Origin of the sequence: Micromonospora sp. NPDC005710 (assembly GCF_040630995.1) — a bacterium.
Classification (GTDB): Bacteria; Actinomycetota; Actinomycetes; order Mycobacteriales; family Micromonosporaceae; genus Micromonospora.
In genome coordinates, this window is record NZ_JBEXYP010000013.1 from 57,307 (window position 1) to 114,977 (window position 57,671).

The following is a 57,671-nucleotide window of genomic DNA, read 5'->3' on the forward strand; positions in this document are numbered from 1 at the left end:
GCACGGACCGACCGGGGCACGGCCCGACCGGGGCACGGCCCGACCGGGGCACGGCCCGACCGGGGCACGGCCCGACCGGGGCACGGCCCGACCGGGGCACGGCCCGACCGGGGCACGGACCGACCGGATCGGTTGATCCACTCGGTATCCCGGAAAACGCGGTATCCGGGCCGCCCGGACCCCCCGACTTCAATGATTCCGAGTGGATCAAGAAGCCGGCGCGACCCCCGGCACCTCCAGGGCGGGCTGCGCCGCCGGGACAGGCTGCGCCGCCGGGACAGGCTGCGCCACCGGGACAGGCTGCGCCACCGGGACAGGCTGCGCCGCCGCAGCGGGCTGGTCCGCCGGAACAGGCTGAGCGGCCGGAACCGGCTGGTCCGCCGGAACCGGCTGGGCGGCCGGGACCGGCTGCACCGCCGAAGCGGCGGGCCAGGTCTGGGCCGGCCAGACCGGGGCGGTCGGCCACTGCGGGGTGGCGCTGGCGATCCGGGTCTCCTGGGCAGCGGAGATCCGGTGGATCAGCATGATCAGCGTCACCGCCGCGATCACGCTGCCGAGCGCGGGAAGCGTGCTGCGGCCCAGGGAGTCCTGGTACACGTCGACGTACGCCTGGTAGCCGGCGTCGTCCAACGGGATCTCCGCCAGCTTCTCGAACGCCCGGCCGTCGGCGCGGCTGGCGAGCCGCTCACCGACGCTGAACACCAGCCACGAACACCACCAGACGCCCACGAGCGCTGGCGTGGCCCGCCGCCAGAGGCTGTCCCGGGCGATGCCCGCCATGACCCGGGCGGGCACCACGAAGTTCGCGAAGGGCACCAGCCAGCCGGCGATGGCCCAACCGGGCTTGTAGGCCGGTTCGGCGCCGGGGAAGGCGTCGGTGTTCTTGCGGGCCCGCCAGGTCCAGATGATCACCAGTACGGCGGCGGCGAGGTGCACCACCGTCATGATCACCGCCACCACTGCGACGATGATCCCCGCGCCGACAAGCAGGTCCGGGTCGTCGTTGGCCATGGCCCGCCGGGTCAGCACCATGCCGACAATTGAGGACAGCGCGACCACCAGGTAGAGCACGGCTGTCGCGCCGACGGCGACGTTCGCCGCGAGGCCGATCCCGCGTACCCGGTAGGTGGGCAGCCCCGGCGTGACGGCGGGCTGGCCGAGCGGCGTGAAACACCGCGGGCAGTAGTCGATTTCGGGGGACGTGGCGTCCCCGCAGGTCTGGCAGCGCACTGGTGTCCCCCGTGGTAGCGCGTAGGTGCGCGCACACGCTAGACGATCATGCGACGGCCGGCGACCCCGTTCCGATTCGGGGGTAGCCGGGGGCGTGGCGCGTCCACGGGGCGGCCATCTCGAACTGGCCGGCGACACCGAGCAGCAGCAGCTCCGAGCCGGGCGGGCCGACCAGTTGCACGGCGACCGGCAGGCCGTCCGGGCGGCGGCCGACCGGCACGACGACAGCCGGCAGGCCGGCGATGTTCCAGGGCGCGGCGTACGGCGCGTACCTGATGTTGGCTGTCATGTTCGCCCGCCAGGACCGCTCCGACCAGCGGGCCGCCTCCGGTGGCGCGCTGGCCAGCGCCGGGGTGAGCAGCAGGTCGACCGAGTGGTCGCTGAAGAAGTCGACCGACCGTTGCCGCCAGGCGGCCCGGTCCGACTCCCGCACGTAGCCGCGACGGTGCGCCCACTCGCCGAGCGCGACGTGCCGCCGGGTACGCCGTTGCAGATTACGCCGGTCCAGGCCGGTGGCCCGGACGTCGGTGGCGGCGGCGGCGAACCAGGTGGCGATGCCCTGCAGGCCGAGCGCTGTGGGGTAGACCGGGTCGGCGGGCACCGTGTCGTGCCCGGCGGCGGCGAGGAGCCGGCCGGCGGCGGCGACCGCGTCCCGGTTGGGTGCGTCGGGTGCGACACCGCGCACCGGGGAGCGCAGCGAGACACCCACCCGCAGGCGCTGCGGGGGGACCAGCTTCTCCGGACGCCGGCCGGCGAGCACCGAGAAGCCGACCGCGGCGTCGGCGACCGTGCTGGTCAGCATGCCGTGCTCGGTGAGGCCGAACCAGTCGTCCGCCCCGAGCTGGCACGGGACGACACCCCGACCGGGCTTGAGCCCGACGAGCCCGCAGCAGGCCGCCGGGATCCGGATCGAGCCGAGCCCGTCGTTGGCGTGCGCGATCGGCACCAGCCCGGCGGCGACCGCGGCGGCGGCACCACCCGAGGACCCACCCGGGGTACGCGTGCTGTCCCACGGGTTACGGGTCACCGCGCTGTCGTCGTCGGTGAGGGCCCACAGGCCCAGCTCGGGCATCCGGGTCACGCCGAGGATCACCGCGCCGGCCCCACGCAGCCGACGTACCACCTCGTGGTCGGCCTCCGCGACGTCGGTGCGGGCGGCTGCCGACCCGTTCCAGGTGGGCAGGCCGGCGACCGGGGTGTTCTCCTTGACCGCCACCGGAACCCCGGCCAGCGGCAGGTTGGCCAGGTCCTCCTGCTCGTCGACCTTCTCCGCCTCGGTGATCGCCTCACCGCCGCGAACGGCGCGGAACGCGGCCAGCTCACTGTCGGTCCGGGAGATGTACTCGAGGTGGTCGGCGACGACCTGGGTCGCCGACACGTCACCTCGGCGTACGCCCCGGGCGATCTGCTTGGCGGTCGCTCCGACCCAGGTCGCCACGATGTCCTGCACGGCCATCCTCCCCAGCGGTCAGCCCAGCGCCTGCTCCAGATCGGCGAGTAGGTCGTCGACCGTCTCGATGCCGACAGACAGTCGCACGAGATCGCCGGGAACTTCAAGCGGCGAGCCGGCAGCACTTGCGTGTGTCATCCGACCCGGGTGCTCGATCAGGGATTCCACCCCGCCCAACGACTCGGCGAGTACGAAGAGCTTGGTCCGGTTGCAGATGTCCACCGCGTGGTCCTCACCACCGGCGGCGCGGAACGAGATCATGCCGCCGAACCGGCGCATCTGCTTGGCGGCCACCTCGTGACCGGGGTGCGAGGGCAGCCCCGGGTAGATCACCTGGGCGACCTTGGAGTGCCCGTCGAGGTACGCCGCGAGCCGCTCGGCGTTGTCGCAGTGCCGGTCCATGCGTACCCCGAGGGTCTTGATGCCCCGCAGGGTGAGCCAGGCGTCGAACGGGCCGTTGATCGCGCCCATCGCGTTCTGGTGGTAGCGCAACTCCTCGCCGAGGCTGGCGTCGGCGACCACGAGCGCGCCACCGACCACGTCGGAGTGCCCGCCGACGTACTTGGTGGTGGAGTGCACCACCGCGTCCGCGCCGAAGGCGATCGGCTGCTGGAGGTACGGCGAGGCGAACGTGTTGTCCACCACCAGCAGGGCGCCGGCGTCGTGAGCGACGGCGGCCAGGGCGGCGATGTCGGCGATGCCGAGCAGCGGGTTGGTCGGCGTCTCCACCCAGATGATCTTCGTACGGCCGGGCTGCACGGCGGCCCGGACCGCGGCCGGGTCGGAGACCTTGGCCGGGCTGAACTCCAGGCCCCACCGCTGGGCGACCCGGGCGAAGAGCCGGTACGTGCCGCCGTACGCGTCGTCCGGGATCACCACGTGGTCGCCAGGCTGGCACACCGCCCGCAGCAGGGTGTCCTCCGCGGCCAGGCCACTGGCGAAGGCGAGCCCCACCGGCCCGCCCTCCAGCGCAGCCAGGCACTCCTGGAGGGCGTCACGGGTCGGGTTGCCGGAACGGCTGTACTCGTAGCCGAGCCGGGGTGCGCCGACGGCGTCCTGGGCGTACGTGCTGGTCTGGTAGATCGGCGGGATCACCGCTCCGGTGCGGGCCTCAGGGTCCTGACCGGCGTGGATGGCGAGCGTCTCGAAGCCGTGACTCATTCTGGTGAGGCTAGCGCCCCGTCCCGAGGGCTGGAACGGAACCCGTGCTCCCGGGCGGAGCCGGGCCGGGTGGCCCGGCTCCGCGCAAGGGCGATCCCCTCAGCCGGCCGGGACCGGCAGCACGTGCAGCTTCGCCGGACGGGCTCCGGTCCAGTCCCAGCTGACCGCGTAGACCCGGGCTCCGTTCGGCGACCACGCCAGCCCTCCGGCGCTGAGCTCGTCACCCAACTCGTAGCGGGCCAGCTCGGTGCCGTCCACGGTGAAGATGAAGACGTCCGGGGCGTAGTAGGCGTGGGCGCCAGCGGCGATCATGGTGCCGGTACGGGACGGCTCGACGGCACGCGGATACGCACCGGTGGGGTACGTCGCGCTGGGCGTGGCGATCTCGGCGAACGGGAACGCCTGCACCGCTGGCGGCGAACCGGCGGCCGTGTAGACGGTGGTGCCGGTCGGGTCGAGGGCGACGTCTTGGAGGTTGCTGCCGACCGCCGAGAACTGGTTGGTCCTGGGTGCGCTCAGTGCGCCCCCGGCACCGATGTCGTACGCGTACACCGACGCGGGGCTCAACCCCGGCTGCCCGACCAGCAGCACCGAGCGGTTCTGGCTGGCGGCAGCGAGCAGCGGAGAGCCGTAGAAGTACTGGCCGACGGCCACCCCCGTGGCCACCCGGGCCGGCTGGCGTCCCAGGTCGATCCGACCGATGTTGCCGTCCCCCTGGCCACAGCCGTAGCCGAACCACAGGTACCGGCCGGTCAACGCCAGCGACGACGGGCACTCGCCAGCGCCGGTGTCGTACCGGGCCGACTCGATCAGGGAGCCGGTGTCGAACGCGGCGATGGCGTTCGCGGTGGGCAGCGCCACGTAGAGCGTCTGCCGGTCGGCGCTGAGCAGCAGGTCGGTGGGGCCGGGCAGGTCCGACAGGGCACCGACCACGGTGCCGGTCGCACTTGTCACCACGACATCCGTGGCAGGGCTGCCACCGCTGACAAAGACCCGGTCACCCGTGGACACCACGTCGGCCACGGTGCCCAGCGGCAGCGGGACGACGATCGGCGCGGCGGCTGCCTGGGCGTGGCCCGGGGCCGCGCCGGTGAGCAGCCCGGCGGTGAGCGTCGCCAGCGCCAGGGTGGTGCCTTTTCTGATCCGCAAAATTCGTCCTTTCGGCGCGTCGACGGGTCGGCCGGCGGCCGGGGTCGTCCACGCTGATCCATCCACGTAGATGACTACCACAGTCGGTTCGGACGTGGGGGGCGCCGGAACCCACGAGGCCGGCGGCATAGCCTGGCCCGATGAGCGGTTGCGTGTTCTGCGGGATCGTGACGGGCGAGGTGCCGGCGTTCCGGGTGGCCGACAACCCGGACGGGGTGGCGTTCCTGGACACCCGGCCGGTGTTCAAGGGGCACGTGCTCGTGGTGCCCCGGGTGCACCTCGTGACCCTTGCCGAGTTGCCTGCCGACCTGCTGCCCGACTACTTCGCGATGGTCCAACGGCTGGCGGTGGCCGTGGAGACCGCTCTGGGCGCCGGTGGGACGTTCGTGGCGATGAACAACAAGGTGTCCCAATCGGTGCCCCACCTGCACACCCATGTGGTCCCCCGCACCAAGGGCGACGGGCTGCGGGGCTTCTTCTGGCCGCGTACCCGGTACGACGACGACACCGAGGCCCAGACGTACGCCGACCGGATCGCGGCGGCGCTGCCCGGCGGGGCCTGACTCACTGTCACGCGGGTAAGGAAGCTGGACCCTCCGGTGTTACACGCTGGGAGAGGTACGAGAGGAGATCCCCACCGTGTTTTTGCGCCGTATGAACGCCGAAATGGTTTCGCCCGACCAGGCCCTGCCGGGCCGCCCGATCGCCATGCCGGTCGCCGACCGCCACGAGGTGCTGGGCACCCCGTTGAAGGGCCCGTTCCCGGAGGGCCTTCAGGTAGCGGTCTTCGGCATGGGCTGTTTCTGGGGTGCGGAGCGGCTGTTCTGGACGCTTCCCGGCGTCTACACCACCTCCGCCGGCTACGCGGGTGGCATCACCAAGAACCCGACGTACGAGGAGACGTGCTCCGGCCGGACCGGGCACGCCGAGGTCGTCCAGGTGGTGTACGACCCCAGCAAGATCAATTACGAGGACCTGCTGAAGGTCTTCTGGGAGAACCACGACCCGACCCAGGGCATGCGCCAGGGCAACGACGTCGGCACCCAGTACCGCTCGGCGATCTACACGACCACCGACGAGCAGCGGACCATCGCCGAGTCGTCGCGGGACGCATTCCAGCCGATCGTGACCCGCGCCGGCAAGGGTGAGATCACCACGGAGATCGCCCCGCTCGGCAGCTACTACTTCGCCGAGGACTACCACCAGCAGTACCTGGCACCGACGAAGAACCCGAACGGCTACTGCAACCACGGCCCGAACGGCATGAGCTGCCCGGTCGGCGTGGCCCGAGTCGGCGGCTGACCACCATCGCGTCAACTGGCAAGGCCACTGGGCGAACCAGTGGCCTTGTTCGGTTTGAGCTCATTTCGGTGGCATGGTGACCCACCCGACGGCTGTCCCTGCTCGCCCCGGCATGCCTGTCAGCGTGGGCCGGCATGATCGCTGGCGGTGATCGACTCGGGTTCCTTGATGTCGGGGTGTCCCAGCGTCGGTGATACCCCGACTTCCGTGAACGCGAGTGGATCAAGCTGGTGCGGCTGGTGCGGCTGGTGCGGCTGGTGCGGCTGGGGCGGCCGGTGCGGCTGGCGCCCGCCGGGCGGCCGGTGCGACCGGTTGGGCTCGGGGGAGGCCGTCCGGCCGGTAGTGCGGCGCGGGTCGCTGCGGACGGCGTGATCGACCCGACGCGGGCGCAGCAACGGCCGGCACCCTGGATCGGACGGGGACCACCTTTGGTCTCGGCCGGCTGCGGCATCGGGCCTCTGCCTGATCGCCGCCATGAGCGCTCCGCTGAGCTGGTCGGGAATTCCCGTTCGACCCTGTGATCGAAATCCGTTGCAGAGCCCGCCGAGGACTCGATAACGTGGCCGTACACGTGAAGGGAGGTGGTCCAGACTTGTATAGCAATCGGACTCGTGAGGTGGCTGTCAGCTAGCCGCTGTCCTCGACAGTGATCGGCTCGCCGCGAGGCGGGCAAAAGCACCATCGTCGAGACCGTGTGGCAGCGGTGCGGCGAATCCACGACAGCCACCCGACCCCCGGGGTGCCGGCCAAGTCCAGCCGGCCCGCGCACATGCGCGGAGCGCCCCGGGGGTCGCTCCATATCTGCGGGAGTGGCGATGTCCATGCGTGAACTGGTGGTGCTGGGGACGGCCAGCCAGGCGCCGACCCGTCAGCGCAACCACAACGGGTACGTGCTGCGCTGGGATGACGAGGTCATCCTCTTCGACCCGGGCGAGGGCAGTCAGCGGCAACTCCTGCACACCACTGTGACCGCCACCGACCTGACCCGGATCTGCGTCACCCACTTCCACGGCGACCACTGCCTCGGCCTGCCCGGCACCATCCAGCGGCTCTCCCTGGACCGGGTGGCGCACCCGGTCGCCGTGCACTTCCCCGCCGGCGGCGCCGAATATTTCACCCGACTGCGGTACGCCACCTCGTTCTACGAAACCGCCGAGCTGCATGTCGAGCCCATCGCGACCGACGGGCAACGGATCGCGCTGCGCTGCGGCACGCTCGAGGCACGCCGGCTCCGGCACCCGATCGAGACGTACGGCTACCGGCTCGTCGAGCCGGACGGGCACCGGATGCTGCCGGAGAAGCTGTCCGCGTACGGCATCGCCGGTCCGGCCGTCGGCGAACTGATCCGCGTCGGGCACCTGGACCTCGACGGGCGCCGCGTCACCCGCGACGAGGTGAGCGTGCCCCGGCCGGGGCAGCGGTTCGCGTTCGTGATGGACACCGGCATCTGCGACGGGGTGTACGCCCTCGCCGAGCACGCCGACCTGCTGGTCATCGAGTCGACCTTCCTGGAGTCGGAGGCCGCGCTCGCCGCCGAGGTCGGCCACCTGACCGCAGCGCAGGCCGCTCGGGTGGCGACAGAATCCGGGGTACGCCGACTCGTGCTCACCCACTTCTCCCAGCGCTACCCCGACCCGCGCCGGTTCCACGACGAGGCGCGGGCGCACTTCGACGGTGAGCTGATCATCGCCGAGGATCTGACCACGGTGCAGCTCCCGCCGCGCCGGGTAGATTCGGCCGGATGACCGTCACGCTCCGCCCCGCGACCGAAGGCGACCTGATGGCGGTGGGCGCCCTGCACCAGCGCTCCCGGGTCGCCGCGTACTCCGCCTTCCTGCCGGCCGAGGCGCTGGCCGACCCGACACCGGAGGCGATGGGGCGGTACTGGGTCGAGCGGTGGATCTGGGAGCGCGACACCCACCGGATGACGGTGGGCGAACGGGCCGGGGCGTTGGTCGGGTTCAGCTACCTGGGCCCGGACGACGAGGACGACCCGTCCACCGGTCTGCTCAATGCGATCCACCTCGACCCGGCCGAGCAGGGCCGCGGCACCGGCCGCACCCTGATGGTGGACGCCCTGGACGCCATGCGCGCGCAGGGCTGGCAACGTGCCGTGCTCTGGGTACTGCGGGACAACGCCCACGCCCGCACCTTCTACGAGCGCGGTGGCTGGATCCCGACCGGAGCGAAGCGCGACGAGCACATCGGCACCACCCCCACACCCCAACTCCGCTACACCCGCCCCCTCTAATCCCCAACCCCGCGCACCCCGCCCACCCGCGCACCCCACTTCGGCCCCGCCCGCGGGGTGAGCGCGAGAGGGTGGTGCATGTAGGTATGCAGAGCAAAGGGCGCGACTCCCACCCGATGCCCCGCCTGCGGGCGGGGCACCGGGGCGGGAGTCAGTGGGCGCCGAGGTGAGCCAGGAGGTCCTGGCGGGTCAGGACGCCCTTGGGCTTGCCGTCGACCAGGACCAGCGCGGCGTCGGACTTCTCCAGCAGGCCGACCGCCTCGCTCACCGGCTGGCCACCGCCAATCATCGGCAGCGGGTCGCCCATGTGCCGCTCGATCGTGTCGTGCAGGTGGGCCTGACCGGTGAACAGCGCGTCGAGCAGGTCACGTTCGGCGATCGAGCCGGCGACCTCGCCGGTCACCACGGGCGGCTCGGCCTTGAGCACCGGCAGCTGCGAGACGCCGTACTCGCGCATGTAGTCGATCGCGTCGCGGACGGTCTCGGTCGGGTGGACGTGCACCAGTTCGGGGAGCCCGCCCGGCTTGCTGGCCAGCGCGTCGGCCACCGTCGGCTCGGCGCCGGAGTTGTCGAGGAAGCCGTACCGGGCCATCCACGAGTCGTTGAAGATCTTGGAGAGGTAGCCACGGCCGCCGTCGGGCAGCAGCACCACCACCACGTCGTCCGGGCCGGCCCGGCGGGCGACCTCCAGGGCGGCGACGACGGCCATACCGCAGGAACCGCCGACCAGCAGCCCCTCCTCGCGGGCGAGCCGCCGGGTCATCTCGAAGGACGCCTTGTCGGAGACCTCCACGATCTCGTCGGCGATACCCCTGTCGTACGTCTCCGGCCAGAAGTCCTCGCCGACGCCCTCCACGAGGTACGGCCGGCCGGTGCCGCCGGAGTAGACCGAGCCCTCCGGGTCGGCCCCGATGACGCGTACCCGACCGTCGGAGGCCTCCTTGAGGTAGCGGCCGATGCCGGAGATGGTGCCGCCGGTGCCCACGCCGGTCACGAAGTGGGTGAGTTCGCCGTCGGTCTGCTTCCACAGCTCGGGGCCGGTGGTCTCGTAGTGCGACCGCGGGTTGGCCGGGTTGCTGTACTGGTTGGGCTTCCAGGCGCCGGGGATCTCGCGGGTCAGCCGGTCGGAGACGTTGTAGTACGAGCGCGGGTCCTCCGGTGCGACGGCGGTCGGGCAGACCACCACCTCAGCGCCGTACGCCCGGAGCACGTCCTGCTTGTCCTGGCTGACCTTGTCGGGGCAGACGAAGACGCACTTGTAGCCCTTGAGCTGGGCCACCAGGGCCAGCCCGACACCGGTGTTGCCGCTTGTCGGTTCGACGATGGTGCCGCCGGGCTTGAGCAGACCGGCGGCCTCGGCGTCCTCCACCATCCGCAGCGCGATCCGGTCCTTCACCGAGCCGCCCGGGTTGACGTACTCCACCTTGGCCAGCACTGTGGCCTGGATGCCCTTGGTGACGTTACGCAGACGCACCAGCGGGGTGTTTCCGATCATGTCGACGACGTTGTCGTAGTACTGCACGGTGTGCCCTTCGTTGCGGCGCCGGCGGTGGGCGGCCGGGAAGACTTTTCCTCGCCACCCAGCGTACGTGCCGTCAGGGCACCAGCCCTCCGGGGATGACCGAGCTGCGGCGGGCCTCCCACTCCAGGAACCGATCGGTCTCGGCGAGGACGCTGCCGGCCAGCCAGGTGACCATCACCGCGTCGTCGGCCAGCCCGAAGATCGCCAGCGGGATCTCCGGGAGCAGGTCGATCGGCGAGACGATGTACGCCGTGGCCGCGGTCATCAGGGCCAGCCGGAGGCCGCCGTCGTACTCCCCCTTGGTGGTGGCTCGGATCATCCGGGGCAGCGCGGCCAGCCGCGTGCCGATCGACGGCCCGTTGCGCGCGCCTGCCGCCAGGGCCCTCGCCAGGGCCGTGAACGCCGCGCTGCGCTTCAGTGTCTTACCCATCGTTGCGCTCCTCTCCGCCGGATCAGCGTGGCGGGTCGGCGCAAGCCGGCCGGCCTCTCTCTTCCAGATACCCCGTCGCGTCGGTTTCCAGGCACCCGGGTGCCGTCACGACGACAGCGACGTGTCGGGGCAGCGCGATAATGTCGAGATATGGGGGTGGCAGGTTTCGTCGTACCCGATGAGCGCTGGCGACAGGCCAGGCGCGTCGCCCTGCTGGCGGCCATCGGGACGGGCGCCACAGCCGCGGCCGCGGTGGCGACCGGTGGGGTGCTGCTCGGTCAGGCCCGCCAGGCTCGACGGACCATCCCGATGGCCGAGGCGCCGCCGCCGCGCTGCGACGGGATGTACGGCGCGAAGTTCCCCGGTCCGGCGCTCACCATGGTCGTGCTCGGTGACTCGTCAGCGGCCGGTTACGGGGTGCACCGCCGACGGGAGACGCCCGGGGCGCTGCTCGCCACCGGCCTGTCCCGTCGACTGCACCGCCCCGTGCAGTTGCACCGCTTCGCCGTGGTCGGTGCCATCTCGGCGGCGCTGCGCCACCAGGTGGAGGCGGCGCTGGAGTGCCGACCCGACATCGCGGTGATCCTCATCGGCGGCAACGACATCACCAACCGCACCCCGCGTGGGCTGGCGGTGCGTTACCTGGTCGAGGCGGTGCACACGTTGCGCGACGCGGGTTGCGAGGTGGTCGTGGGCACGTGCCCCGACCTGGGCGCGATCCGCCCCATCCAGCCGCCCCTGCGCTGGCTGGCGCACCGCTGGAGCCGTCAGCTCGCCGCCGCTCAGACGGTGGCAGTGGTCGAGGCGGGCGGCTGGACGGTCTCCCTCGGCGACCTGCTCGGCCCCCGGTTCGTGGCCGAGCCGACCCGGATGTTCGCCTGGGACCGGTTCCATCCCTCCGCCGAGGGGTACGCGATGGCCGCCGCGGCGCTTCTGCCGACGATGCTCTCCGCTCTCGGCGCGACCCCGGAACGACGGGCTACACCGATCCGCGCCGACGGCGTACGGTCGCTGCCAAAGGCCGCGCAGGAGGCGGCCCGACACGCCGGCACCGAAGTCAGCGGCGTCCAGGTCCGGGGCCGCGATCGAGGACCGGCTGGCCGGTGGGCGCAGCTGCGCCGACGGGCGTTCTTCGGTGTCGGCGCGGTGCCGCAGCACGGGTCCGCCTCGGACACCTCGACAGTGGAGGGACTGGCATGAACGAGCGCAGCGCGCGGAGCGTGACCTCCGGCCTCGCCGGCCGCCTGGGTCGGACGGCGGCGTTGTCGTTGCTCGCCGGCACCGTCGGGGGCGCGGCAGTCCTGGCCGGTGAGGCGTTCGTCGCCCGGCACCGACGCTACGCCCAGCCGGAGCTGGGCCTGGCCCTGCACGCCACGATCGGCCGGGCGGGCGGTGCTCCGCTGCGACTGGTGCTGCTGGGCGACTCGTCGGCGCTGGGCGTGGGTGTCGACCGGTTGGAGGACACCATCGGCGGGCAGTTGGCGAACCTGCTCGCCGAGGGCCCGGGGGGCCGTCGGGTGCACCTGTCCAGCGTGGGTGTCTCCGGTTCCCGTTCGACGGACCTCACCACCCAGGTGGCCCGTGCCCTGCTCGGTGAACGGCCCGATGTGGCGTTGATTCTCATCGGCGCGAACGACGCCACCGGAATGCGTCGACCGTCCGACGCGGCGGCCTATCTCGGCGCGGCGGTGCATCGGCTGCGGGAGGCGCGCGTCGAGGTGGTGGTGGGCACCTGCCCCGACCTCGGTGCGGTGCGGGCCATCGCGCCGCCGCTGCGCCAGGTGGTCGGCTGGTCCGGGCGTCGGGTGGCCCGCGCGCAGACGTCGGCAGTGCTGGAGGCGGGCGGCGCTGTTGTCGACCTGGCCTGCGAGACCGGACCGGTCTTCCGGGCCGACGCCGGGACACTCTGCCAGGACGGCTTCCACCCCTCCGCGGACGGCTACCGGGTGTGGGCGCACGCGCTGCTACCCGCCGTCGTCGCCGCGGCGGCGGCCACCGCCCGCCGCTAGACCGTCCCGGTCAGGGGTGACATTTCCCGCCGCGTCGCCTTCTTCCGCGCCATGTTACTGGCGGGTTAACGTTGGTCCATGCCGATTGAGTCGTCCCGCGACGCCGTCATCGTCGCCACCGCCCGCTCCCCCATCGGCCGGGCGCACAAGGGGTCCCTGCGCGACGTCCGCTCCGACGACCTCGCCGCCACCATCGTCCAGGCCGCGCTGGACAAGATTCCCGCGCTCGATCCGACCACGATCGACGACCTCTACCTCGGGTGCGGCCTGCCCGGTGGCGAGCAGGGCTTCAACATGGCCCGGGTGGTGTCCACCCTCCTCGGTCTGGACACTGTTCCCGGTGCCACGCTGACCCGCTACTGCGCCTCGTCGTTGCAGACCACCCGGATGGCGATGCACGCGATCCGCGCCGGCGAGGGCGACGTGTTCGTCTCCGCCGGGGTGGAGATGGTCTCCCGCTACGCCCGGGGCAGCTCCGACGGGCTGCCGCCCGAGGCGCAGGCACTGGTCGGCGGCGGCTGGGAGAATCCGCGCTTCGGGTCGGCCGGTGAGCGTTCGAAGCGCCGCGCGCAGGGCGGCGCCGAGGTGTGGACCGACCCGCGCGAGGCGGGTGAGCTGCCCGACGTCTATCTGACCATGGGGCAGACCGCGGAAAACCTGGCCCAGGTGCACGACGTCACCCGCGCCGACATGGACGAGTTCGGGGTACGCAGCCAGAACCTCGCCGAGAAGGCGATCGCCGACGGTTTCTGGGCCCGGGAGATCACCCCCGTCACCACGCCGGACGGCACTGTGGTGAGCACCGACGACGGGCCCCGCGCCGGCGTCACCCTCGACGCGGTAGCCGGCCTGAAGCCGGTGTTCCGCCCGGACGGTCGGATCACCGCCGGTAACTGCTGCCCGCTCAACGACGGCGCGGCCGCCGTGGTGGTGATGAGCGCCGAGCGGGCCGAGGAGCTCGGGCTCACCCCGCTGGCCCGGATCGTCTCGACGGGTGTGACAGCCCTGTCGCCGGAGATCATGGGTCTCGGGCCGGTGGAGGCGTCCCGGCAGGCGCTGCGCCGGGCCGGCATGACTATCGACGACGTCGACCTCGTCGAGATCAACGAGGCGTTCGCCGCGCAGGTCATCCCCTCCTACCGCGAGCTGGGCATCCCGGAGGAGAAGCTGAACGTGATGGGTGGGGCCATCGCGGTCGGCCACCCGTTCGGCATGACGGGCGCCCGGATCACCGGCACCCTGCTCAACGCACTCGAGTGGCACGACAAGACCATTGGCCTGGAGACCATGTGCGTAGGCGGTGGCCAGGGCATGGCGATGGTGCTCGAACGGCTCAACTGAGCCGAGCTGGCCTCAGAGCGCGCTGCGGGTCGCCGCCACCTCGGCGGCGGCCCGGCCCAGCGCCTCGTCTCCCGGGTCGGCGGCCAGCAGGTCCGCCGTGACCACCCGCAACTGGTCGGGCAGGGCCAGGTCGTTGTCGAGCCGGGGTACGACCCGGCGCGGCCCACCCTCGGCGTCGGCGGCCAGGTTGGCCACCTCCTGCACGAGGCGGTGCACCAGGTCGGCGCGGGACACGTTGCCGGTGGTCGCGGCCGCCGCCCACCGGGGCTGCTGCCAGTGGGCGATCTGACGGACCAGCAACTGCACGGCCTTGTCCAACTCCGCTGCGCTCATCGACGACGAGTCTACGGCCGACACCCACCGCACCGGGTCAGGCCGGTCAGCGGCGCAGGTAGCTGAGCAGCCTCAGCAGCTGCCAGTAGAGGAAGACCAGCCCGGTGAGCAGGCCGAAGGCGCTCAGCCACGCGTACCGACGGGCTCGACCGTCGCGCACCGAGCGTTCGACGAGGTCGAAGTCGAGGATGAAACTGAACGCCCCGGCGATGATGGCCACCACCGAGAAGGCGTACGGCACCCAGCCGACCTGCCCACTGACGCTGTAGACCGCCAGGCCCGGTCGTCCGGTGATCAGGTACGACACCAGGTTGACCACACTGAGCACGGCGATGCCGAGCAGGGTGCCGATCACCAGGCGGGCCAGCCGGGGCGTCGCCCGGATCACCCGGGCCCGGTAGAGCGCCGCCATGCCGAGGAAGACGCCGAAGGTGCCGGCCACCGCCTGCACCACGATCCCCGGGTAGACCTGCTCGAAGGTGCGGCTCGCCACCCCCAGCAACAGGCCCTGAAGGATCGCGTAGCCGACGATCGGCACCGGGTTGGTGATCGCTCGCAACGAGATGACCAGGACCAGCGCGATCGAGGCGAGCGCGCTGCCGGCCAGCGCGGCACCCAACCACACGGCGTCGGGGATCACCGCCCAGGACACCGCGGCGGCCGCGCCGGTGACGAGAAGCAACCCGACGGTACGGACCACCACGTCGTCGACTGTCATCGGCTCGACGTCGCGGGCACCGAGCACCCGGGCCTCCACCCGGCCGGTCTCGTCCAGCCGGTTGAGCACCGGGTTGTTGCTGCGCACCGCCGCCTCCTTCGCCCGCGTACCCCCCGAAGTCACTCTGCCCCGGGCGGGCCGGTGGTGGCGGACAAACGGCGCGGACGACGGCGCCCGCCCCCACCGGAGTGGAGACGGGCGCCGTCGGCAGTGCGGACGAGGTCAGTCGTCGCCCTGGAAGTAGCTCAGCAGGCGCAGGATCTCGATGTAGAGCCAGACCAGGCTGACCAGGATGCCGAACGCGGCCACCCAGGAGTAGCGCTGCGGCAGGCCCATCCGGACGCCGTCCTCGATCTCCTTGAAGCTGAGCACGAAGCTCAGCGAGGCGACCACGATGCAGACCAGGCTGAAGCCGATGGCCAGAGGGCTGCCGTCACGCAGGCCGGTGTTGACGCCGAACAGCGCCAGCACCAGATTGATCATCATGACCGCGAACAGGCCGACCATCACCGCGATCATGCCCTTGACGAAGGCCGGGGTGGCCCGGATGACCTTCGCCCTGTAGAGCATCGCCATCAGGAAGAAGATGCCGAAGCTGGCCGCGGCGGCCTGGAGCACGATGCCGTCGTAGGCGGTCTCGAACGCCTTGCTGACCATGCCGACGAAGACACCCTCGACGACCGCGTACGCGATCACGAGCGCCGGGTTGGCCATCCGGGAGAACGAGATGATCAGCCCGAGGACCAGGCCGACCACCGCCGCGCCGATCCAGGCGGTGCCGACCAGCGCGTCGGGTACGAGCACCCAGGCGGCCGCGGCGGTGATGCCGAGGATGCCGAGCAGTGCGACCGTCTTGACGACCACGTCGTCGACGGTCATCGGCGCCACGGTCGGCGGTGCGGCCGGGTAACCGGCCTGGGACGGGTACTGCTGGGGAATGCCGGGCTGTCCGTACGGCCCAGCCGGGGCGTACCCGGCGGAGCGCTCCCGCTCGGCCGCCTGGCCGAGCCGGGCGAGCACCGGGTTCGAGGTCTTCACTGTCTGGCCTCCCTCAGGGGGTCGTTGCACGTGAACGTGCCCTCCAAGAGTAAACGGCGTAGCCAAGTCCTGGAGATCACGAATGAGAATGTGTGAGCCGACCGGTGCCCGGGGCGGGGGTCGAACCCGCATGCCTTTCGGCAGCCGCTTTTAAGGCGGCCGTGTCTGCCTTTCCACCACCCGGGCGAGTGGCACCGGCGCGCCGACACGCCTGGTGCAGTGTCACCGTAGCCGGTCTGCGGCGACCCGGCGTACCCCGCCGGCCCGGCCACATTAGGGTCGATGCCGTGAGCAGCGCAGCCCCCACGGCCCCCGACGCCGCGCCTGAGCAGGCATTCCGCCTCGCCGATCAGGTCAACCGCCGACCCCGGGCCACCCGGCTGCTGGCCGCCGTCCGCCGCCATCGAGCGGATCTGCTGGCCGCGTTGATCTTCGCGGTGCTGGCCGGCTGGCTCACCCACGGGCTGTGGCCCGACCCGGGAGGCCGCATCCTGGCGCTCAATCCGGAGGACCAGACCCTCTACGAGTGGTTCCTGGCGGTGGACTCCCGCGCGCTGCTCGGCGACTTCGACCTGCTCACCGACCGGCTCAACGCGCCGGACGGCGTCAACCTGATGGCCAACACCACTGTCATCGCACTCGGCGTCCTCTTCGCGCCGGTCACCCTGCTGCTGGGCGCGCCGGTCACCTTCGCGCTGCTCGCCGCCGCCAATCTGGCCGGCACCGCCCTCGCCTGGTACCTGCTGTTCCACCGGACGCTGCGCGCCCGCCGGGTCGCCGCCGCACTCGGCGGTGGGCTGTGCGGATTCGGACCCGGCATGGTCTCGCAGAGCAACAGTCACCTGCACATGACCGCCCAGTGGCTGGTACCGGTGATCGTCTGGTTGGTGGTGCGACTGCTGCGGGCGGCCGACCCGGGGCCTGGGACACCCGACGGGACCAGCCGTACCCGAGCCACCGGGCCGGATCGGCGGCGGCTGTTCACCTCCGCGGCGGGGCTGGCCGGCGCGGTCACCGCCCAGGTCTTCATCGGCGAGGAGGTGCTCTTCCTCGCCGCGATCACGCTGCTGGTGATGGCGATCAGCTACGGCGTGGCGGACCGGGACCTGGCGCGCAGGGCACTCCCCGGCTTCGTCGGCGGGCTGGCGATCGCCGCCGGGCTCGCCCTGCTGGTGCTCGGTTACCCGCTGTGGTTCCAGTTCGCCGGGCCACAGGGCGTCGCGGACGGCATGTTCACGCCCGCGTACTTCTCCGCCGATCTCAGCAGTTGGTGGACGCTCTCCCCGCTGTCGGTGGCCGGCGGCGACGAATCCGCCCGGCTGACCACCGGCCCCGCCGAGTACAACACGTTCCTCGGCTGGCCTCTGCTGCTCGTCACAGCGGTCTGCGCGATCCTGGCCGGGCGACGCCGGCTGGTCTTCGCCTGCGTCGTGGCGGGTCTGGTGATGGGGGCGCTCTCGCTCGGCCCGGAGGTGGTGCTCGGCGGCACCAGGACGGCGATCCCCGGTCCGTACGCCCTGATCGGTGGGCTGCCCGTGGTGGACGGGGCGCTGCCGATGCGGTTCGCGCTGGCGTTGCTGCCGATCGTCGCGACGCTGCTGGTGCTCGCTGTCGACCGTGCCCTGCGCAGCTCCGGTCGGGCGCGGCGGCTGGTGCCACTCGCCGTCGGGGTGGCGCTGTTACCGATCTTCCCGACTCCGCTGCCGACCGCCGGGCGACCGGCCGTGCCGGAATTCATCACCGGCGGCCACTGGCGGCAGTGCGTACCCCCGGGCGGGGTGCTGGTTCCGGTGCCGCTGCCCACCCCGAAGGAGCCCTGGCCGATGCGCTGGGCGACCGCCGCCGACGCCGGTTTCGGGACGCCGGAAGGTTTCTTCATCGGCCCCTACGGCAGGGGCGGCACTGCGGCGATGGGCACCTTCAAGCAGCCGACCTCCGCACTACTGGCGGATGTCGCCAAACGCGGCGACCAGCCGGCCATCGGGGACGAGCAGCGCCGCCAGGCCGCCCGCGACGCGGAATTCTGGGGCGCGTCCTGCGTGGCGCTCACCGACGACGCCCCCCACGCCGAAAGCCTGCGGCAGACCCTGGAACAGCTCTACGGCCCCGCGACCCGGATAGCCGACGCCTGGACCTGGCGCGTCTGACGCCACAACCCCGTCGATCGCGCACGATCGACGGGGTTGGTGGGTAGGACTGGGTCAGACGCGGGGCGCGCCGACCGGCTGGGAAGCCTCGACGAACTCCTCGCGCGGGTCGTGCAACTGGCCCAGGGCGACGACCTCACGCTTGAGGAAGAACGCCAACGACCAGTCCACCACCACGCGGACCTTGCGGTTGAACGACGGGATCCGGCTCATGTGGTACGTCCGGTGCATCACCCACGCCGGCCAACCGGTCATCTTGATCCCGTAGACCTGGGCCACGCCCTTGTGCAGGCCGAGGCTCGCCACACTGCCGACGTGCTTGTGCTTGTAGTTCACCGGCTCGCGACCCCGGATCACCGCCGCGATGTTGTCGGCCATCCGGGCGGCCTGACGCACCGCGTGCTGGGCGCTCGGAGAGCAGAAGTTGCCCGGCTCCTTGGTCAGGTCCGGCACCGCCGCGCAGTCACCGGCGCTCCAGGCACCCTCGAGCACCTGGTCACCGTCGACCACCTGAAGGGTGGGCAGGCAGGTGATCCGCCGACGGTCGTCGCGCGGGAAGTCCGTCGAGTCGAGCATCGGCGACGGCTTCACGCCTGCCGTCCAGACGATCGTGTCGGAACGGAAGCTGTCACCGTCGGAAAGCTTGACCACCCCGTCGACGCAGGACTCGAGCCGGGTGTCCAGCCGGATGTCCATGTCCCGCTTCAGCAACTGCTGCACGGTGTAGGCACCCATGTCCCGGTCGACCTCGGGCAGCACCCGCTGGGTGGCCTCGACCAGCACCCAACGGACCTCGTCCTGCTTCAGCTCCGGGTAGTAACGCAGCGCGTCGCGAGCCATGTCCTCCATCTCGGCGAGCGCCTCGATGCCGGCGTACCCACCACCGACGAAGGTGAAGGTCAGCGCCGAACGGCGGACGTCCGGATCCGGCGTGGCGGCCGCCACGTCGAGCCGATCCAGCACATGGTTGCGCAGATAGATCGCCTCGCCGATGGTCTTGAACCCGATGCCCTGCTCATGCAGGCCGGGGATCGGCAGGGTGCGGGAGACCGACCCCGGGGCCACGATCACGTGATCGTAGGTGATCTCCCGGGCCGGGCCGCTGATCGGCTGCACGGTGGCCACCTTGCGGTCGTGCTCGATGCGCGTGACCGTACCGGCCACCACCTTGCACCGCCGCAACTCCCGCCGCAGGGGCACCACGGAGTGCCGCGGGGAGATGTTGCCCGCCGCCGCCTCGGGCAGGAACGGCTGATAGGTCATGTGGGGTTGGGGGTCCACCACCATGACCTCAGCCTCACGGGAGCTGAGCTTCTTCGACAGGCGCAGTGCGGCGTACAGACCGACGTGCCCGGCACCAACCACAAGGATCCGCTTCGGATTCACGTCGTCTATCTTTCCCCGGCCGGCTCAGGTAATCCCGCTCGCGCCCCCCATCTGTGACGGAGCACAACCCATGTGACCTGCGTAACCCTCAGATCGCAGGCGTCACCGGCGTCGCAGCAGCCAGCCCAGCAACGCTGCCGTCCCCACCGCCACCAGCAGCCCCAGCACCGTGACCCACTGGTGCCCGGCTCCCCCGCCCGACCCCGCCGCCTGCAACAACAGCACACCGAGTACGGCGGAACCCAGCAGCACAGCCGCCGACCGCACCAACCAACGACTGATCAGCTCGGGGTCCACCACCGCGTCGTACGGCAACAGCGCGGCCAGCGCGCACAGGGTGTGACCCAGGTAGAGCAGGGCCGCGACGGCGAGCAGCCGCCAGAGGGCCACCGGACGGCCGTACCCGTCGGTGGCGAGCAACCAACCGCCGACCGTCACCAACGCCGCGAACGTCGCCCAGATCCGACGAGGACCGACAGCGGGCAACAGGGCGGCTACCGCCAAAAAGAGGATCGGTCGGCCGGCAAGCACCTCGGCGGGAAAGGCCAGGGCGAACCCGGCAAGCACGATGACGAAGATCGAGGCCCGGACCAGCAGCGGGGCCGCGCTGACGCGGGTGACCGCGTTCTGGGCCGCCCGAACCCGCTCCACGACAGCCTTCACCGGCCACCCACCCTTGGGGCGGTCGCCAACCGCGCCACGTCCCGCAGCACCAGGTCCAGGCTGCCGGCGCCGGCCCAGCGCACCACGGGTACGCCGTGCTCCCGGAGCTGCCCGATCATGATGTCCCGATCGAGGCGCCACAGCCGGTACGCCACCTCAGCCCAACCCCGGTCCTTCGGCGACGCCAGGTCGGCGGGCAACGTGTCGACAGCCACCACGAACCGCCCACCACGGGCCAACCGGGCGAGCATCTGCGCCGACCGCTCGTCAAGCAACGGGGTGAGCACCACCACCAACGCGTCCGAGGAGAGCAACTGCGGGCCGAACACCTGGTCGTACGGCTCGTGCGCGGACGCGTGCACCCGGACGTCGAGCAGCCACTCCAGAACGGTCAGGTACTGCCGCCGCCCAGCGGCCGGCCGGAGCCGGCGGGCCGCCGGCCCGTACTCCAGCAACGAGACCCGGTCACCTCGGTGCAGGTAGTGCTCGGCTATCGCGGCGGTGGCCCGGACCGTGGTGTCCAGCACCGAGGCGGCGCCGTCCACCCCACCGGATCGGCCCGCCTCGGCGAGCACGTCGAGCAGCACCACCACCTCCGCGTCCCGGTCGGAGAGGGTGGCCGCCACATGCAGTTGCCTCGCCCGCAACGAGACCCGCCAGTCGATCCGGCGCAACCGGTCGCCCGGGGCGAAGACCCGTACGCCTGCCAACTCGCCGCCCTCGCCGGGCCGGCGGGAGTGGTGCGCCCCGACCAGGCCGGCGGCCCGGGGCATCGCCTCCACCGCCTCGAACGGCTCGGTCCGCGGGTACACCCGGATCCGGACCGGCTCGGTGATGACCGCCCGGGAGACGAGCAGACCCCCGGCCGTGGCGACCCGGGCACCGGCGGGGCCGATCGGGTGGCGGCCCCAGCGCAGGGCCTTGCCGGCCAACTCCAGGTCCACAGCGGCACCGGTCGGCACCGAGGTCACGAACGGCCGGTCCGCTGGGGAACGGCGCCCGGCGTTGTCCGGGGTCGCCGGTCCGGCGCCCGGCTCCCCACCGTCGACGGTTTCGTCGCGGACGAAGCCGGCCCGGTCGATCCGCAGCCACGGGGACACGCGGGTCCGCATCACCACAAGGTCGTAGTCGACAGTGTCCGGGTTGCCGACGCTCACCGCCGCCGTCACGTCACCGCCCTCGACGAGCGGCCCGCCGTCACTCTCACTGATCCACACCTGCGGCAGCGCCGTGGGCCGCCGACGCAGCGCGTACGCGGTGCCCAGCGCGAACGGGGCGGCGAGCACGATCAGGTCCACCCGGCCCAGCAGCACGCCGGCCACCAGCAGCAGGCCGGCGAGCAGCACCGCACGGCCGAGCGCCGGGGTGGGCGCCCAGCCGGCAGCCGGTTCCGCTTCGGTGGCACTCGGCACTGTCGGTCCGGTCATCAGTGCCGGGGCCCGCCGGCGGCGTAGCTGGGCAGGGCACCACTGGCCGGGGCGGGAGTCGCCTCCAGCACCTCGCTCACCACGAACGCCGGGTCGACCCGCCGCAACCACATCTCCGGGCGCAGGGTGATCCGGTGCGCGAGGGCGGGCGCCGCCACCGACTTGACGTCCTCCGGTACGACGTAGTCCCGCCCGCCGAACACGGCGCGAACCCGGGCCAGCAGCAGCAACGCCAGCGAACCGCGAGGTGAGGCACCGACGAGCACCGACGGGTGCTCCCGGGTGGCCGCGGTGAGCGACACGATGTAGTGGCCGATGGAATCCTCCACCACCACGTCCTCCAGGGCGGCCTGCATGGCCCGCAGCGTCGCCGCGTCGACCACCGGCTTGATGTCCGCCTCCTCCCGGCGACGGCTCATCCGACGGCGCAACACCTCCCACTCCTCCTCGTGCTGGGGGTAGCCGAACGACACCCGCAGCAGGAAACGGTCCAGCTGCGCCTCGGGCAGCGGGTAGGTGCCCTCGTACTCGATGGGGTTGGCGGTGGCCAGCACGTGGAAGGGCTCGTCGAGCTTGTAGGTGACACCCTCCACCGACACCTGCTTCTCCTGCATCGCCTCCAGCAGCGCGGACTGGGTCTTCGGCGGCGTCCGGTTGATCTCGTCGGCGAGGAGCAGGTTCGTGAAGACCGGGCCGGCCCGGAAGGTGAAGTCACCGTTGCGCTGGTCGTAGAGGAACGAGCCGGTGACGTCGGCGGGGAGCAGGTCGGGGGTGAACTGCAACCGACGGAAGTCCAACCCGAGGGCCTGGGCGAACGAGCGGGCGGTGAGCGTCTTACCGAGCCCCGGCAGGTCCTCCAGGAGGACGTGTCCGCCCGCGAGGATGCCGGCGAGGACCAGCTCCAACGCGTCCCGTTTGCCGACCACGACGGTGCCGACCGCGTCCAGGACCGCCCGAGCCAGGTGCCCGACCTCGGCCGGGGCAATGCTTCGGTCCACGTCGTGCATCAGATGCTCTCCAGTTCGGCGACGATCACCGCGAGGTCGCGCGGTGACGGGGTGCGGCGAGGCGGGGTCTCCAGGAACGTCCACAGGCGCTCACCCAGCAGGGCGCGGGCGCGCGCGGGATCCGACTCACGGGTGACGCCGTGTTTCAGCCGCATCCGTTCGTCGGCCAGCTCACCGAGCCGGGGCAGGACACTGCCGGTGAACCGTTCGGTTTGGTTCGCGGACCAGTCGAGGGGCCGTTCCCACTGGTTGATCGCGCTCCGTAGCGCGTCCCGGGCGCCCCAGTTGTAGCTGCCGTCCTCCTCGCCCGCACCGACCCGCCCACCACCGGGCGGCGCGGGCGGCGGTGCGAGCAGGCTGGTGACCCGGCGCACCGCGAGCACGGCGAGCACCCCGGCGATCAGCACGGGCAGCGACACCTGGAGGCCCACCGCGCGGAAGCCGACGAGCAGGACCGCGACAATCGCGGCGGCCCACACGAGTGAGCGCAGCACCGGACGCCACCGGGAGTCGCGCTCCTGCGGACCGGCCGGCGCCGCCTCCTCCTCGAACGCAAGCAGGTCGTCGATGCTGGTGCTGCTCACGAGGTGACCACCGCCGTCAGCTCTCCGCGCAGCCGGCCGAGCGCGGCACGGGCCTGGTCCCGGGTGCGTTCGCCGACCGGGTGGGTGGCGTACCGGGCCTCCCGGTAGACGTACGCGAACTCGGCCAGCACGTCGGTGCTGGCGATGGCCGGAACGCCCGCCGCCGAGTCACCCTGCAACAGCCGGCTGACCAGGTCGGTGGGGGTGTCCCCGGCGAACCTCGGCACCCCCGCCGCCGCGGCGGTCTCCTCCAGGCGCACCCAACAGGCGATCACCGCCACCCGAGGGTCGGTGTCCCGGTCGTCGAGTTCCACCAGGCCGGCGTCGAGGGCGGCCACCACCTCGCGGGCGGTGCCCTCGGCGGTGCGACGGGCCCGCTGCGCCGGCAGTGTCCGGCTGGTGCGGCGCAGTGCGCCCCGGACCAGGATCCAGCTGAGGTAGCCGATTGCGGCGAGGATGGCCAGCCCGAGCAGGACCACCGCCACAGTGCCGACCCACTGTGGGATGTGCGCCTGGGTGGCCTCGCCGGCGTCGCGTGGCTCGATCGGGATGGACGGCGACGGCTCGACGGTCGGGTACTCGGGGACCCACGGAACGTTGTCCGCCGCCGGCGGGATCCGACTGGCACCGATCGACGAGTGGGCGGAGGCCAGCGCGGCACCGGCGAGCAGTGCGGCGACCGTGCCGACCGGCCACCAGCGGCGGAGCAGGCCGAGCACCGGAGGCAGCACACCCGACTCGGCGGACGGTGCCGGCGTGGGCGGGCGTGTTCCGTCTGTCATCGCCACCACCCCACGCGTCGTCTCAGTCCACTCCGGCCAGCTGTTTAGCCTGGCCGAAGACGTCGTCCAACATCCCTGGTGTCAACCGCCCGGTGAAGGTGTTCTGCTGACTGACGTGGTAGCAGCCGAGCACGTCCGGGGCGTCCGTGCCGGACCAGTGTGCCCCATGACCGAACGCCGGTCGCGGGCTGGGCGGGCGCTGCCCGTACACCGCTCGGAGCACCGGCCACCACGCGGCCCAGGCGAACGCGCCGAGCGCGACCACGACGCGCAGCGTGGGCCGGATCAGCGTGACCTCGCGGTGCAGCCAGGGTGCGCAGGTGTCCCGTTCGGCCGGGGTCGGTTTGTTGTCCGGAGGCGCACACCTGACCGCCGCGAAGATCCGCAGGTCCCGCACTGTCAACCCGTCGTCGGCGGCGACGCTCGTCGGCTGGTTGGCCAACCCGGCCCGGTGCAGCGCGGCGAACAGCACGTCACCCGACCGGTCACCGGTGAAGATCCGCCCGGTGCGGTTGCCGCCGTGTGCGGCGGGCGCCAGCCCGAGGATGCCGATTCGCGCGTCAGCGGTGCCGAAGCCCGGCACCGGCCGACCCCGGTACTCCTGGTCGCGGAAGGCGGCCCGGCGCGTGCGGGCGACCTCCTCCCGCCACTGGACCAGCCGTGGGCAGGCGAAGCAGTCGCTCACCGCCGCGTCGAGGTCGGCCAGGTCGGTCGCCCGCGGTGCGCGGGCGACCACCTGTTCGGGGGTACGCGTCTCAGCCAAGCTTCGCCCGGAAGAGTTCCAGGGTGCGGGCCCAGGCGCTGGAGGCGGCACGCTGGTCGAACGCCTCCGGCCGGTCGTCGTTGAAGAACGCGTGCGAGGTGCCCGGGTAGTCGTAGAGGTGGCAGTCACCGCCGGCCTCCTCGATGGCCCGACGAGCGGTCTGTACGCCCTCGTCGGTCGAGGTGCCGTCCTCTTCGGAGCAGTGGATGACGGCGGCCTTGCCGGCGTAGTCGGCCCAGTCGGGGCGCATCGACTCCCACGGCAGGACCGGGTAGAAGCCGGCGGTGGCGACGATCCGCTCGGAGATGGTGGCTGACCAGAGGGCCAGGCTGCCACCGGCGCAGAAGCCCACGGCACCGACCTTACCGGTGACCTCGGGCCGCCCGGCGAGATAGTCGGCAGCCCCGGCGATGTCCTTCGCCGCCTCGTCCATCCGCATGGCCAGCAGGAGCCGCTGCGCCTCGTCCGGCTCGCTCGTCGTCTCACCGTGGTAGAAGTCCGGGGCGAGGGCCACGAAACCGGCCTCGGCGAACCGGTCCGCCACCGACCGGATGTGTGGGACGAGGCCCCACCATTCCTGGATGACGATGACGGCGGGGCTGGCCGTGCCGCTGGCGGGTATCGCGAGATACCCCTCGCTCGTGCCCCCGTTGCTGCGGTAGCTCACCATTTCGCCCATGGGCCGTCCTCCTAGCGGTCAGTCATCGTTGGCTGGTCGCCCAGTGGTCCTACGTGCCGGTAGCCTGCCACGCCACGCGGCCCTCGGGAAGACGCCGGAACAGTGGCATTCACCTCCTGTTCGCACCTTGGTGACTCCGGGTACGCCGACGGCGGCGGGGTCTTCTCCCCGCCGCCGTCGGTGCCGATCTACCGCTGTGGTCAGACCTTCTTGGTCAGGCAGAGCACGTAGCCCGTCTTGCCCGGCTCGATGCTGGAGAAGATGTACCCCTCCTGGCCCTCCTTGAAGAACTGGGTGCAGGTGGTGTCGGCCTTGACCTGAGCCTCGGTCTGGCCGTCCACGCGACCGACCACGGTGTACGCCGCGTCGGTGGACGTGCACTCGACGACCTTGGCCCCGTCGACCTTCTCCTGCTCGGTGCCGGTGACTTCGGGCAGCTCGGCGATGCAGTCGCCGGTCTTGGCGGCGGCGGTCTCGTCCTTGTTGAAGAAGTTGCCGATCGCCGAGGCGACGCCGAACTTCAGGCCGGCGATGACGACGATGACGAGGATCGCGCCGACGATGCCGAGGGCCTTCTTCGCACCGGACTTCTCCGCCTTCGGCTCGGTCACCTGCGACGTCTCGGCCGACTGCGTCTCAGCCGGGGGCGTCCCGGTCGTTAGCGGCGTCTCGGTCGACTGCGGCGTCTCAGCCGACTGCGTCTCAGCCGACTGCGGCGTCACGGTCGACTGCGTCTCGGTCGTTTGTGGCGCCTCGGCGGCCGGCTTCGGCTCGCCCGACGGCTGCTGGGGAACGGCAGGCTGCGGCGCGGCCGCTTGCGGCGTCTCGACGGCCGGCTCACTGGTTGCGGCGTCAGACGCGGGGGGCGGTGCGACCTGCTCTGGCACGGGGGTTCCTTCCGAGGGGGTTGAGGAGCAGACGACACCGTAACGATCATTGATTTCCGGTGCCGTCCCGCCCGCCTCGTCCGTTCAGCCATTTCCCAGCCTCACCCGCATGATCCAGTTCACATGGTGGTTCAGCTCGTCGGGGTGGGAGTTGGCGTGTCGCTCGGTGTCACGGTCGGGCTCGCCGGACTCGTGGTCGGCGTTGGCGTCCCGGTCGCTCCCGGTGTGCTGGTCGGCGTCGGTGTGCTGGTCGGCGTCGGTGTGCTGGTCGGCGCCGTGGGTGCGACGGGCACACCCGGGCCTCGGGGCCCGAAGGGCGCCTGGGCCGGACAGAACGGGTACGTCCGCAGCACCGGCTTGTCGGGGGCGTTGAGAGCCTCGTCGCAATTGGGGTAGCCGAGGCGGATCGGGTTGCCGTTTTCGTCGAAGAGGCGGGCGTTCTCCACCAGCCGACCTTCGCTGTCATAGACGAAGACGTCCGTGATCCGGTCATACGGGTTGTCCACCGAGGTCTGGTCGTAGCCGTAGTCGCCGTAGCGCATCCGGTCCTCGGCCTGGATCAGGGCGGCGAACGCGAAGACTGCCAACACCGCACTGCCGACCTGCACCGCCGAGCGCGGCCAACCGGTCAGCTGGGCCGAACGGCGACCGATCCAGATGGAGGCGAGCACGAGGCCGATCAGCATGATCAGGCCCGCGAGCAGCTCACCGCCGAACCTCGGCAGCAGCCCGAAGTCGCCACCAGTGGTGACCACGGTGACCAGCATCGCCGCCAGATAACCGCGAAGCACCCACCAGGCCGGGCGCAGCAGCCGGAGGAATTCGCTCGCCGTCGCGTACCCCAGGGGCGGGCCGAGACGGGTGTCGAGCGTGCGCAGCCGGCCACGGACCTGGGCCATCGCGGTCGCCACCCGCTGGTCGAGGTTGCGCCCACCGCCCGGCGCGGCGCCAGCGGCGGCGCGCAGCTCGGCGGCGTACGTCTCGGGCTCGCCCAACCGCTCCACGAGGGTGCCCTCGGACTCGGCGGCGACCTCGGTGAGGTGGTCGGCGAGATCCTCGGTCAGCTCGTCGCGTTGCGTGGTCGGCAGGTCGGCCAAGGCGGCCCGAACCCGCGCCACGTAGTCGGTGATCTCCTGCTCCGTGACGGTCATGCCGCCAGCCCCCGATCGTCGAGCAGAGTGTCCATTGTGGTGGCGAACGATCGCCAGAGCTTGCCGGAGCGGGTCAACTGGTCACGACCCGCGGCGTTGAGTGAGTAGTACTTGCGGTGCGGCCCGGACTCGCTCGGCACGACGTAGGTGGTGAGCAGGCCGGCGGCGAAGAGGCGGCGCAGCGTGCCGTAGACGGAGGCGTCACCGACCTCGTCCAGGCCGGCCTCGCGAAGCCGGCGCAGGATGTCGTAACCGTAACCGTCCTCCTCTCGGAGCACGGCGAGGACGGCCAGATCGAGCACGCCCTTCAGCAACTGTGTGGTGTCCACGCATTGCACAGTACTGCGTAATGCGCGGTACCGTCAACGAACGGCCCCGACACGCCGCGCCGCACCGGACCTGCGGCGGTGATCGACTCGGTTTTCAGGAAGTCGGGGTGTCCGACGCATCCGGACACCGCGTTTTCAAGGAGCGCGAGTTGATCAAGCATCCCGTGCGGGCGGTTCCGGCGGTTCGGGGCCGCTCGAGTCGCGAGCAGTCCCCCGCGCGGTCCAGCCCACGAACCTGGCGAACATGTCGACCGGGGACGGGCCGGGATTCGGATTGAGCTTGATCAAATCCGCAGTGGCCTCCAAGAGCAGGCCAGCCATGTAGATGCTCAGGCCGACCCGATCCCGTCGATACTCGATCACCAGCAACAGTCGCGCCGGCTGACACGGCCAGGGGGCGGCACACATTCGGCAGAGCCAGAGAGGCCGCATGGGCAGGTGCGGGCGTACGGCCCGACGCTGCCGGTCACGAGGGGGAAGTCCATTCGACGCCGACACCCCCCGATCGTGCTATCGCCGTTGGCGATCGTCAACCCCGATCGCTGTTATCGATCGTCGAGCAATCGCGGGTACCTACCGTCAACCCATGGGCGAGTTCGTTGGGATCGCTGAGATACGAGACATGCTCGGCGGGGTCTCTCGCGCTCGGGCTTCCGTAGTTGCGTCCCGGCGCGATTTCCCGGCTCCCTATCAGGTGTTGCGGATGGGTCAGATTTGGCGGCGTACCGACGTCGAGGAGTGGGTCCGGCAGCACCGGCCTGACCTGACGACGGACTGAAGCGAAGCCCGGCCGGGTCGGGTCGGCGTCAGACCCTCAGGGGCCTCGATCGACTCCGGTTTCAGGAAGTCGCGGTGTCCGAGGCGCTCGGACACCGCGTTTTCAAAGAGCGCGAGTTGATCAAGCGTCCGGCTAGCGCGCGGTGGCTGGCTGGAGGCTCCAGGCGATGCCGTCCAGGATGTCGTGCTCCGAGGCGACCACCGACGGCATCCCGGCCCGCTCCATGATCACGCGGAGCACCAGCGCCCCGGCGCCGATCACGTCGGCTCGGCCCGGGTGCATCACCGGGTTCGCCAACCGCTGCTCGCGGGTCTGTCCCAGCAGCTCCGCGGTCACCCGGGAGACCTCCTCGTACGACACCCGGGCGTGGTGGATGCGCTCCGGGTCGTACTCCCGCAGGCCCTGAGCCAGGGCAACCACTGTGGTGACCGACCCGGCGAGGCCGACCAGGGTGGCGGCCTCACGGCCGGGCACCGCCGCGAGGGCCCGGTCCACCACTGACGCGATGTCGGCCTGCGCCGCCGCGACCTGCTCGGGAGTCGGCGGGTCGCCGGGCAGGTGCCGCTCGGTCATTCGGACGCAGCCGATGTCCACCGAGATCGCCGACCGCACCCCGGCGGCCCGGTCACCGACCACGAACTCGGTGGAACCACCGCCGATGTCGACGACCAGGAACGGCTCCTCGGCGTCGGTGGGGAGCCCGCGCACCGCACCGGTGAAAGACAGCCGGGCCTCCTCGTCGCCGCTGACCACCTCGGGTGCGACACCGAGGGTGGCCTGCACCATCTCGGTGAAATCGGCGGCGTTTGCGGCGTCGCGGGAGGCGGAGGTGGCACACATCCGCACCCGCTGGGCACCCAGTTTCTCGATGTCGGCGGCGTACGACGCCAGGGCCACCCTGGTCCGTTCGATCGCCTCCGGGGCCAGCCGGCCGGTGCGGTCCACGCCCTGCCCGAGCCGGACGATCTCCATCCGCCGGGTCAGGTCGACAAGCGGCGCCTGCGGCCCGGCCGAGGCGTCGGGCAGGTCGGCGACCAGCAGTCGGATCGAGTTGGTCCCGCAGTCGATGGCCGCCACACGCGTCGTCACCCCGCCACCCTACGGCAGCCCACCGACCACCTCAGCTCAGAGGCGCAGCAGCATCCGGGTGTTGCCCAGCGTGTTGGGTTTGACCCGTTCCAGGTCCAGGAACTCCGCGACGCCCTCGTCGTACGAACGCAGCAGCTGTTCGTAAACCGGCTGGGGCACCGGAGCGCCGTCGATCTCGCGGAAGCCGAACGAGCCGAAGAACCCGGTCTCGAAGGTCAGGACGAAGATCCGTGCCACGCCCAACTCCCGGGCCGCGTCGATCAGCTCGCCGACCAGCCGGTGACCGATCCGCTGGCCCCGGCACGACGGGTCCACGGCCACCGTGCGGATCTCGGCCAGGTCCTCCCACATGACGTGCAGCGCGCCGCAGCCGACCACCGCGTCGTCCTCGGCGCGGACCGCCACCCGGAACTCCTGCACGTCCTCGAAGAGAGTGACGGTGGCCTTGCTCAGCAGCCGCCGGTCGTCGGTGTAGGTGTCGACCAGCCGGCGGATGCCCCGCACGTCCCCGGTGCGGGCCCGCCGTACCGTGATCTGGTCCTCGGCCTGGGCACTCATTCGGCTGACGGCACGTCCACGCACGGCCCGGCCGACCACCAGGGTTCGACCAGCGCTGCCGTTTCGTCACCGAACGGGTTGACCCCGGGGCCGGCGCCCAACGCGTGACCCAGGTGCACGTGCAGGCACTTGACCCGGCCCGGCATTCCGCCGGCCGAGATGCCGTCGATCTCCGGCACCTCGCCGACCGCCTTCCGACGGGCGAGGTAGTCCTCGTGCGCCGCACGGTAGTGGGCGGCCAGCTCCGGGTCCGTCGTCAGCCGGTCCGCCATCTCCTTCATCAGCCCCGCCGACTCCAGTCGGCTGCACGCCGCGGTGGCCCGGGGGCAGGTCAGGTAGTAGAGGGTCGGGAACGGGGTGCCGTCGGCGAGGCGGGGGGTGGTCTCGACCACGTCCGGAAGGCCACACGGGCACCGGTGGGCCACCGCCCGGGTGCCGCGGGGCGTCCGGCCGAGCTGCGCGGCCACCGCGGCCAGGTCGGCCTCGGTGGCCGGCTCGCGCTGCGGCAGGGGTACGGATTCCGCCGCCGACTCCGACGGTGGTACGACAGTCACTGTCTCTCCTGGTGCGCTGATCGGTGGGTCACTTGCCCGGCTGCTGGCTGTCGGCTGCCCGCACGCTCGACCAGAGCGTGTCGTACCAGGTCGATGGTCCCGCCGGGGCGGCCGAACCGGCCGACTTCCCGGCGTCCCGGGCGGCGCCCTCCGGGTCGTGCAGCACCACCATCATCTTCTCGCCCGGCCGGCCCATGAAGAACCGTTCCCGGGCCTGCGTCTTGATGTACTCGTCGTCTTCCCACTTGGCGGCCTCGGCGGCGAGCTTCGCGATCTCCTGCTCCTGGGCCGCCTGCGCGGCCTCCATCCGCTCGATGTCGGTCTGCTGGTCGAGGTAGACCCGGACCGGGTAGGTGTAGGCCAGGGCGAGCGCGATCAGGACCGCGACGAGCACCGTGGCCCGACCGGTGAAGCGACGAGGGTGGGGTGCGGCGAGCCGCTTCACGGCACCACCGGCTGCGGTACGCCGAGCGGCGGCCGGACGATTCGCGGAGCGCACGCCTTCGGCGCCCCGGGCAGCACCCGGCGCACGACCGGCGGCGCGCGGGTCGGCGCGTACGCCGGTCTCCCGGACCGATCCCCGCGTGGCGCGCCCGCCGCCCGGCCGACCGGACTGACCCGGCCGGCGGGCGGGACGCTGACCACCCGGTGTGCGGCGCTGCTGCATCGTCACACCCCTCCCCCGAGGCTTCGTGGGCTCAGGCCGAACGGTAGCGCGGGAACGCGCCAGCGCCGGCGTAGCGCGCCGCGTCGGCCAGCTCCTCCTCGATGCGGAGCAGCTGGTTGTACTTGGCGACGCGGTCCGAGCGGGCCGGCGCGCCGGTCTTGATCTGACCGCAGCCGGTGGCCACTGCCAGGTCGGCGATGGTGGTGTCCTCGGTCTCGCCGGAGCGGTGGCTCATCATGCACTTGAAGCCGGCCCGGTGGGCCAGGTCCACCGCGTCCAGGGTCTCGGTCAGCGAGCCGATCTGGTTGACCTTGACGAGAACCGCGTTCGCCGACTTCTCCGCGATGCCGCGGGCGATGCGCTGCGGGTTGGTCACGAACAGGTCGTCACCGACGATCTGCACCCGGTCGCCGATCGACGCGGTGAGCGTCTGCCAGCCACTCCAGTCGTCCTCGGCGAGCGGGTCCTCGATCGACACGATCGGGTACTCGTCGGCCAGCTTCGTGTAGTAGGTGCTCATCTCCTCGGCGGACTTCGCGGCACCCTCGAAGGTGTAGGTGCCGTTGTCGAAGAACTCGGTGGCCGCCACGTCGAGCGCGAACACGATGTCGGTGCCGAGCCGGTAACCGGCCTTCTCGACCGCCTCGGCGATCAGGTCCAGGGCCGCCGCGTTGGTCGGCAGGTTCGGCGCGAAGCCACCCTCGTCGCCGAGCCCGGTGGAGAGGCCCTTCTTCTTCAGCACGGACTTCAGCGCGTGGTAGACCTCAGCGCCCGAACGCAGCGCCTCACGGAAGGTGGGCGCGCCGATCGGCGCGATCATGAACTCCTGGATGTCGACGTTCGAGTCGGCGTGCGCGCCACCGTTGAGGATGTTCATCATCGGCACCGGCAGGAGGTGCGCGTTCGGCCCGCCCAGGTAGCGGAAGAGGCTCAGCTCGGCGCTGCCGGCAGCGGCCTTCGCCACCGCCAGGGAGACCCCCAGGATGGCGTTCGCGCCCAGCTCCGACTTGCTCTCCGTGCCGTCGATGTCGAGCATCTTCTGGTCGATCAGCCGCTGCTCGCTGGCCTCGTACCCGATGATCTGGTCGACGATCTTGTCTTCGACGTTGGAGACCGCCTTCTCCACGCCCTTGCCCTGGTAGCGGTCGTCGTCACCGTCGCGCAGCTCGATCGCCTCGAAGGCGCCGGTGGAGGCGCCGGAGGGCACTGCGGCGCGGGCGACGGTGCCGTCGTCCAGACCGACCTCGACCTCGACCGTCGGGTTGCCCCGCGAGTCGAGAATCTCCCGGGCGACGATTCCCTCGATGGTTGCCACTAAGTCGCTCCTCGTTGTTGTGATCCGGTCCATGGGTGGGCCGCGACGGTGCGGCTGAGGCAGGTGTTGAACGCAGCGTATCGGGCGGCGCGAACGGGCACGGCGTCGCCCGCGCACCCGGGACACCCCGCGTTGACGGACATTCCCGGATTTCCGGGCGTCAACCGGCAACTGGTTTGCGCTGCGCGGACTGGATCGAGCAGGCTGGTCGCCATGCCCGCCGCCTCGACCACCCTCCGCATGCTCGCCGTGTCGGTCATCGCGTCGCTCACGGTCACCGGCTGTCAGACGTTCGAGGACGCCGGAGTCGCCATGGGCCGCTCGGAACTCGTCAACGACCTCACGGCCCGGCTCGATCGGGCCCTGGAGTTGACCTACTCGGCCGACTACCAGTTGCCCGGCGGCCAGCGCGCCGCGATCGTGCAGGCGCAGGACCCGGCGCGATCCACGTACGCCTACCCGGGTGGTCGACTCATCGTCACCCCGGAGGCCATCACCAGGTGCACGACGACCGGCGCCCGCCAGGAGTGCACGCTCGTCGCCCCGCCCACACCGGGCAGCAAGCCCACAGTGACGCTGTTCGGCGAGGCCAACCGGCAGGGTCTCGTCACGCCGCCGGTGGTGGTCGGGCTCCTCACCGCCGCCGCGCTCGACCCGCAGGCGGTGATCAAGCAGAGTGACACCACAGTCGCCGGGCACCACGCCGCCTGCGTTGCTGTGGACAGCTCGTCCGGCGACTTCACCGCCTGCGTGACCACCGAGGGTGTGCTCGGCAGTTTCACCGGGCCGGTCGACGGCAAGCCGATGGAGCTGGCGCTCAGCGACTACTCCACGACCGTCGACGAGGGCGCGTTCGACCCGCCCGCCGACGCCGGCGTGGTGGACCGCCGCCCCGGAGGCTCCTGACCCGCCCGGCCCGTCAGAGCCCGAGCAGGGTGCGCAGGTGGCGCGGGGGCGGGCAGTCGTGGGCGAGCATCGCGTCGTGCCAGTCGCGGGCCGACACCCCGTCCGGGCGGGCGGCGGCGATCTCGGCCATCTCGCTGTACCCGACGAAGTAGGTGGAGAGCTGGGTGGAGGTGAGTTGCGCGCGCCGCCACTTGCCGGCCGCCTCACCCTCCTCCTGGAAGCCGCGCCCGGTCATCAACGCCATCGCCTCGGCCTCGGGCAGGTCCTCGGCGTGCACCAACTGGTCGAGCAGCGCGTTGATGGTCATCCGCAGTTGCATCTTGAGCTGCTGCAACCGCACCGGCAGGCCGCCGAAGCCGAGCCCCGTCATCACCTCCTCCGCGTAGACCGCCCAGCCCTCGATGAACGGGCCGGACTCGGCCAGCGCGCGGACCCGCGTGCCACCGACGTAGCGGCGGGCGTGAGCGAGCTGGAGGAAGTGCCCCGGCATCGCCTCGTGCACGGTCAGGTTGCGGATCATGTGGTCGTTGTACTCGCGGTAGAACGACTCGACCCGCTGCGCCGGCCAGTCCGACGGGGTCGGCGCGATGCAGTAGAACGTCGGCAGGACGGCGGTCTCCAGCGGGCCGGGCGCGTCGCAGTACGCCACGGCGACGCCCCTGGCGAACTCCGGCATCTCCTGGATGACGCACCTGTCGTCGATGAGGGTGACCAGGTCGTGTGCGCGGACGAAGTCGGTCGCCTCGTCCAGTGTCACCCCGGCCAGGTCGACGATCGTCGAGTCGTTCGGGTGCTCGGCGGCGAGCAGGTCCAGTGCCCGGCGTACCGATGCGTCGTCGGCCGGACCGCCGACCAGCTCGACGGCCGCCTCGCGGATCTCCGCGGTGACCCGGTCCAGGTTGGCCCACGCGCGACGCTGGATCTCGGCGGCGCCCAGCTCGGTGTCGAGAGTGTGCCAGAGCCGGGCCTCCCAGCGACGCCGACCCAGTCGCGGGTCACGGCCGGGGCCGGTGTCGGCAGCCAGGCCGACGCGGAGCCAGGCGACGAACTCGTCGAGCGCGGCGATCGCGGCGGTGGCCGCCGGCTCGACCCGGTCGACGTGGCTCGGCGCCTGGGCGAGCAGCGCCGGCAGCTCGTCGCGGATCAGTGCGGCCGCGCCGATGAACTGCCCGACCGCCGTCTCCGCGTGGATCCGCGGCATGTCACGCAGCGTCGCGCGGGCGGTGGCGAGGGCGTCCGGTACGGCGGCGAGCCGGCCGGCCAGGTGGGTCAGCCGCACCTCGGCGGGCGCGTACTGGCGGGCCAGCAGCGGGTGCAGCAGCGGGCCCGGGTTGTGCCGCAGCGGATCCCACTCGTGCGACCGGATCTCGGCCAGCTCGAACAGCTCCCGATCAACGAATGAGGTGAGCAGCGCGTGATCGACCTGCTCGTCGACGTCGAGGGAATCCGGGTCCAGTTCGGACAGCGCGTTGGCCGCGTCGGAGAGCATCGCCCGATCGGCTGTCACCCCGTCCACGGACAGGTCCGGCAGCCGGTCGTCGAACCGGTGGTCGCCGGCCGCTGTGGCAACCCCCGGCCGCGACTCCAACAGTGCCTCGACGACCCGCTCTGCCAGCACCCCAAAGGCTTCCACCCGCCCCACCCTACCGACCGCCGCCCCTCGGCACTGTCGGGTTGATCAAGAGGTTTGCGTGAGGTTCCGGCTGGATGTTGACGCAAAGCCCTTGATCACCGTGGGCTGGCGGGTGAGGGTTCGGGGGTGGGGGTGGGTTCGGGGGTGGGGGTGGGTTCGGCGGCGCGGATGGCTTCGGCGTAGGCCAGCGTGGCGCGGCGGAGGGCCGCTTCGGGGTCGATTCCTGCCTCGCGGGCTGCCGCGACAGTCGCCAGGAGGCTGGCGCCCAGTCTCGCTTCGGCGTCCACCTGACTGTCGGCCAACGGGGGTGGGACCTCGATGCCTCTGCGAGCGGCGCGGCCCAGGATCTGCGCGGCCAGGGCCAGCGCGGGTTGACTCAGGGCCACCCCGTCCAGCACCGAGTGCCGTGCCTTCTCCGCGCGCTTGATCCGCTCCCAGTTCTCGGTGATCTCCTCCAGCGTGCCCGCCTCGGCACCGGCGAAGACGTGCGGATTGCGCCGGATCATCTTGTCGACCAGGCCACCCGCCACGTCGTCGATGGTCCACCGCTCGTCCTCGGGCAACTCCTCGGCGAGCCGCGCGTGCAGCACCACCTGCAACAGGACGTCGCCCAACTCCTCGCGCAGCGCATCGGTGTCGTCGGCGCTAATCGCGTCGTACGCCTCGTAGCTCTCCTCCAGCAGATAACCGGCGAGACTGCGGTGCGTCTGCGCCCGCTTCCACGGGTCGCCACCCGGAGAGGCCAGCCGGTCCAGCACTGCCACCGCGTCGAGCAGCCGGGCACCCGGCGGATCCCACGAGCCGTACATCAGCTCCATCTCGGCCAACCCCGGCTGCCGGGCCAACCGCAGACCCAACTCCCGGGCCAGCGCCTCGTCACCCGCCGGGCCGGCCAACCACACCACCGTGCCGTGCGTCCCGACCGCGTCCAGCAACTGCTGTGTCGCCGGACCGTCCACCACTGTCACCTCGGCGCCCGCCTGGCGCACGGCAGTGGCCAACTCGCTCTCCGCACCGGTCAACACCGGGTGCCCGCGTACGACATCCCAGGCCGCTGAGGTCAGCAGACCGGCCGGCAGTCGGGGTGAGGTGACCAGGAGAACGATCCGCGCGGTCATGCTCAGCTGGCCGTGCCCTCGGCCTTCGGCGTCGCGGTCGGCTCCTCCGGGGTGACGAGGTCGGTGACCGCGTCGGAGGCCGGCTCACCCAACGGCACACTCACCGCAGGGGATTTCGCGTCGAAGCTGAGCAGCGGGAACTCGAGCGGACGGTACCGAGGGTTGACCGTCACGTCGTAACGACCGACCGCCTCGGCCAGGATCCTCTTGGTCGCCAGCGCACCGCGCAGCTGCTCGCCGTCGAGCTGCTGGGCGGCCGCCTCGTCAGTCGTCTCGGCGGGAATCTTGCCGGCCGCACGCCCAGCGGCGATCACCTCGGCGATCTCCTCCTTGGACGGCTCGACCGGATCGGCCGGCAACCCGGACAGGCAGGTGTAGAGCTTCGCCACCTCCCGCACGTGCCCGGTCTCCGCGTCGAGGCCGAGACTCTGGGCAGCCTGATCGACGGCCACCTGGCCGCGCGGCTGGTAGTTCTTCTCGGCGGAGAGCTTCTCGCACACTCTGGTCAGCACCATCGTCCGGACCACGTCGGCCACCCCGGGCACTGTGGGTTCCGCCGCCGCGGGCTGGCCGCTGGCGGAGGTCTCCGGTGCCGGGTTCTTCGTCCGCAGATCCTTCATCGCGGCGTTGACCTGCACGTCGGTGATGCGCTGGTCACCGATGTAAGCGGCGATACCAGGCTCAGCACGACAACCGGAGAGGGCGACGAGGCCGAGCGCCACAGTGGCGACGGCGGCAAGACGGCGAGCACGCATAGCCGTCACTCTCTCACGCCGTCACCCGAGGTTGTGACGCCCCCCACCTCCGCCCGACCCGCGACCAGGGACGGCGTCCACGGACGACCGCCCCTGGTCGGGAGCACACCGAGACCTCAGTTGCTCGCAGCCGCGGCGACGGCCAGTGGGGCGGGGGCCCCGAGCACATCGGAGAGCAACTGCGCACACCACTGGAGCAGCGCCTGGTCACGAAGCGGCTCGCCGCCGATCCGACGGGTGGTCGGTCGGGGCACGCTCACCTGGTCGGTGGCCTGCTTGTAGACGGCATCCGGGTGGTAGCGCTTGAGCCGCATCTGCTTGGAGTCAGGCAGCGGCAGCGGGCCGAACCTGACGTGCTTGCCCTGCACCGACACGTCGGCCAGGCCGTAGCGGCGGGCCAGCAGACGGAACCGGGCCACCTCCACCAGGTTCTGCACCGGGGCCGGCGGCTCGCCGTACCTGTCGGTCATCTCGGCGATCACCTCGCCCAGCCGCTCCTCGTCGCGCGCCTCGGCGAGCTTGCGGTACATCTCCAGCCGCAACCGCTCCACGCCCACGTAGTCGTGCGGCAGGTGCGCGTCGACCGGCAGGTCGATCTTGACGTCGGTCTCCTCCTCCGGCCGCTCACCCTTGAACGCGGAGACCGCCTCGCCGACCATCCGCACGTACAGGTCGAACCCGACGCCCTCGATGTGCCCGGACTGCTCCCCACCGAGCAGGTTGCCGGCGCCCCGGATCTCCAGGTCCTTCATCGCCACGTACATGCCGGCACCCAACTCGGTGTGCTGGGCGATGGTCGCCAACCGCTCGTGGGCGTGCTCGGTGAGCGGCTTCTCCGGGGGGTAGAGGAAGTAGGCGTACGCCCGCTCCCGGCCCCGGCCGACCCGGCCCCGGATCTGGTGCAGCTGGGCCAGGCCGAGCAGGTCCGCGCGCTCCACGATGAGCGTGTTGGCGTTCGGGATGTCGATGCCCGACTCGACGATCGTGGTGCAGACCAGGACGTCGAACTCCTTCTCCCAGAAGCCGACCATCACCTTCTCCAGGGCGTCCTCGCCCATCTGGCCGTGCGCCACCGCCACCCGCGCCTCGGGCACCAACTCCCGCAGCCGCCGAGCCGCCCGGTCGATCGACTCGACCCGGTTGTGCAGGTAGAAGACCTGCCCGTCACGGAGCAACTCACGGTGGATGGACGCGGCCACCTGCCTGTCGTCCTGCGCGCCGACGAAGGTGAGCACCGGGTGCCGCTCCTCCGGCGGGGTGGCGATCGTGGACATCTCCCGGATGCCGGTGATCGCCATCTCCAGGGTGCGCGGGATCGGCGTGGCCGACATGCTCAGCACGTCGACCGACGCGCGCAGCGTCTTCAGGTGCTCCTTGTGCTCGACACCGAAACGCTGCTCCTCGTCGACGACCACCAGGCCGAGCTGCTTGAAGCGGGTCGCCGTCTGCAACAGCCGGTGCGTACCGATGACGATGTCGACGGTGCCGTCGGCGACCATCTCCAGCGTCCGCTCGGTCTCCTTGGCCGTCTGGAACCGGGACAGTTGCCGGATCTGCACCGGGAACTGGCTCATCCGCTCGGCGAACGTGTTGTAGTGCTGCTGCACCAGCAGGGTGGTCGGCACCAGCACCGCCACCTGCTTACCGTCCTGCACCGCCTTGAACGCCGCCCGGACCGCGATCTCGGTCTTGCCGTAGCCGACGTCGCCGCAGATCAGCCGGTCCATCGGAACGGTCTGCTCCATGTCCCGCTTGACCTCGTCGATCGCGGCGAGCTGGTCCGGTGTCTCCTGCCAGGGGAAGGCGTCCTCCAACTCGCGCTGCCACGGGGTGTCCGGGCCGAACGAGTGCCCCTTCGACGCCTTGCGGGCGGCGTAGAGCTGGATGAGCTGCGCGGCGATCTCGCGAACCGCCTTGCGGGCCCGGGCCTTGGACTTCTGCCAGTCCGAGCCGCCCATCTTGTGCAGGGTCGGCTGCTCGCCACCCACGTAGCGGGAGAGCTGGTCGAGCTGGTCCGTCGGCACGAACAACCGGTCCCCGGGTTGGCCCCGCTTGCTGGCCGCGTACTCGATGACGAGGTATTCCCGGCTGGCGCCGTTGACGGTGCGCTGCACCAGCTCGACGTAGCGGCCGATGCCGTGCTGCTCGTGCACCACGTGGTCGCCGGTCTTCAACTCCAGCGGGTCGATGGTGTTGCGTCGACGGCTCGGCAGCTTGCGCATGTCCCGCGTCGACGTGCCCCGACCGCCCGTGACGTCGTTGCCGGTCAGCAGCACGAAACGGGACGCCTCGTCGACGAAGCCGCTGCCCAGCGCACCGCAGGTGACCACCAGCTCGCCGGGGACGGGAGCGGTCGGCACCTCCTCGGTCAACCGCGCACCCAGGCCGGCGTCGCGCAGCACCTCCACCGCCCGCTGGGCGGGGCCGTGCCCCTCGAAGACCAGCGCGATCGACCAGCCCTCGCCGGCCCAGCGCTTGAGGTCCTCGACCACCCGCGAGGTCTCGCCGTGATAGAGCGGCGCCGGTTGGGCGGACAGGGTGACCGCGATGGCGTCGTCCGGAGTCACGGCGGTCTGCTCCGGCGCGTCCTCCCAGGGCTGCCGCGCCTCGGCGGTCTCCCCCTCGACCATAATTCGGCCTCCGCGCCGGGAGCCGGCACTCCGGACCGAATGAGGGTCGTCGACCAGGCCGAACGGGGACAGCGTCCACCACGGCTGACCGAGCTGCCCGGCAGTGGCGCGTACCTCACCGAGGGTGCGGAAGGCGGCGGCGCCGACGTCCACCGGGGCCTGGCCACCGACCGCGGCGGCGGCCCAGCTGGCCTGCAAGAACTCCTCCGACGTACGCACCAGATCGTGCGCCCTGGTGCGAATGCGCTCCGGGTCGCACAGCAGCACGTGGGTGCCGGCCGGCATGGCGTCCAGCAGCAACTCCAGCGAGTCGGGGCCGACCAGCACCGGGGCCAGCGACTCCATCCCCTCCACCGGGATGCCCTCGGCCAGCTTGTCGAGGATCTCGGCCAGCTCGGGGTGCTGCTCGGCCAGCGCGGCGGCCCGCTCGCGGACCTCCGACGTGAGCAGCAACTCCCGGCAGGGCGGTGCCCAGAGCAGCGGAACCTGCTCGATGGTCCGCTGGTCGGCGACGGCGAAGGTGCGGATCTCCTCCACCTCGTCGCCCCAGAACTCGACCCGGGACGGGTGCTCGTCGGTGGGCGGGAAGACGTCCAGGATGCCGCCGCGCACGGCGAACTCGCCGCGCTTGGTGACCAGGTCGACGCGGGCGTACGCCATGTCGATCAGCCGGCGGGCGACCTCCTCCAGGTCCGCCTCCTCGCCGGCGGCGAGCTGCACCGGCTCCAGATCACCCAGCCCCTTCAGCTGCGGCTGGAGCAGCGAACGGACCGGGGCCACCACCACTCGCAGCGGCCCGGTGCCGCCGTGCGCGTCGGTCGCCTCCGGGTGCGCCAGCCGGCGCAGCACGGCCAGCCGCCGGCCGACCGTGTCGGAGCGGGGGGACAGCCGCTCGTGCGGCAGCGTCTCCCAGGAGGGGAAGACCACCACCTGCTCGGCCGGCAGCAACCCACCGAGCGCGGCGGCCAGGTCGTCGGCCTCCCGGGTGGTGGCGGTCACCGCCAGCACCGGTCGCCCGGCACCGTCGTTGTCCGCGGCGACCGCGGCGACGGCGAACGGGCGCAGCGCCGCCGGGGCGGTGATGTCCAGGCCATCGACCTGGGCGGCACCGGAGCGCGCGAGGTCACGCGCCCGGGCCAGGCCGGGGTCGGCCAGGGCGGCGGTGAACAGACCGGTGAGCAAGGGAGTCCTTCCAGGGGGAGGCGACGCACACGACGGCGGCCCCTCGTCCAGCCGGACGGGGGGTGCACGACACCAAGCCTAGCCCCGCCGACCGACAGCCACCCCCTTCCGCCGAGGTCCGCGCCGTTACGGCGCGTCACCCCGCGCTCCGCGCCCCGCGCCCCGCGCCCCGCGCCCCGCGCCCCGCGCCCCGCGCTCGAACCAGGACGTAGTGGCATCAGCGACGCGCCGAGACCATTACATCCTGGATATTGCGCGCTCTCGGGGCCGAGTCGGCCCTTCTCGCGGCAAGATCCGCTCAACTTCGGGGAACATGCGGGGTCACAGCGCGCCGAGGCAGCACTTTCCCTGTAGTTGAGCGGATCTTGACGGTCGCCGGCTTCCGTGGTCGGGTTTCGGGATGGGTGAGCAGTGGCGGGCACAGTTCGACGCGGAGGTGAGCTTCGCCAACGGCGGCGGGCTGCGTACCGAGGGGTTCCGGCTGGACATTCCCGGTCGGGACATCAGCGACGACGACCTGGCGGCGTTGTTCGTCCGGCACCTCGGGCTGCTGATGGTCGCCGACGTGCGGATCAGCGCCAGGACGATCATCGAGGAGCCGTACAAGGGCGGCCGGGGTGTGGCCGTCGACCAGCCAACGCCCGGCCGCAGGCTGGTCGAGTTGAGCCACGTGATCACTGACGGGATGACCACCCTGCCCGGCTGGCCTGGCCCCCGGATCACCGACTGGCTGACCTTCGCGGCATCCCGCGAGCGGTACGCCCCGGGCACCGAGTTCCACGTGGCCCGGATCGATCTGATCGCCAACACCGGCACGTACCTGGACACACCCGCGCACCGCTGGGCCGGTCGGGACGACCTGACCGGGATGCCGCTGGACCGTGTGGCCGACCTGCCCGGGGTGGTGGTCCGGGTGCCGGCCGGCACCCGAGCGGTGGACCGGCTCATGCTGGCCCCGTACGAGGTGGCCGGCCGGGCGGTGCTGCTGCACACCGGGTGGGACGCGCACTTCGGCACCGAGCGGTACGGCGCGCCGGAAGCGCCGTACCTCACCGGGGATGCCGCGCAGGCGCTTGTCGACGCGGGGGCCGCCCTGGTCGGCATCGACTCGATCAACATCGACGACATGAGCCCGGCGGCCGCCGGCGTACGCCCCGCGCACAGCACGCTGCTCGCCGCCGGCATCCCGATCGTGGAGCACCTGACCGGTCTGGACGCGTTGCCGCCGAGCGGGTTCCGGTTCACCGCGGCCCCGCCGATGGTGGCCGGGATGGGCACCTTCCCGGTCCGGGCCTTCGCCATCGCCAACCTCTGATGCCCGCCGAGGGAGTTGGCAGTGATCCGCGTCGTCGCACGACGCCCGCCCAATGGCGGGTGTTGGGACACCCGGACCGGATCCTGATCTATCAGGCGCGGTGCATCGTGGAGAACCACGGCTGGACGGAGTCCGTCGGCGAGGACCGCCACAAGGTCATCTTGGGGCGGTCCGGGGTGTACCGCCGTCGGCTCAACGGCGCGGTCGAGTTCTCCGATGCCACATCCGTGCTGCTCACCCGCCCCGGCGACGAGATGGCAGTGGCACACCCGTTCGGCTGTGGCGACTCGTACACCTGCATCGAGATCGATCCGGCCGTGTTGGCGGACCGGAGGGACGCGGAGAGCTGGGTGGACCGGAGCGGTTGGGCCGGGACCTCGGACGCCGCACTGGACCTGGCGCACCGACTACTGGTGGCCGACTTCCGGCGCGGGCTGGACGGGTTCGAGATGGCCGAACGGCTGCACCGCTTCCTGACTCGTCTGCTGCACCAGAGCCCTCTCACCACCGACGACGTGGGCGCGGAGGTCGATCGGGCCGTCCGTCGGCGACCGGCAACGCTGGCAGCGCACCGCCGGTTGGCCGACCGCGCTCGGGAGGTGCTGGCGAACTCCAGCTTCACCCTCGGGCTGGACGAGGTCGCCCGCGAGGTCGGCAGCTCCCCGCACCATCTCAGCCGGGTGTTCCAGCGGATGACCGGAAGCAGCCTGACCGCCTACCGGAACCGGCTACGGGTGCGGGAGGTGCTGGACACCCTCGCCGAGCCCGATGGCCGTCCGCTCGGTGCGCTCGCCACCGACTACGGCTTCGCCGACCAGGCGCACCTGACCCGGGTGGTCCGGGAGCAGGTGGGTCATCCGCCGGCCCGGCTGCGCCGGCTGCTCACCTCGGTCGACGGAGGCCCGATCGGATCGGCGTCACCGCACGCGGAGTGATCCTGGGGGAGGTCACGCGTCTCACCTGCGCGACCTCCCCGGCTCGGGCCACCTGCGCGCTCGGCCGGGGCGTCGGGCCTCCCCGAAAAGGTCCGCGTACCCCGCTCCGCTGCCCGTCTTCGTCGGCTGATTCCGGTTGACATGAACCATCCTCAGGTCGCCGCGTCCCCGCCGTCTTGAAGAAAATTGCTCAAACCGGCGGGTCCTTCGTTGCGCCGAGCGGACAGCGACGCGTCAGCCAGCGGACGAGGAGGTTCCGCAGGGCCGCGAGAACCCGACGATTGTCGGTCCCGGTCGGCGGCAGCCCGAGCTTGCCGAGCTGGTTTCCGCCCTGCGGTCCACAAAAGGGACCATAGGCTACGGACGTGGACAAAAAGTCGCACGGCGCGGCCCGCGACTGGGCACCGCGCAGCATCGGACTGCTCCTCGGCACCTTCGTGCTGGCCACGGCGTTCATCGCGGCCTATGTCGGGGCGTTGCACAACCCCACACCCCGCGACCTGCCGATCGGCGTCGTCTCCGGCGACCAACGCGCCCGGGCGACGCTCGACGCCGTGCGGGCTCAGACCACGATCCTCAAACCCGTCGAGTACGACGACCCGGGCGCCGCCGAGGACGGCCTGCTCAGCCGCGCGGTGTACGCGGTGCTCAGCACCGGAGGAGGCAACGGCCTGCTCCTCACCGTGGCCAGCGCCTCCGGCCCCTCCGCCACCAGCGCGATCAAGGAGGTCCTCGGCACCGCCACCGGCCGCACCGGCACCCCTCTGCAGATCGTCGACGAGGTGCCGGTCACCCCGGCCGACCCGCGCGGAGTGGTGCCCTTCTACCTGAACGTGGGGTACGTGCTCGGCGGCTACCTCGCCTCGACGGTGCTCGGGATATCAGCCGGCACCACCCCGCGCACGGCGCGTCGGGCCGGGCTTCGGATCGCCGCGCTGGCGGTGTACAGCGTGCTCCTCGGCATCGCCGGCGCGGTGGTGGTCGGACCCGTCCTGGACATCTGGCACCACGACGTGCCGACGATCGCCGCCATCGGGGCGCTTGCCGTCTTCGCCGCCGCCATGTTCGCGAGCGCCGTCCAGGGCTGGCTCGGCGTGGCGGGTACCGCGCTCGTCATCCTGCTGCTCGTCGTGCTCGGCAACCCAGGATCCGGCGGCATCTACGCGCCCGAGTTCCTGCCGGGGGTGCTGCGGAGCATGCACCGGTGGAACATCCCCGGGCTCGCCAACGACCTGACCAAGGCGGCGGTGTACTTCGACTGGCGGTCGGCCGGCTGGCCGGCTGCGGCCCTCGGGATCTGGACGGTGATCGGCGCGTTCGGGTTGGTCGGCGCGAGCCTGGTCCGCGGTCGCCGGGCCGGCACCTCCCATCCCGGAACGACCCGGGACGGCCCCGGGACGACCCGCTCCGCCCCCGCGCCGGACCGCGACGGTGGTTGAGATCACCCCCGAAAACACCCTCCCCGGGGCAGTGGATCACCAGGGGGCCCTCCAGACATCCGGTCCGCGCGGATACCATCCAGTAAGTCGGACAGCGCTGTCCTTCGTACCCACGTAAGGGAGCGCATCGTGACCGACCAGCACGACCACGACGGCCCGGACGCCGCACTGCGCGCCGACATCCGGCGACTCGGCACCCTGCTCGGCCAGACCCTGGCCCGCCAGGAGGGGCGCCCGCTGCTCGACCTCGTCGAGGAGATCCGCGCCCAGGTCCGCTCGGACGCTCCGGCGGCCGCCCAGCGCCTCGGCGGGCTGGACGTGACCACCGGCACCAAGCTGGCCCGCGCCTTCTCCACCTACTTCCACCTGGCCAACATCACCGAGCAGGTGCACCGTGCTCGGGACCTGCGCCGCCGTCGCGCGGTGCAGGGCGGTTGGCTGGACCAGGCCGCCAAGATGATCGCCGAGCGGGGGGTGCCGGCCGAGGAGATCGCCAACGCGGCCCGCCGGCTGGCGGTGCGACCGGTCTTCACCGCGCACCCGACCGAGGCGGCGCGACGTTCGATCCTGTCCAAGCTGCGGGCGATCGCCGACGAACTGGACACCGAGACCGCCAACGCGATCCTCTACGGCGCCAGCGACGAGGGCCCTGCCAACCGTCGGTTGGCCGAGTTGCTGGACCTGATGTGGCAGACCGACGAGCTGCGACTGGACCGGCCGGACCCGACCGACGAGGCCCGCAACGCCATCTACTACCTGCGGGACCTGTACGCCGAGGCCGCCCCGCAGGTGCTCGACGACCTGGCTGACACGTTGCGCACGCTCGGGGTGGAGACCTCCCCGACGGCCCGGCCGTTGAGCTTCGGCACCTGGATCGGTGGCGACCGCGACGGCAACCCGTTCGTCACCCCGGCGGTCACCCGCGAGGTGCTGACCATCCAGCACGAGCACGGCATCGCGGCCACCGAGAAGGCGATGGACCACCTCATCAACGAGGTGTCGGTGTCCCGCCGACTGCGCGGGGTGTCCCTTGACCTCTCCGCCAGCCTCGCCGCCGACCTGGACGCGCTGCCCGAGGTGGCGCAGCGCTTCCGCCGCGTCAACGCCGAGGAGCCGTACCGGCTCAAGGCGCGCTGCGTGAAGGCGAAGCTTGCCAACACCCGGCTCCGGTTGCGCCAGGGCACCGCCCACGTGCCCGGCCGGGACTACCTTGGCTCCGCCGAGCTGATCGCCGACCTGGACCTGCTGCGTGCCTCGCTGGCCCGCAACTCCGGGCAGCTCACCGCTGTCGGCCGGTTGGCCTCCACCATCCGTACGGTCTCCGCGTTCGGCCTGCACCTGGCGACCATGGACGTCCGGGAGCACGCCGAGGCGCACCACGCGGTGCTCGCACAGCTCTACGAGGCGGTCGGCGAGGTCTCCGACTATCCGGCGCTGACCCGGCTGGAACGCACCAAGCTGCTCGCCGACGAGCTGACCGGCCGCCGACCCCTGTCGGCTCTGGACACCTCGTTGTCCGAGCCGGCCCGCAAGACGTTCGACGTGTTCGGGACGATCCGGGAGGCACAGGACCGGTTCGGCAGCGAGGTGATCGAGTCGTACATCATCTCGATGACCCTGGGTGTCGACGACGTGCTGGCCGCCGTGGTGCTGGCCCGCGAGGCCGGCCTGGTGGACGTGCACAGCGGGCGGGCCCGGATCGGCTTCGTACCGCTCCTGGAGACGCCGGCCGAGCTGAACGCCGGCGGCGAACTCCTCGACGAGTTGCTGTCGCTGCCCGCGTACCGGGCGCTGGTGACGGCCCGGGGTGACGTGCAGGAGGTCATGCTCGGCTACTCCGACTCGAACAAGGAAGCCGGCATCACCACCAGCCAGTGGTCGATCCACCGGGCGCAGCGCGCGCTGCGCGACGTGGCCGCGCGGCACGGGGTGCACCTGCGGCTGTTCCACGGCCGAGGCGGCACTGTCGGGCGCGGCGGCGGGCCGACGCACGAGGCGATCCTGGCGCAGCCGTACGGCACCATGGACGGCGCGATCAAGGTGACCGAGCAGGGCGAGGTGATCTCCGACAAGTACACCCTGCCCTCGCTGGCCCGGGAGAACCTGGAGCTGACCCTGGCCGCGGTGCTCCAGGCGACCCTGTTGCACACCGCACCCCGGCAGCCGGCCGAGATGTTGGAGCGCTGGGACGCGACGATGGACGTGGTCTCCGAGTCGGCGTTCCGGTCGTACCGGACCCTCGTCGAGGACCCGGACCTGCCGGCGTACTTCTGGGCGTCCACCCCCACCGAGCTGCTCGGTGCGCTCAACATCGGCTCCCGTCCGGCGAAGCGGCCGAACACCGGCGCCGGGCTGTCCGGGCTGCGGGCCATCCCGTGGGTGTTCGGCTGGACGCAGACCCGGCAGATCGTTCCGGGCTGGTTCGGCGTCGGCTCCGGGTTGGCCGCCGCCCGGGAGGCCGGGCTGGCGGACGTGCTGGCCGAGATGCACCGCAACTGGCACTTCTTCCGCACGTTCCTGTCGAACGTCGAGATGATGGTGACCAAGACCGACCTGAGCATCGCCCGCCGGTACGTCGAGACGCTCGTGCCGAAGAAGCTGCACCCGATCTTCGAGCAGATCGAGCAGGAGTACGAGCTGACCAAGCGGGAGGTGCTGGCGATCACCGCCGCACCGGCCCTGCTGGAGAACTCGCCGGTGCTCCAGCGCACGCTCGCCGTCCGCGACACCTACCTGGAGCCGCTGCACCACCTCCAGGTGGCGCTGCTGCGGCAGTACCGGGAGTCGGGTGCCGCCGGGCGGGCGATCGCCACCGCCCCGGGTGGCCGACGGGCACCGAGTGACGGCACCGCACTGGAACGCGCGCTGCTGACCACCGTCAACGGCATCGCCGCCGGGATGCGCAACACCGGCTGATCGACACGTACGAGAACGGGCCCCGGTCGTCGCGACCGGGGCCCGCTGTCGTTGGTCCGTGTGCGGCGGTCAGAAGTCGCCGCCGCCGAAGTCACCGCCCCCGAAGTCACCGCCGCCGAAGCCGCCACCACCGAAGTCACCGCCGCCGAAGTCCCCACCGGCGTAGTCGCCGCCGCCGAAGTCCCCACCCTGGTCACCGCCGCCGAAGTCGCCGCCCTGATCGCCGCCGCCCTGATCGCCGCCGTCACCGCCCTGGTCGACACCGTCACCGAAGCCCTCCTGGTAGCCGGCGTCGTAGCCGTACCCGGGGTCGGCGAACGCCGGCGAGAAGAGCGCGTCGGCGATCAGGATGCCGCCGAGCACACCGGCGCCGGCGCCCAGCGCCGTCTTCCACCAGGGCGTCGAGTACCAGCCCGCGGGCACCGGTCGGCCCTGGTAACGCCCACCGGGGTAGTAGTAGGGCGTTTCCCGGCCGGGCTGCGGCCCGGCCCGGAAGGTCTGCCCCTGCACGTCGACAGCGCGTTCCTTGGTGAGCTGCCCCACGCCGCGGGCGGCGGCGAGGGTCGGCAGCTCGGGGCCCGGGTCGATGCCCAGCGCGGTACGCGCCGCCCGGATGTACGCCAAACCCTCGAGCGCGGTCTCCCGGGCCAGCCCGAACTGGTGCGGCGTGGACGCCTGCTCCAGCTGGGAGCCCGCCGCGTTGTACCGCTCGCCGGCGTCGGCCAGCGCCTGACGGACGGCCGGCTCGTCGCCCTGCAGGTTCATCAACTGGCCGCCGAGGCGCTCGTACCACCGCTGCGCCTCCGCGCGGGCGTCGCCGAGCTCGGTGCGCCGACGGGCACCGGCCTGGGAGCGGACGAGCGCCGCGGCGCCCAACGCGCCGACCAGCACCACGGCAAGGCAGAGCACAAGTTCCATACCATCGAACGTACCCCCGGGTGTCACGTCGTATCCGTCTGGCAAGCTCCGGTGATGGACGTCTCGACAGTGCTCCTGGTGCTCGTGTGCCTCGGTGCCGGCGGGGCGCTGGGCTGGTTCGCGGCCCGGTCCCGGTCGGCGGCCGACATCGCCCGCCTGGATGCGACGCTGGCCGCCACCCGGGAGGGCGAGGGCCGCCTGGAACAGTCCATGCGGGCGCTGAGCTACGAGGCCACCGCGCAGTCCCAGGAGGCGGTGGCCCGGGCGGTAGCGCCGCTGCACGACACCCTGCGCCGCTACGAGCAGCGGGTGGCCGAGCTGGAGCACGACCGAGTCGACGCGTACGCCGAGCTGCGGGAGCAGGTCCGCTCGATGAGCATGGTCTCGGGTGAGCTGCGCACCGAGACCAAGCAGTTGGTGGCGGCGCTGCGCGCACCGCAGGTGCGGGGCCGGTGGGGCGAGCACCAGCTGCGTCGGATCGTCGAGGCCGCCGGCATGCTGGAGCACTGCGACTTCTCCGAGCAGGTCACCGCCGCCACCGACCAGCAGGTCGTCCGACCGGATCTGGTGGTACGACTGCACGGTGGCCGCTCGGTGGTGGTGGACGCGAAGGCCCCCTTCGACGCGTACCTGACGGCCATGGAGTCCCGCGACGAGCGCGGCCGGGACACCCACCTCGACGCGCACGCGCGGCACCTGCGGAGGCACGTCGACGCGCTGGCCGCCAAGTCGTACTGGTCGGCGTTCGACAACTCGCCCGAGTTCGTGGTGCTGTTCGTCCCCGCCGACCCGTTCCTCGACGTCGCCCTCCAGCGGGACCCGACGCTGCTGGAGCACGCCTTCACCCGCAACGTGGTGCTCGCCACGCCGGCCACGCTCGTCGCCCTGCTGCGCACCGTCGCCTACTCGTGGCGGCAGGAGGCACTGGCCCGCAACGCGCTCGCGGTGCACACCCTCGCCCGCGAGCTGTACGGCCGGCTGTCCACACTGGGCGACCACGTGGGCAAGCTCGGGTCGTCGCTGGCCGGTGCGGTGACCGCCTACAACCGGGCGGTGGGCTCGTTGGAGGCCCGGGTGCTGGTCAGCGCCCGCAAGCTCGCCGAGTTGGGTGTCTCGGACGACGAGTTGGCCACTCCGGCCCAGGTCGAGTTGACGCCCCGGCAGCCGCAGGCACCCGAGCTGGCCGATCCGGCCGACGGCGGGGTCCCGACCCGCTCACCAATCATGTGACAGTACGTATAGCTGCATGTCACGAAGTGGTCACAAGGGACTGACCAGTAGTGACAGTGCTCATCGATACCCCGAAAGATTCTGCTCACCCGAGCGCCCTTCTCTGAGGGCGCCCTGTTCTCTGGAGGTAAAGAGAACGTGAGCAGACTCCGAAACCTGAGCCGGCGTACCTCGGCCGCGCTCTTCGCGTCGGTCCTGGCCGCGAGCGCCGTGACCGCCGGAGGTGGTGCCGCCACCGCGGCCGCCGCTCCCGCCACCACTGACGCTTCTCCGGCCACCGCCGCCGAGACGCTTGGCGCCCACGACGCCAAACTGCTCAGCGAAGCCCGCGCCAAGTTGGCCCCGACCGTCACCCTGATCGTCGCCACCGAGAAGGGCGAGGCAGGGGACGTCGCCGACAGCCTCACGAAGCTCGGCGGCACGGTCAGCCAGCGACAGGACCGGGTCGGTTTCGTGCTGGCCAAGGTTCCGACCGACCGGGTTCTCACGGCGGCGCGGCTGCCCGGAGTCTCGGCCGTCGACCTGGACGAGGTCATCCACCTGCCGGACCCGACCCCGGAGCGCACCCCCACCGGCACCGCCGGCGCGCAGCAGGCCGCCGTCGCGGCGCCCGGAGCGACCACACCGGCCGACAACCCCTACCTGCCGACGAACGAGACCGGCGCTGTGGCGTTCACCGCGGCCCACCCCGAGTGGGACGGTCGGGGCGTCACGATCGGCATCATGGACTCCGGTGTGGACCTGGCTCACCCGGCGTTGCAGCAGACCACCACCGGCGAGCGCAAGATCGTCGACTGGGTCACCGCTACCGACCCGCTGGAGGACGCCACCTGGCGGCGGATGCAGGCCGAGGTCACCGGCCCGTCGTTCACCATCGCCGGCGGCACCTGGACGGCGCCGGCCGGCACGTACCGGTTCAACCTGTTCAGCGAGTCCGTCACCGCCGCGAGCGACGCCCGGGGTGACGTCAACCGCGACGGCGACACGACCGACACCTGGGGTGTGCTCTTCGACCCGGCCACCAACAACATCCGGGTGGACGCCAACCAGAACCTCAACTTCACCGACGACCCGATCATGCGGCCGTACAAGGAGAAGTACGACATCGGCTACTTCGGTACCGACAACCCGGCGACGCCGGTGGCCGAGCGGCAGCCCTTCGTGGTCGAGTTCCGCAAGAACGTGAACACCACGCCGATCGGGCTGCCCGGCACCTACGACTACGTCAACATCGGCATCGTCGAGAGCACCCACGGCACCCACGTCGCCGGCATCACCGCCGCCAACGACATGCTCGGCAACGGTGCCTTCGACGGTGCCGCGCCCGGCGCCAAGCTGGTCTCCGCCCGCGCCTGCTCCTGGGGCGGCGGCTGCACCGCAGCGGCCCTCACCACCGGCATGATCGACCTGGTGGCCAACCGTGGCGTCAACATCGTCAACATGTCGATCGGTGGCCTCCCGGGCCTGAACGACGGCAACAACGCGCGGACGAACCTCTACAACGAACTGATCGAGACGTACGGCGTGCAGTTGGTCATCTCGGCCGGCAACTCCGGCCCGGGTCTCAACACCGTCGGCGACCCGTCGGTGGCCAGCAACGTGATCAGCGTTGCCGCGAACATCAGCAAGGACACCTGGCTGGCCAACTACGGCTCGGTCGTCAGGAAGAAGAACGCCCTGTTCAACTTCTCGTCCCGTGGCCCCCGCGAGGACGGCGGCTTCAAGCCGAACATCGCCGCCCCGGGCTCGGCCATCTCCACCGCACCGACCTGGCAGCTCGGCGCCCCGGTCCCCGAGGCCGGATACGCGCTGCCCCCGGGCTACGCGATGCTGAACGGCACCTCGATGGCGTCCCCGCAGACCGCCGGTGCCGGCGCGCTGCTGCTGTCGGCCGCCAGGGCCACCGACCGGGGCGTCACCCCGGCGGCACTGCGGCGGGCCCTGTTCAGCTCCGCCAAGCCGATCGCTGACGTGCCGACGTACGCGCAGGGCTACGGCATGGTCAACGTGCCGGGCGCCTGGCAACTGCTGCGCCAGGGCGTCGAAACCCGGTCGTACGTCTCCGACGCGCCGGTCTGCAGCCCCCTGGCGGACCAGCTGACCATCTGGAACGGTGTGAAGTTCGTGCCGAACCCGGGTCGGGGCACCGGCGTCTACAACCGCTGCACCTCGTCCGAGGGCGGTCACAAGGTCGGCCAGAGCAAGACCTACCCGGTCAAGCTGACCCGCACCAGCGGGCCGGCCGGCACCATCAAGCACGACGTCACGCTCCAGGGCGACGACGGCACCTTCAAGGCACCGAAGACCGTCGCGTTGCCGCTCAACAAGGCCGTCACAGTGAACGTCACCGCCAAGCCGACCACCGAGGGCGCGCACGGCACGATAGTGCGGATCGACGACCCGGCCACGAACGTGGTCGACTTCGAGGTGTCCGCGGTCGTGGTGGCGTCCAACGACGTCAAGAAGCCCACCTTCTCGTACGCCAACGAGGGCTCGGTCGACCGCAACGGCTTCACGTCGTACTTCGTCACCGTGCCGGAGGGCGCCAAGGCGCTCCAGGTGAACCTCTCCGGGATCGCCTCCGGTTCGCAGACCCGCTTCATCGCGATCAACCCGCTCGGTGTGCCGGTGGAGGCCACCACGAGCACCGTCTGCTACACCAACTTCTCCGACGTCAACGTCTGCAAGCCGCAGGAGCGTGACTACCAGAACCCGCTTCCCGGGGTCTGGGAGATCGAGGTGGAGTCGCGGCGCACGTCCCCGGCGCTGAACAACCCGTTCAAGCTCCAGGCGCGGGTGCAGGGCCTGACTGTCGAGCCGGCGCTCGTCGAGCTGCCCAGTGTCGAGGCCGGCGAGCCGACCCCGGTGAGCTGGACTGTCACCAACGCCTTCGGCCCGGTGTCGGTGAGCGGCCGCAGCGGCGCGCTGACGGGTGTGCGGACCGAACGTCCGACCATCACCGAGGGCGGTCCCAACCAGGAGTGGACCGTCGAGATCCCGGCGGGTACGTCGACGTTCACCGCCCGGATCGGCAACCCCGCGAACGCGGGCGCCGACCTGGACCTGTTCGTCTTCCGGGGCACCACCGAGGTCGGCCGGGCCGCCGACGGTGACTCGGAGGAGGCGGTCACGCTCACCAACCCGCCGGCCGGCACCTACCGGGTCGTGGTGGAGCCGTACGGGGTCGACGGGCCGGGGACCAGCACCGCCTACGACTACTACGACGCCTTCGCGTCCGCGTCGCTGGGCACGATCACCGCTCCGGCCGTCGCGGTGCCGCTGATGCACGGCGAGTCGGCCACCATCACCGGCACGGTGACGGCGGTGGCCGTTCCCGCCGACGGGCGTCAGCTCTCCGGTGAACTGGCGATCGTCACCACCGACGGTGCGATTGTGGGTCGCGGCAACGTGTCCGTCGGGGCAGTGAACTGATCCGCTCGTGACACCGGCAGGAGCCCGTCCCCACGTTCGGGGGCGGGCTCCCGTCGGTCAGCGGTGAGTGGTCAGGAGCGGTGGGCGCTCTCCACCACGAACGGGGTGCCCTGCTGGCAGGTCGTCATCATGCCGGGTTCCACCCGACCGGTGACCTCGACCCGCGCGCCGGGCGTCAGCACGTCACGAGGGCCACCGAGCAGCAGGTACTCGTCGAGCAGCACGCAGCCGGGCTCCACGCCGCCCTGCACGGTGCCGCTCAGTGTGGTGGCCCCGACGCCCGGTGGCGTGCTCGGCCCACCCGGTTTCGGAGTCTTCGCCCCGGGAGGCACGGTGGGGGTGCCGGTCGCCGGCTGGGCGGTCGGGTCGGGCGTGGGCTGGCTGGTCACCGGCTGCGCTCCCGTCGGTGTCGGTGTGGGTGTGCCGCCACCGACGCCCTGGCTGCCGCAGGCGCTCAGCGCCACACAGACGGCCAGCGCGGGGACGGCGAGCCGAAGAGTTCTCATGCCGAATCTGACGTACGCCGGGCGCGATTCGTTCCCGTGCTCAACCCCGCGCCGCGGCGGCCTTCATGTCTCGCTTCAACTCCTGCGGAAGCGAGAACGTGAGCCGCTCGTTGGCGGTGGTGATCTCCTCGACGTCGGCGAAGCCGCGCGCGGCGAGGTGGACCAGCACCTCCTGGACCAGGTCGTCCGGGACGCTCGCGCCCGAGGTCAGGCCGACCGTCGTGGCCCCCTCCAGCCAGGCGTCGTCGATCTCGTGCGCGAAGTCGACGAGGTGACCGGCGCGGGCGCCGGCATCCAGGGCGACCTCGACCAGCCGGACCGAGTTGGACGAGTTCGTGGAGCCGACCACGATCACCACGTCACAGTCGGCGGCGATCTCCTTGACCACGTGCTGCCGGTTGGAGGTGGCGTAGCAGATGTCGTCACTGGGCGGGGACTGCAACAGCGGCAGCCGCTTCTTGAGGCGGGCCACCGTCTCCAGCGTCTCGTCGACCGAGAGCGTGGTCTGGGAGAGCCAGACCACCTTCTCCGGATCCCGTACGGTGATCTTGTCGGCGTCGTCCGGGCCGTCCACCAGCTGGATGTGCGCGGGGGCCTCACCGGCGGTGCCGATGACCTCTTCGTGCCCCTCGTGGCCGATGAGCAGAATGTCGTAGTCCTCGGCCGCGAAGCGCCGCGCCTCGTGGTGCACCTTCGTGACCAGTGGGCAGGTCGCGTCGATCGCCTTCAGCGAACGCGCCTTGGCCTGCTCGTAGACCTCCGGCGCCACGCCGTGCGCGGAAAAGATGACCGTGGCGCCCTCCGGCACCTCCTCGTTCTCCTCCACGAAGATGGCGCCCTGGGCCTCCAGGGTCTGCACCACGTGCTTGTTGTGCACGATCTGCTTGCGCACGTAGATCGGGGCGCCGTAGAGCTTCAGCGCCTCCTCCACGGTCTGCACCGCGCGGTCGACACCCGCGCAGTAGCCGCGGGGCTTGGCCAGGAGCACGCGCTTGCCGGTCCGGTGAGTCGCCTGAGCCTCAGTCACCACCCCATCGTACGTGCCATCCGATAACCCACCCCCGCCCCGCAACCCCCGCCCCACGCCTTCGGTGATCAAGAGGTTTGCGTCAGAAACGCGCCAAGCGCTGACGCAAACCTCTTGATCACCGGGGAGGTCCGTAGGGTGGGCGGGTGAGTGACGGTGGGCGGGTGGGGAGCGGCGGGGCGAGCGGCGGGGCCAGCAGTGCTGATGAGCCTTGGCCGGTACGGGTGGTCAGCCAGAAGGTGGGGGCCTGGATCGCCAAGCTGGGCTGGGTCTGGGTGGACGGGCAGGTGGCCCAGATCAGCCGACGCCCCGGTGCCAGCACTGTCTTCCTCACCCTGCGTGACCCGTCGGCCGACCTGAGCCTGACCGTCACCACCAACCGGGACGTCCTGGACACTGGCGCGCCGGAGCTGCGCGAGGGTGCCCGCGTGGTGCTGCACGCCAAGCCGGAGTTCTACGCCGCCCGGGGCACGCTGAGCCTGCGGGCCGACGAGATCCGCCAGGTGGGGCTGGGCGAGCTGCTGGCCCGGCTGGAGAAACTGAAGAAGCTGCTCGCCGCCGAAGGGCTCTTCGACCGCGCCCGCAAGCGTCGGCTGCCGTTCCTGCCCGGCCGGATCGGGCTCATCACCGGTCGCGCGTCGGCGGCGGAACGGGACGTGCTGACGAACACCCGACGGAGGTGGCCGGCGGTGGAGTTCCGGACGGTGAACGTGGCGGTGCAGGGCCCGTCCGCGGTGCCGCAGATCGTCGACGCCCTCAAGGTGCTCGACGCCGACCCGAGCATCGACGTGATCATCGTCGCCCGGGGCGGCGGCGGCATCGAGGACCTGCTGCCCTTCTCCGACGAGGCGCTCTGCCGCGCGGTGTTCGGCTGTCGTACGCCGGTGGTCAGCGCGATCGGCCACGAGACGGACGCCCCGCTGATCGACTACGTGGCCGACGTCCGCGCCTCCACCCCGACCGATGCGGCCAAACGGGTCGTCCCCGACCTCACCGAGGAGGTACGCCTCATCGGGCAGGCCCGGCACCGCCTCGAACGGGCGGTCCGCAACCTCGTCGACCGGGAGACGCACCGACTCGACGGGCTGCGTTCCCGTCCGGTGCTGGCCCGGCCGCAGGTGATGGTGGAGCATCGGGCTACCGAGCTGACCGCGTTGCGCCAGCGTGCCGGCCGCTGCCTGGAGCACCGGCTCGCCGCCGCCGACGACGACCTGCGCCACACCCTCGCCCGGTTGCGTGCCCTCTCCCCCGCCGCCACCCTCGACCGGGGGTACGCGATCGTGCAGCGCGCGGACGGCCACGTGGTCCGGGCGGCGGCGGAGGTCGGCAAGGGCGACCCGCTGCGGGTCCGACTGGCCGACGGCGAGTTGGCCGCCACGGTCGATGGCTGAGTGGCGACGCGGCGCGGCGGGACGCGGTGTGCTGAGATGAACGCGATGACTGACGACACGAAGGCCGGGCCGGACGAGCGGCTCAGTTACGAGCAGGCCCGCGCCGAACTGGCCTCGGTGGTGGAGCGGCTGGAAGCCGGCGGCACGTCCCTGGAGGAGTCGCTGGCGCTCTGGGAACGCGGCGAGGCGCTGACGGTGATCTGCCAACGCTGGCTGGACGGTGCGCGGGCGCGGATCGACGCGGCCCGGCAGGAGCCGGCTTCCTGACCGCACCCGACGCGACGGGACCGACCCGCTGGGGTACGCGACGCGACCGAACCGCCGGGTGGGGCGGCCGGAGCCGCCCCACCCGGGTACGTCAGTTGAACAGGCTGTACAGCTCGGCCGGCGCCTCGACGACCTGATCCGCCGGCGGCTTCTGGGCGGCGGTGGCGGCACCGTAGTCCGAGTACGTCATCTTGACCTCCTGGGCGGCGGTCTGCCCGGCGGCCGGGAGCTGCAACACCAGCTCGCTGAGCCGGCCCTGCGGGTCCACCTTCGCGGTGAACGGGACGGTCTTCGCCTGGGTGCCCAGCGCGGCGATCGTCGCAGCGTTCAGGGAGCCCGCCTCGGCGGCCTTGGTGATGTCGATGGTGCCGGCGTACGCGCCGGTGCCGGTGCTGCGGACCTCGGTGATGCCCTGGGTGAGCACCGCGCTGCCGGCCGGGTCGACCTTCTCGAAGTCGAAGCCGAGGCTGCGGTTGCCCTTGATCCGGGTCTGGTCGAGGTGCTGGTACTTGCCGAGGTTGAGCTGCTTGATGGCGGGCAGGCTGTTGGCCGTCGGGCCACTCAGCTCCAGCTTGACCCAGCTGTCCGGCTTGAAGTGGATCACGTCGAGCTTCATCGCCAGGTCGGACGAGGGGCCACCGATCGAGATCTTCATGGCCGCGCTCTGGCTCGGCTGGTGCACCAGCCCTTCGGCCGTCGAGCCGGCACCGGCGAGGGTGAACCGGAAGTTCCCGTTGCTGATCTCCTTGGTGGAGTCGAGCAGGGCCTGCTTGGCGTCACCCGCCACCGGCGCACCGGACGGGCTCGCCGCACCGGAGGCGCTCACCGTCGGGGACGGCGTCGATCCGGCGGTGCCGGTCCCGCTGGCGCAGGCGGCCAGCGCGGGCGTGATCAGAGCGGCGGCTACCAGGCCGGCGCCGAGTCGTCGAACAGTCATACGTGTCTCCCAAGGGGGTCACCCGACGACCTGGGCGGCGCCGGAAACCGGGCGACGCAGCAGCACCGTCGGCTGCGTCGCGCGACCCGGGCCGAGCAGCGCGCCCGGATCACTCCCTCTTTGTTCCCTGTCGAGGCGTCGGACAATCACCCTTCGGGCCGGTTGCCCAGATTCGGTGCCCCCCGGGCCATCGACCAGGGGTTCGGTCAGCGCAGCGAGCCGGCCAGTTCGCGGAGTTCGTTGTCCCGGGCATCGCCGACGATGATCACCGTACGGGTCGGCTCCAGCAGGACCAGCGCCTGCTGGTTGCCCCGGGCCGTGTAGAGCTGCCAGGTGCGCCCGGCCAGCTCGGTGGGGCCCTGCGGCTGGCCCTGACTGGTCAGCTCGGTGGGGAGCAGCCGGTCCGCCGGGACGTTGCTCTGCAGCAGTTGGAC

General features: G+C 71.6%; 52 protein-coding genes and 1 tRNA gene (1 of these 53 running past the window's edge). 17 read left to right on the forward strand and 36 right to left on the reverse strand.

Annotated elements, in window-relative coordinates; translation table 11 throughout:
• Positions 1-207: 207 nt before the first annotated feature.
• The 4 genes from ABZ406_RS18860 to ABZ406_RS18875 form a co-directional block, all read right to left on the reverse strand.
• The gene (locus tag ABZ406_RS18860; RefSeq protein ID WP_357762993.1) at positions 208-1,230 is read right to left on the reverse strand and encodes a DUF4328 domain-containing protein; all 1,023 of its coding nucleotides are present in this window, start codon (positions 1,228-1,230) and stop codon (positions 208-210) included.
• 46 nt (positions 1,231-1,276) lie between these two features.
• The gene (locus ABZ406_RS18865) at positions 1,277-2,686 is read right to left on the reverse strand and encodes an amidase family protein (RefSeq protein WP_357762996.1); all 1,410 of its coding nucleotides are present in this window, start codon (positions 2,684-2,686) and stop codon (positions 1,277-1,279) included.
• Positions 2,687-2,698: 12 nt separating this feature from the next.
• Entirely contained in the window at positions 2,699-3,841 is a 1,143-nt protein-coding gene (locus ABZ406_RS18870; protein ID WP_357762999.1) for a cystathionine gamma-synthase, read from the reverse strand.
• Positions 3,842-3,940: 99 nt separating this feature from the next.
• Entirely contained in the window at positions 3,941-4,990 is a 1,050-nt protein-coding gene (locus tag ABZ406_RS18875; protein WP_357763002.1) for a hypothetical protein, read from the reverse strand.
• A gap of 140 nt (positions 4,991-5,130) precedes the next feature.
• On the opposite strand from ABZ406_RS18875, the gene ABZ406_RS18880 reads away from it, so the two are divergent.
• From ABZ406_RS18880 to ABZ406_RS18895, 4 genes are all read left to right on the forward strand, one after another.
• Positions 5,131-5,553, forward strand: coding sequence for an HIT family protein (locus ABZ406_RS18880; protein WP_357763005.1), 423 nt, complete (start codon positions 5,131-5,133; stop codon positions 5,551-5,553).
• Positions 5,554-5,629: 76 nt separating this feature from the next.
• The gene (gene msrA / locus ABZ406_RS18885; protein ID WP_184181561.1) at positions 5,630-6,292 is read left to right on the forward strand and encodes a peptide-methionine (S)-S-oxide reductase MsrA; all 663 of its coding nucleotides are present in this window, start codon (positions 5,630-5,632) and stop codon (positions 6,290-6,292) included.
• A gap of 815 nt (positions 6,293-7,107) precedes the next feature.
• Positions 7,108-8,037, forward strand: coding sequence for a ribonuclease Z (locus tag ABZ406_RS18890; protein ID WP_357763008.1), 930 nt, complete (start codon positions 7,108-7,110; stop codon positions 8,035-8,037).
• Entirely contained in the window at positions 8,034-8,543 is a 510-nt protein-coding gene (locus ABZ406_RS18895; RefSeq protein ID WP_357763011.1) for a GNAT family N-acetyltransferase, read from the forward strand. Before ABZ406_RS18890 ends, ABZ406_RS18895 begins: the two co-directional genes overlap by 4 nt.
• 151 nt (positions 8,544-8,694) lie before the next feature.
• On the opposite strand, the gene ABZ406_RS18900 is transcribed toward ABZ406_RS18895, so the two are convergent.
• Together ABZ406_RS18900 and ABZ406_RS18905 are read right to left on the reverse strand one after the other, a co-directional pair.
• On the reverse strand, positions 8,695-10,065 hold the full coding sequence (locus ABZ406_RS18900; protein ID WP_357763014.1) for a cystathionine beta-synthase: 1,371 nt from the start codon (positions 10,063-10,065) through the stop codon (positions 8,695-8,697).
• Positions 10,066-10,138: 73 nt separating this feature from the next.
• Entirely contained in the window at positions 10,139-10,495 is a 357-nt protein-coding gene (locus tag ABZ406_RS18905) for a YkvA family protein (RefSeq protein WP_112582466.1), read from the reverse strand.
• A gap of 150 nt (positions 10,496-10,645) precedes the next feature.
• On the opposite strand from ABZ406_RS18905, the gene ABZ406_RS18910 reads away from it, so the two are divergent.
• The 3 genes from ABZ406_RS18910 (at position 10,646) to ABZ406_RS18920 (ending at position 13,845) form a co-directional block, all read left to right on the forward strand.
• A complete protein-coding gene (locus tag ABZ406_RS18910) occupies positions 10,646-11,695 on the forward strand; it encodes an SGNH/GDSL hydrolase family protein (RefSeq protein ID WP_357763018.1) in 1,050 nt (349 codons plus the stop codon).
• Positions 11,692-12,504, forward strand: a complete 813-nt coding sequence (locus ABZ406_RS18915) for an SGNH/GDSL hydrolase family protein (RefSeq protein WP_357763021.1) — start codon at positions 11,692-11,694, stop codon at positions 12,502-12,504. Before ABZ406_RS18910 ends, ABZ406_RS18915 begins: the two co-directional genes overlap by 4 nt.
• A gap of 78 nt (positions 12,505-12,582) precedes the next feature.
• Positions 12,583-13,845: an acetyl-CoA C-acetyltransferase gene (locus tag ABZ406_RS18920; protein WP_357763024.1), complete on the forward strand. Its 1,263-nt coding sequence runs from the start codon at positions 12,583-12,585 to the stop codon at positions 13,843-13,845.
• A 12-nt stretch (positions 13,846-13,857) separates the two neighbouring features.
• Here ABZ406_RS18920 and ABZ406_RS18925 read toward each other — a convergent pair whose 3' ends face one another.
• The 4 genes from ABZ406_RS18925 to ABZ406_RS18940 form a co-directional block, all read right to left on the reverse strand.
• Positions 13,858-14,178 (reverse strand): hypothetical protein, encoded by a 321-nt coding sequence (locus ABZ406_RS18925; RefSeq protein WP_357763027.1) that lies wholly within the window; start codon positions 14,176-14,178, stop codon positions 13,858-13,860.
• Positions 14,179-14,224: 46 nt separating this feature from the next.
• The gene (locus tag ABZ406_RS18930) at positions 14,225-14,983 is read right to left on the reverse strand and encodes a Bax inhibitor-1/YccA family protein (protein WP_357763030.1); all 759 of its coding nucleotides are present in this window, start codon (positions 14,981-14,983) and stop codon (positions 14,225-14,227) included.
• Between the two features lie 135 nt (positions 14,984-15,118).
• Positions 15,119-15,934 carry a Bax inhibitor-1/YccA family protein gene (locus tag ABZ406_RS18935; RefSeq protein WP_357763033.1) on the reverse strand — a complete coding sequence of 272 codons (816 nt, stop codon included), beginning with the start codon at positions 15,932-15,934 and terminating at the stop codon, positions 15,119-15,121.
• Between the two features lie 105 nt (positions 15,935-16,039).
• A tRNA-Leu gene (locus tag ABZ406_RS18940) sits at positions 16,040-16,120 on the reverse strand.
• 101 nt (positions 16,121-16,221) lie between these two features.
• Between ABZ406_RS18940 and ABZ406_RS18945 the strand changes: the two genes are divergently transcribed.
• Positions 16,222-18,081, forward strand: a complete 1,860-nt coding sequence (locus ABZ406_RS18945) for a hypothetical protein (protein WP_357763036.1) — start codon at positions 16,222-16,224, stop codon at positions 18,079-18,081.
• A 54-nt stretch (positions 18,082-18,135) separates the two neighbouring features.
• Here the strand turns inward: ABZ406_RS18945 and ABZ406_RS18950 are convergent, their stop codons facing one another.
• From ABZ406_RS18950 to eno, 17 genes are all read right to left on the reverse strand, one after another.
• Positions 18,136-19,467: an NAD(P)/FAD-dependent oxidoreductase gene (locus ABZ406_RS18950; protein WP_357763038.1), complete on the reverse strand. Its 1,332-nt coding sequence runs from the start codon at positions 19,465-19,467 to the stop codon at positions 18,136-18,138.
• Between the two features lie 102 nt (positions 19,468-19,569).
• Positions 19,570-20,130: a hypothetical protein gene (locus ABZ406_RS18955; protein ID WP_357763041.1), complete on the reverse strand. Its 561-nt coding sequence runs from the start codon at positions 20,128-20,130 to the stop codon at positions 19,570-19,572.
• Positions 20,127-21,557, reverse strand: coding sequence for a DUF58 domain-containing protein (locus ABZ406_RS18960; protein WP_357763044.1), 1,431 nt, complete (start codon positions 21,555-21,557; stop codon positions 20,127-20,129). The genes ABZ406_RS18955 and ABZ406_RS18960 overlap by 4 nt, the downstream gene beginning before the upstream one ends.
• Positions 21,557-22,564, reverse strand: coding sequence for a MoxR family ATPase (locus ABZ406_RS18965; RefSeq protein WP_357763047.1), 1,008 nt, complete (start codon positions 22,562-22,564; stop codon positions 21,557-21,559). The genes ABZ406_RS18960 and ABZ406_RS18965 overlap by 1 nt, the downstream gene beginning before the upstream one ends.
• Complete coding sequence (locus ABZ406_RS18970) at positions 22,564-23,148, reverse strand: hypothetical protein (protein ID WP_357763050.1); 585 nt, start codon at positions 23,146-23,148, stop codon at positions 22,564-22,566. Before ABZ406_RS18970 ends, ABZ406_RS18965 begins: the two co-directional genes overlap by 1 nt.
• Positions 23,145-23,930: a DUF4129 domain-containing protein gene (locus ABZ406_RS18975; RefSeq protein ID WP_357763053.1), complete on the reverse strand. Its 786-nt coding sequence runs from the start codon at positions 23,928-23,930 to the stop codon at positions 23,145-23,147. Before ABZ406_RS18975 ends, ABZ406_RS18970 begins: the two co-directional genes overlap by 4 nt.
• A gap of 22 nt (positions 23,931-23,952) precedes the next feature.
• Positions 23,953-24,666 carry a uracil-DNA glycosylase gene (locus ABZ406_RS18980; protein ID WP_357763352.1) on the reverse strand — a complete coding sequence of 238 codons (714 nt, stop codon included), beginning with the start codon at positions 24,664-24,666 and terminating at the stop codon, positions 23,953-23,955.
• Positions 24,667-24,685: 19 nt separating this feature from the next.
• A complete protein-coding gene (locus ABZ406_RS18985) occupies positions 24,686-25,372 on the reverse strand; it encodes a dienelactone hydrolase family protein (RefSeq protein WP_357763056.1) in 687 nt (228 codons plus the stop codon).
• A 200-nt stretch (positions 25,373-25,572) separates the two neighbouring features.
• Positions 25,573-25,983, reverse strand: a complete 411-nt coding sequence (locus ABZ406_RS18990; protein ID WP_357763059.1) for a hypothetical protein — start codon at positions 25,981-25,983, stop codon at positions 25,573-25,575.
• Positions 25,984-26,390: 407 nt separating this feature from the next.
• Entirely contained in the window at positions 26,391-27,410 is a 1,020-nt protein-coding gene (locus ABZ406_RS18995) for a hypothetical protein (RefSeq protein WP_357763062.1), read from the reverse strand.
• On the reverse strand, positions 27,407-27,739 hold the full coding sequence (locus ABZ406_RS19000) for a PadR family transcriptional regulator (protein WP_357763065.1): 333 nt from the start codon (positions 27,737-27,739) through the stop codon (positions 27,407-27,409). The genes ABZ406_RS18995 and ABZ406_RS19000 overlap by 4 nt, the downstream gene beginning before the upstream one ends.
• Positions 27,740-27,892: 153 nt before the next feature.
• Positions 27,893-28,171, reverse strand: coding sequence for a hypothetical protein (locus tag ABZ406_RS19005; protein ID WP_357763068.1), 279 nt, complete (start codon positions 28,169-28,171; stop codon positions 27,893-27,895).
• 478 nt (positions 28,172-28,649) lie between these two features.
• The gene (locus ABZ406_RS19010) at positions 28,650-29,594 is read right to left on the reverse strand and encodes a Ppx/GppA phosphatase family protein (protein WP_357763355.1); all 945 of its coding nucleotides are present in this window, start codon (positions 29,592-29,594) and stop codon (positions 28,650-28,652) included.
• Positions 29,595-29,642: 48 nt separating this feature from the next.
• On the reverse strand, positions 29,643-30,164 hold the full coding sequence (locus ABZ406_RS19015; RefSeq protein ID WP_357763071.1) for an amino-acid N-acetyltransferase: 522 nt from the start codon (positions 30,162-30,164) through the stop codon (positions 29,643-29,645).
• On the reverse strand, positions 30,161-30,718 hold the full coding sequence (locus tag ABZ406_RS19020; RefSeq protein ID WP_357763074.1) for a DUF501 domain-containing protein: 558 nt from the start codon (positions 30,716-30,718) through the stop codon (positions 30,161-30,163). Before ABZ406_RS19020 ends, ABZ406_RS19015 begins: the two co-directional genes overlap by 4 nt.
• A 28-nt stretch (positions 30,719-30,746) precedes the next feature.
• Positions 30,747-31,385 (reverse strand): septum formation initiator family protein, encoded by a 639-nt coding sequence (locus tag ABZ406_RS19025; protein ID WP_357763077.1) that lies wholly within the window; start codon positions 31,383-31,385, stop codon positions 30,747-30,749.
• A gap of 31 nt (positions 31,386-31,416) precedes the next feature.
• Positions 31,417-32,700 (reverse strand): phosphopyruvate hydratase, encoded by a 1,284-nt coding sequence (eno, locus tag ABZ406_RS19030; protein ID WP_357763080.1) that lies wholly within the window; start codon positions 32,698-32,700, stop codon positions 31,417-31,419.
• A 213-nt stretch (positions 32,701-32,913) separates the two neighbouring features.
• Here eno and ABZ406_RS19035 point away from each other — a divergent pair, with 213 nt between their 5' ends.
• Positions 32,914-33,606 (forward strand): hypothetical protein, encoded by a 693-nt coding sequence (locus tag ABZ406_RS19035; protein WP_357763083.1) that lies wholly within the window; start codon positions 32,914-32,916, stop codon positions 33,604-33,606.
• A 13-nt stretch (positions 33,607-33,619) separates the two neighbouring features.
• Here ABZ406_RS19035 and ABZ406_RS19040 read toward each other — a convergent pair whose 3' ends face one another.
• The 4 genes from ABZ406_RS19040 to mfd form a co-directional block, all read right to left on the reverse strand.
• A complete protein-coding gene (locus ABZ406_RS19040; RefSeq protein ID WP_357763086.1) occupies positions 33,620-35,239 on the reverse strand; it encodes a DUF885 domain-containing protein in 1,620 nt (539 codons plus the stop codon).
• Between the two features lie 95 nt (positions 35,240-35,334).
• A complete protein-coding gene (locus ABZ406_RS19045; protein WP_357763089.1) occupies positions 35,335-36,357 on the reverse strand; it encodes a nucleoside triphosphate pyrophosphohydrolase in 1,023 nt (340 codons plus the stop codon).
• Between the two features lie 2 nt (positions 36,358-36,359).
• Positions 36,360-37,112: a hypothetical protein gene (locus ABZ406_RS19050; RefSeq protein WP_357763092.1), complete on the reverse strand. Its 753-nt coding sequence runs from the start codon at positions 37,110-37,112 to the stop codon at positions 36,360-36,362.
• Between the two features lie 116 nt (positions 37,113-37,228).
• On the reverse strand, positions 37,229-40,924 hold the full coding sequence (gene mfd, locus ABZ406_RS19055; protein WP_357763095.1) for a transcription-repair coupling factor: 3,696 nt from the start codon (positions 40,922-40,924) through the stop codon (positions 37,229-37,231).
• A gap of 400 nt (positions 40,925-41,324) precedes the next feature.
• Between mfd and ABZ406_RS19060 the strand changes: the two genes are divergently transcribed.
• From ABZ406_RS19060 to ppc, 4 genes are all read left to right on the forward strand, one after another.
• Positions 41,325-42,239: a cyclase family protein gene (locus ABZ406_RS19060; protein WP_357763098.1), complete on the forward strand. Its 915-nt coding sequence runs from the start codon at positions 41,325-41,327 to the stop codon at positions 42,237-42,239.
• Between the two features lie 62 nt (positions 42,240-42,301).
• Positions 42,302-43,174 (forward strand): AraC family transcriptional regulator, encoded by an 873-nt coding sequence (locus ABZ406_RS19065; RefSeq protein WP_357763101.1) that lies wholly within the window; start codon positions 42,302-42,304, stop codon positions 43,172-43,174.
• Between the two features lie 365 nt (positions 43,175-43,539).
• On the forward strand, positions 43,540-44,613 hold the full coding sequence (locus ABZ406_RS19070; protein ID WP_357763104.1) for a hypothetical protein: 1,074 nt from the start codon (positions 43,540-43,542) through the stop codon (positions 44,611-44,613).
• Positions 44,614-44,742: 129 nt separating this feature from the next.
• On the forward strand, positions 44,743-47,529 hold the full coding sequence (gene ppc, locus ABZ406_RS19075; protein ID WP_357763107.1) for a phosphoenolpyruvate carboxylase: 2,787 nt from the start codon (positions 44,743-44,745) through the stop codon (positions 47,527-47,529).
• Positions 47,530-47,598: 69 nt separating this feature from the next.
• On the opposite strand, the gene ABZ406_RS19080 is transcribed toward ppc, so the two are convergent.
• Entirely contained in the window at positions 47,599-48,447 is an 849-nt protein-coding gene (locus ABZ406_RS19080; RefSeq protein ID WP_357763110.1) for a hypothetical protein, read from the reverse strand.
• Positions 48,448-48,501: 54 nt separating this feature from the next.
• On the opposite strand from ABZ406_RS19080, the gene ABZ406_RS19085 reads away from it, so the two are divergent.
• Both ABZ406_RS19085 and ABZ406_RS19090 read left to right on the forward strand, forming a co-directional pair.
• Positions 48,502-49,677, forward strand: coding sequence for a DNA recombination protein RmuC (locus ABZ406_RS19085; RefSeq protein ID WP_357763113.1), 1,176 nt, complete (start codon positions 48,502-48,504; stop codon positions 49,675-49,677).
• Positions 49,678-49,815: 138 nt separating this feature from the next.
• Positions 49,816-53,109, forward strand: coding sequence for a S8 family serine peptidase (locus tag ABZ406_RS19090; protein WP_357763116.1), 3,294 nt, complete (start codon positions 49,816-49,818; stop codon positions 53,107-53,109).
• Between the two features lie 71 nt (positions 53,110-53,180).
• On the opposite strand, the gene ABZ406_RS19095 is transcribed toward ABZ406_RS19090, so the two are convergent.
• Both ABZ406_RS19095 and ABZ406_RS19100 read right to left on the reverse strand, forming a co-directional pair.
• On the reverse strand, positions 53,181-53,615 hold the full coding sequence (locus ABZ406_RS19095) for a hypothetical protein (protein WP_357763119.1): 435 nt from the start codon (positions 53,613-53,615) through the stop codon (positions 53,181-53,183).
• 40 nt (positions 53,616-53,655) lie between these two features.
• A complete protein-coding gene (locus ABZ406_RS19100) occupies positions 53,656-54,642 on the reverse strand; it encodes a 4-hydroxy-3-methylbut-2-enyl diphosphate reductase (protein WP_124770510.1) in 987 nt (328 codons plus the stop codon).
• 146 nt (positions 54,643-54,788) lie between these two features.
• Here ABZ406_RS19100 and xseA point away from each other — a divergent pair, with 146 nt between their 5' ends.
• A complete protein-coding gene (gene xseA, locus ABZ406_RS19105; RefSeq protein ID WP_357763122.1) occupies positions 54,789-56,033 on the forward strand; it encodes an exodeoxyribonuclease VII large subunit in 1,245 nt (414 codons plus the stop codon).
• A gap of 45 nt (positions 56,034-56,078) precedes the next feature.
• The gene (locus ABZ406_RS19110) at positions 56,079-56,300 is read left to right on the forward strand and encodes an exodeoxyribonuclease VII small subunit (RefSeq protein WP_357763125.1); all 222 of its coding nucleotides are present in this window, start codon (positions 56,079-56,081) and stop codon (positions 56,298-56,300) included.
• A gap of 91 nt (positions 56,301-56,391) precedes the next feature.
• Here ABZ406_RS19110 and ABZ406_RS19115 read toward each other — a convergent pair whose 3' ends face one another.
• Complete coding sequence (locus ABZ406_RS19115; protein WP_357763128.1) at positions 56,392-57,237, reverse strand: hypothetical protein; 846 nt, start codon at positions 57,235-57,237, stop codon at positions 56,392-56,394.
• Positions 57,238-57,443: 206 nt separating this feature from the next.
• Positions 57,444-57,671, reverse strand: partial view of a DUF4245 domain-containing protein gene (locus ABZ406_RS19120; RefSeq protein ID WP_357763131.1) — the end only. It continues 507 nt past the right edge of the window; the window shows 228 of its 735 coding nt (coding positions 508-735); the start codon falls outside the window, past its right edge — the gene reads right to left on this strand; its stop codon occupies positions 57,444-57,446.

Bases quoted from the DNA above. Each gene is read 5' to 3' on its own strand.
- ABZ406_RS19025 (WP_357763077.1), bottom strand. From the start codon at position 31,385: ATGCAGCAGCGCCGCACACCGGGTGGTCAGCGTCCCGCCCGCCGGCCG.
- ABZ406_RS18925 (WP_357763027.1), bottom strand. From the start codon at position 14,178: ATGAGCGCAGCGGAGTTGGACAAGGCCGTGCAGTTGCTGGTCCGTCAG.
- ABZ406_RS19005 (WP_357763068.1), bottom strand. From the start codon at position 28,171: ATGCGGCCTCTCTGGCTCTGCCGAATGTGTGCCGCCCCCTGGCCGTGT.
- ABZ406_RS18985 (WP_357763056.1), bottom strand. From the start codon at position 25,372: ATGGGCGAAATGGTGAGCTACCGCAGCAACGGGGGCACGAGCGAGGGG.
- ABZ406_RS18960 (WP_357763044.1), bottom strand. From the start codon at position 21,557: ATGACCGGACCGACAGTGCCGAGTGCCACCGAAGCGGAACCGGCTGCC.
- ABZ406_RS18915 (WP_357763021.1), top strand. From the start codon at position 11,692: ATGAACGAGCGCAGCGCGCGGAGCGTGACCTCCGGCCTCGCCGGCCGC.
- ABZ406_RS18995 (WP_357763062.1), bottom strand. From the start codon at position 27,410: ATGACCGTCACGGAGCAGGAGATCACCGACTACGTGGCGCGGGTTCGG.
- ABZ406_RS19050 (WP_357763092.1), bottom strand. From the start codon at position 37,112: ATGCGTGCTCGCCGTCTTGCCGCCGTCGCCACTGTGGCGCTCGGCCTC.
- ABZ406_RS19095 (WP_357763119.1), bottom strand. From the start codon at position 53,615: ATGAGAACTCTTCGGCTCGCCGTCCCCGCGCTGGCCGTCTGTGTGGCG.
- ABZ406_RS19085 (WP_357763113.1), top strand. From the start codon at position 48,502: ATGGACGTCTCGACAGTGCTCCTGGTGCTCGTGTGCCTCGGTGCCGGC.
- ABZ406_RS19110 (WP_357763125.1), top strand. From the start codon at position 56,079: ATGACTGACGACACGAAGGCCGGGCCGGACGAGCGGCTCAGTTACGAG.
- ABZ406_RS19045 (WP_357763089.1), bottom strand. From the start codon at position 36,357: ATGACCGCGCGGATCGTTCTCCTGGTCACCTCACCCCGACTGCCGGCC.
- ABZ406_RS19080 (WP_357763110.1), bottom strand. From the start codon at position 48,447: ATGGAACTTGTGCTCTGCCTTGCCGTGGTGCTGGTCGGCGCGTTGGGC.
- ABZ406_RS18965 (WP_357763047.1), bottom strand. From the start codon at position 22,564: ATGCACGACGTGGACCGAAGCATTGCCCCGGCCGAGGTCGGGCACCTG.
- ABZ406_RS19015 (WP_357763071.1), bottom strand. From the start codon at position 30,164: ATGAGTGCCCAGGCCGAGGACCAGATCACGGTACGGCGGGCCCGCACC.
- ABZ406_RS18975 (WP_357763053.1), bottom strand. From the start codon at position 23,930: ATGACAGACGGAACACGCCCGCCCACGCCGGCACCGTCCGCCGAGTCG.
- ABZ406_RS18890 (WP_357763008.1), top strand. From the start codon at position 7,108: ATGTCCATGCGTGAACTGGTGGTGCTGGGGACGGCCAGCCAGGCGCCG.
- ABZ406_RS18920 (WP_357763024.1), top strand. From the start codon at position 12,583: ATGCCGATTGAGTCGTCCCGCGACGCCGTCATCGTCGCCACCGCCCGC.
- ABZ406_RS18910 (WP_357763018.1), top strand. From the start codon at position 10,646: ATGGGGGTGGCAGGTTTCGTCGTACCCGATGAGCGCTGGCGACAGGCC.
- ABZ406_RS18870 (WP_357762999.1), bottom strand. From the start codon at position 3,841: ATGAGTCACGGCTTCGAGACGCTCGCCATCCACGCCGGTCAGGACCCT.
- ABZ406_RS19035 (WP_357763083.1), top strand. From the start codon at position 32,914: ATGCCCGCCGCCTCGACCACCCTCCGCATGCTCGCCGTGTCGGTCATC.
- ABZ406_RS19060 (WP_357763098.1), top strand. From the start codon at position 41,325: ATGGGTGAGCAGTGGCGGGCACAGTTCGACGCGGAGGTGAGCTTCGCC.
- ABZ406_RS18895 (WP_357763011.1), top strand. From the start codon at position 8,034: ATGACCGTCACGCTCCGCCCCGCGACCGAAGGCGACCTGATGGCGGTG.
- ABZ406_RS18865 (WP_357762996.1), bottom strand. From the start codon at position 2,686: ATGGCCGTGCAGGACATCGTGGCGACCTGGGTCGGAGCGACCGCCAAG.
- ABZ406_RS18880 (WP_357763005.1), top strand. From the start codon at position 5,131: ATGAGCGGTTGCGTGTTCTGCGGGATCGTGACGGGCGAGGTGCCGGCG.
- ABZ406_RS19115 (WP_357763128.1), bottom strand. From the start codon at position 57,237: ATGACTGTTCGACGACTCGGCGCCGGCCTGGTAGCCGCCGCTCTGATC.
- ABZ406_RS18905 (WP_112582466.1), bottom strand. From the start codon at position 10,495: ATGGGTAAGACACTGAAGCGCAGCGCGGCGTTCACGGCCCTGGCGAGG.